The organism is Sinorhizobium americanum (assembly GCF_001651855.1).
In the GTDB taxonomy this organism is placed as follows: domain Bacteria; phylum Pseudomonadota; class Alphaproteobacteria; order Rhizobiales; family Rhizobiaceae; genus Sinorhizobium; species Sinorhizobium americanum.
On record NZ_LNQC01000041.1, the window covers coordinates 1 to 55,299 of the forward strand.

56 protein-coding genes and 1 tRNA gene (1 of these 57 only partly in view) are annotated in these 55,299 nt (G+C 62.6%); 37 read left to right on the top strand and 20 right to left on the bottom strand.

Annotated elements, in window-relative coordinates:
- Window positions 1-185 precede the first annotated feature (185 nt).
- Window positions 186-1,538: an oxygen-independent coproporphyrinogen III oxidase gene (gene hemN / locus ATC00_RS04690; protein ID WP_064252127.1), complete on the bottom strand. Its 1,353-nt coding sequence runs from the start codon at window positions 1,536-1,538 to the stop codon at window positions 186-188.
- A 231-nt stretch (window positions 1,539-1,769) separates the two neighbouring features.
- Here hemN and ATC00_RS04695 point away from each other — a divergent pair, with 231 nt between their 5' ends.
- The 4 genes from ATC00_RS04695 to ATC00_RS04710 are packed head-to-tail and all read left to right on the top strand — an operon-like array spanning window position 1,770 to window position 4,262.
- Entirely contained in the window at window positions 1,770-2,045 is a 276-nt protein-coding gene (locus ATC00_RS04695; protein ID WP_064252128.1) for a DUF2249 domain-containing protein, read from the top strand.
- A gap of 43 nt (window positions 2,046-2,088) precedes the next feature.
- Complete coding sequence (locus ATC00_RS04700) at window positions 2,089-3,447, top strand: hypothetical protein (RefSeq protein WP_064252129.1); 1,359 nt, start codon at window positions 2,089-2,091, stop codon at window positions 3,445-3,447.
- Window positions 3,448-3,450: 3 nt separating this feature from the next.
- Complete coding sequence (locus tag ATC00_RS04705; protein ID WP_064252130.1) at window positions 3,451-3,972, top strand: DUF2249 domain-containing protein; 522 nt, start codon at window positions 3,451-3,453, stop codon at window positions 3,970-3,972.
- Window positions 3,969-4,262: a metal-sulfur cluster assembly factor gene (locus tag ATC00_RS04710; protein WP_037380018.1), complete on the top strand. Its 294-nt coding sequence runs from the start codon at window positions 3,969-3,971 to the stop codon at window positions 4,260-4,262. The genes ATC00_RS04705 and ATC00_RS04710 overlap by 4 nt, the downstream gene beginning before the upstream one ends.
- A gap of 85 nt (window positions 4,263-4,347) precedes the next feature.
- Here ATC00_RS04710 and ATC00_RS04715 read toward each other — a convergent pair whose 3' ends face one another.
- Window positions 4,348-5,559: an NnrS family protein gene (locus ATC00_RS04715; protein ID WP_064252131.1), complete on the bottom strand. Its 1,212-nt coding sequence runs from the start codon at window positions 5,557-5,559 to the stop codon at window positions 4,348-4,350.
- 250 nt (window positions 5,560-5,809) lie between these two features.
- On the opposite strand from ATC00_RS04715, the gene nirK reads away from it, so the two are divergent.
- From nirK to ATC00_RS04795, 16 genes are all read left to right on the top strand, one after another.
- Window positions 5,810-6,940: a copper-containing nitrite reductase gene (gene nirK / locus ATC00_RS04720; RefSeq protein WP_064252132.1), complete on the top strand. Its 1,131-nt coding sequence runs from the start codon at window positions 5,810-5,812 to the stop codon at window positions 6,938-6,940.
- 72 nt (window positions 6,941-7,012) lie between these two features.
- Complete coding sequence (locus tag ATC00_RS04725; RefSeq protein ID WP_037379923.1) at window positions 7,013-7,927, top strand: SUMF1/EgtB/PvdO family nonheme iron enzyme; 915 nt, start codon at window positions 7,013-7,015, stop codon at window positions 7,925-7,927.
- Between the two features lie 103 nt (window positions 7,928-8,030).
- Window positions 8,031-8,726, top strand: a complete 696-nt coding sequence (locus ATC00_RS04730) for a Crp/Fnr family transcriptional regulator (RefSeq protein ID WP_037379925.1) — start codon at window positions 8,031-8,033, stop codon at window positions 8,724-8,726.
- A gap of 111 nt (window positions 8,727-8,837) precedes the next feature.
- Window positions 8,838-9,281, top strand: coding sequence for a pseudoazurin (locus ATC00_RS04735; protein ID WP_064252133.1), 444 nt, complete (start codon window positions 8,838-8,840; stop codon window positions 9,279-9,281).
- 260 nt (window positions 9,282-9,541) lie between these two features.
- Complete coding sequence (gene napE / locus ATC00_RS04740; RefSeq protein WP_064252134.1) at window positions 9,542-9,727, top strand: periplasmic nitrate reductase, NapE protein; 186 nt, start codon at window positions 9,542-9,544, stop codon at window positions 9,725-9,727.
- A gap of 9 nt (window positions 9,728-9,736) precedes the next feature.
- Complete coding sequence (locus ATC00_RS04745) at window positions 9,737-10,237, top strand: ferredoxin-type protein NapF (RefSeq protein WP_064252135.1); 501 nt, start codon at window positions 9,737-9,739, stop codon at window positions 10,235-10,237.
- Window positions 10,230-10,478: a chaperone NapD gene (locus ATC00_RS04750; protein ID WP_037379932.1), complete on the top strand. Its 249-nt coding sequence runs from the start codon at window positions 10,230-10,232 to the stop codon at window positions 10,476-10,478. The genes ATC00_RS04745 and ATC00_RS04750 overlap by 8 nt, the downstream gene beginning before the upstream one ends.
- Before the next feature lie 13 nt (window positions 10,479-10,491).
- Window positions 10,492-12,996, top strand: coding sequence for a periplasmic nitrate reductase subunit alpha (napA, locus tag ATC00_RS04755; RefSeq protein WP_064252136.1), 2,505 nt, complete (start codon window positions 10,492-10,494; stop codon window positions 12,994-12,996).
- Between the two features lie 17 nt (window positions 12,997-13,013).
- Window positions 13,014-13,469 (top strand): nitrate reductase cytochrome c-type subunit, encoded by a 456-nt coding sequence (locus ATC00_RS04760; protein ID WP_064252137.1) that lies wholly within the window; start codon window positions 13,014-13,016, stop codon window positions 13,467-13,469.
- Window positions 13,470-13,472: 3 nt separating this feature from the next.
- Window positions 13,473-14,174 carry a cytochrome c3 family protein gene (locus ATC00_RS04765; RefSeq protein WP_064252138.1) on the top strand — a complete coding sequence of 234 codons (702 nt, stop codon included), beginning with the start codon at window positions 13,473-13,475 and terminating at the stop codon, window positions 14,172-14,174.
- Between the two features lie 163 nt (window positions 14,175-14,337).
- Window positions 14,338-15,852 (top strand): PAS domain-containing sensor histidine kinase, encoded by a 1,515-nt coding sequence (gene fixL / locus ATC00_RS04770; protein WP_064252139.1) that lies wholly within the window; start codon window positions 14,338-14,340, stop codon window positions 15,850-15,852.
- Entirely contained in the window at window positions 15,849-16,463 is a 615-nt protein-coding gene (gene fixJ, locus ATC00_RS04775) for a response regulator FixJ (RefSeq protein WP_037379940.1), read from the top strand. Before fixL ends, fixJ begins: the two co-directional genes overlap by 4 nt.
- A gap of 151 nt (window positions 16,464-16,614) precedes the next feature.
- Window positions 16,615-16,953 (top strand): response regulator transcription factor, encoded by a 339-nt coding sequence (locus ATC00_RS04780; protein WP_327289338.1) that lies wholly within the window; start codon window positions 16,615-16,617, stop codon window positions 16,951-16,953.
- A gap of 131 nt (window positions 16,954-17,084) precedes the next feature.
- Complete coding sequence (locus ATC00_RS04785; protein WP_064252141.1) at window positions 17,085-17,723, top strand: helix-turn-helix domain-containing protein; 639 nt, start codon at window positions 17,085-17,087, stop codon at window positions 17,721-17,723.
- A 163-nt stretch (window positions 17,724-17,886) separates the two neighbouring features.
- The gene (locus ATC00_RS04790; RefSeq protein WP_037379943.1) at window positions 17,887-18,249 is read left to right on the top strand and encodes a YbaN family protein; all 363 of its coding nucleotides are present in this window, start codon (window positions 17,887-17,889) and stop codon (window positions 18,247-18,249) included.
- A gap of 143 nt (window positions 18,250-18,392) precedes the next feature.
- The gene (locus tag ATC00_RS04795) at window positions 18,393-19,475 is read left to right on the top strand and encodes a hypothetical protein (RefSeq protein WP_064252142.1); all 1,083 of its coding nucleotides are present in this window, start codon (window positions 18,393-18,395) and stop codon (window positions 19,473-19,475) included.
- A gap of 77 nt (window positions 19,476-19,552) precedes the next feature.
- On the opposite strand, the gene ATC00_RS04800 is transcribed toward ATC00_RS04795, so the two are convergent.
- Window positions 19,553-19,629 (bottom strand) — tRNA-Pro (locus ATC00_RS04800).
- Between the two features lie 194 nt (window positions 19,630-19,823).
- Between ATC00_RS04800 and ATC00_RS04805 the strand changes: the two genes are divergently transcribed.
- On the top strand, window positions 19,824-20,039 hold the full coding sequence (locus ATC00_RS04805; protein WP_064252143.1) for a hypothetical protein: 216 nt from the start codon (window positions 19,824-19,826) through the stop codon (window positions 20,037-20,039).
- Window positions 20,040-20,127: 88 nt separating this feature from the next.
- On the opposite strand, the gene ATC00_RS04810 is transcribed toward ATC00_RS04805, so the two are convergent.
- Genes ATC00_RS04810 through ATC00_RS04825 form a run of 4 tightly spaced genes read right to left on the bottom strand, consistent with a single transcriptional unit; the run spans window position 20,128 to window position 24,741 of the window.
- Window positions 20,128-21,375, bottom strand: coding sequence for an O-antigen ligase family protein (locus ATC00_RS04810; protein ID WP_064252144.1), 1,248 nt, complete (start codon window positions 21,373-21,375; stop codon window positions 20,128-20,130).
- Window positions 21,372-22,931 (bottom strand): undecaprenyl-phosphate glucose phosphotransferase, encoded by a 1,560-nt coding sequence (locus tag ATC00_RS04815; RefSeq protein WP_037379949.1) that lies wholly within the window; start codon window positions 22,929-22,931, stop codon window positions 21,372-21,374. The genes ATC00_RS04810 and ATC00_RS04815 overlap by 4 nt, the downstream gene beginning before the upstream one ends.
- A 57-nt stretch (window positions 22,932-22,988) precedes the next feature.
- Window positions 22,989-24,161, bottom strand: a complete 1,173-nt coding sequence (locus tag ATC00_RS04820; RefSeq protein ID WP_037380023.1) for a glycosyltransferase family 4 protein — start codon at window positions 24,159-24,161, stop codon at window positions 22,989-22,991.
- Window positions 24,162-24,165: 4 nt separating this feature from the next.
- Window positions 24,166-24,741: a polysaccharide biosynthesis/export family protein gene (locus tag ATC00_RS04825; RefSeq protein WP_037379951.1), complete on the bottom strand. Its 576-nt coding sequence runs from the start codon at window positions 24,739-24,741 to the stop codon at window positions 24,166-24,168.
- 210 nt (window positions 24,742-24,951) lie between these two features.
- On the opposite strand from ATC00_RS04825, the gene ATC00_RS04830 reads away from it, so the two are divergent.
- Window positions 24,952-27,078 (top strand): GumC family protein, encoded by a 2,127-nt coding sequence (locus tag ATC00_RS04830; RefSeq protein ID WP_064252145.1) that lies wholly within the window; start codon window positions 24,952-24,954, stop codon window positions 27,076-27,078.
- Window positions 27,079-27,086: 8 nt separating this feature from the next.
- Here ATC00_RS04830 and ATC00_RS04835 read toward each other — a convergent pair whose 3' ends face one another.
- The gene (locus ATC00_RS04835; RefSeq protein WP_064252198.1) at window positions 27,087-28,331 is read right to left on the bottom strand and encodes a GNAT family N-acetyltransferase; all 1,245 of its coding nucleotides are present in this window, start codon (window positions 28,329-28,331) and stop codon (window positions 27,087-27,089) included.
- A 203-nt stretch (window positions 28,332-28,534) separates the two neighbouring features.
- On the opposite strand from ATC00_RS04835, the gene ATC00_RS04840 reads away from it, so the two are divergent.
- The gene (locus ATC00_RS04840; RefSeq protein ID WP_064252199.1) at window positions 28,535-29,185 is read left to right on the top strand and encodes a CatB-related O-acetyltransferase; all 651 of its coding nucleotides are present in this window, start codon (window positions 28,535-28,537) and stop codon (window positions 29,183-29,185) included.
- 2 nt (window positions 29,186-29,187) lie between these two features.
- On the opposite strand, the gene ATC00_RS04845 is transcribed toward ATC00_RS04840, so the two are convergent.
- Entirely contained in the window at window positions 29,188-29,928 is a 741-nt protein-coding gene (locus ATC00_RS04845) for a metallophosphoesterase family protein (RefSeq protein ID WP_037379955.1), read from the bottom strand.
- 17 nt (window positions 29,929-29,945) lie between these two features.
- Window positions 29,946-30,158: a DUF2842 domain-containing protein gene (locus ATC00_RS04850; protein ID WP_037379956.1), complete on the bottom strand. Its 213-nt coding sequence runs from the start codon at window positions 30,156-30,158 to the stop codon at window positions 29,946-29,948.
- A gap of 159 nt (window positions 30,159-30,317) precedes the next feature.
- Here ATC00_RS04850 and ATC00_RS04855 point away from each other — a divergent pair, with 159 nt between their 5' ends.
- Complete coding sequence (locus tag ATC00_RS04855; protein WP_064252146.1) at window positions 30,318-31,421, top strand: COX15/CtaA family protein; 1,104 nt, start codon at window positions 30,318-30,320, stop codon at window positions 31,419-31,421.
- Window positions 31,422-31,493: 72 nt separating this feature from the next.
- Here ATC00_RS04855 and argC read toward each other — a convergent pair whose 3' ends face one another.
- From argC to ATC00_RS04885, 6 genes are all read right to left on the bottom strand, one after another.
- Window positions 31,494-32,426: an N-acetyl-gamma-glutamyl-phosphate reductase gene (gene argC / locus ATC00_RS04860; protein WP_064252147.1), complete on the bottom strand. Its 933-nt coding sequence runs from the start codon at window positions 32,424-32,426 to the stop codon at window positions 31,494-31,496.
- Between the two features lie 84 nt (window positions 32,427-32,510).
- The gene (gene speB, locus ATC00_RS04865; RefSeq protein ID WP_064252148.1) at window positions 32,511-33,467 is read right to left on the bottom strand and encodes an agmatinase; all 957 of its coding nucleotides are present in this window, start codon (window positions 33,465-33,467) and stop codon (window positions 32,511-32,513) included.
- A 2-nt stretch (window positions 33,468-33,469) separates the two neighbouring features.
- Window positions 33,470-33,805 carry an antibiotic biosynthesis monooxygenase family protein gene (locus ATC00_RS04870; RefSeq protein WP_064252149.1) on the bottom strand — a complete coding sequence of 112 codons (336 nt, stop codon included), beginning with the start codon at window positions 33,803-33,805 and terminating at the stop codon, window positions 33,470-33,472.
- An 82-nt stretch (window positions 33,806-33,887) separates the two neighbouring features.
- The gene (gene rpsI / locus ATC00_RS04875; RefSeq protein ID WP_018239369.1) at window positions 33,888-34,355 is read right to left on the bottom strand and encodes a 30S ribosomal protein S9; all 468 of its coding nucleotides are present in this window, start codon (window positions 34,353-34,355) and stop codon (window positions 33,888-33,890) included.
- A gap of 2 nt (window positions 34,356-34,357) precedes the next feature.
- Window positions 34,358-34,822 (bottom strand): 50S ribosomal protein L13, encoded by a 465-nt coding sequence (gene rplM / locus ATC00_RS04880; RefSeq protein ID WP_014327963.1) that lies wholly within the window; start codon window positions 34,820-34,822, stop codon window positions 34,358-34,360.
- A 204-nt stretch (window positions 34,823-35,026) separates the two neighbouring features.
- Complete coding sequence (locus ATC00_RS04885) at window positions 35,027-35,473, bottom strand: PaaI family thioesterase (protein ID WP_064252150.1); 447 nt, start codon at window positions 35,471-35,473, stop codon at window positions 35,027-35,029.
- 149 nt (window positions 35,474-35,622) lie between these two features.
- Between ATC00_RS04885 and ATC00_RS04890 the strand changes: the two genes are divergently transcribed.
- The gene (locus ATC00_RS04890) at window positions 35,623-36,444 is read left to right on the top strand and encodes an enoyl-CoA hydratase (protein WP_064252151.1); all 822 of its coding nucleotides are present in this window, start codon (window positions 35,623-35,625) and stop codon (window positions 36,442-36,444) included.
- Here the strand turns inward: ATC00_RS04890 and ATC00_RS04895 are convergent.
- Entirely contained in the window at window positions 36,441-37,277 is an 837-nt protein-coding gene (locus ATC00_RS04895; RefSeq protein ID WP_064252152.1) for a DMT family transporter, read from the bottom strand. The genes ATC00_RS04890 and ATC00_RS04895 overlap by 4 nt on opposite strands.
- A 213-nt stretch (window positions 37,278-37,490) precedes the next feature.
- Here ATC00_RS04895 and ATC00_RS04900 point away from each other — a divergent pair, with 213 nt between their 5' ends.
- From ATC00_RS04900 to ATC00_RS04910, 4 genes are all read left to right on the top strand, one after another.
- The gene (locus tag ATC00_RS04900; protein WP_037379971.1) at window positions 37,491-37,919 is read left to right on the top strand and encodes a CoA-binding protein; all 429 of its coding nucleotides are present in this window, start codon (window positions 37,491-37,493) and stop codon (window positions 37,917-37,919) included.
- A 19-nt stretch (window positions 37,920-37,938) separates the two neighbouring features.
- Window positions 37,939-39,222 (top strand): O-acetylhomoserine aminocarboxypropyltransferase, encoded by a 1,284-nt coding sequence (locus ATC00_RS04905; RefSeq protein WP_064252153.1) that lies wholly within the window; start codon window positions 37,939-37,941, stop codon window positions 39,220-39,222.
- A 29-nt stretch (window positions 39,223-39,251) separates the two neighbouring features.
- Window positions 39,252-39,416, top strand: coding sequence for a hypothetical protein (locus ATC00_RS32875; protein ID WP_082912036.1), 165 nt, complete (start codon window positions 39,252-39,254; stop codon window positions 39,414-39,416).
- Between the two features lie 82 nt (window positions 39,417-39,498).
- A complete protein-coding gene (locus tag ATC00_RS04910; RefSeq protein WP_037389091.1) occupies window positions 39,499-39,843 on the top strand; it encodes a cupin domain-containing protein in 345 nt (114 codons plus the stop codon).
- Window positions 39,844-39,865: 22 nt separating this feature from the next.
- Here the strand turns inward: ATC00_RS04910 and ATC00_RS04915 are convergent, their stop codons facing one another.
- Window positions 39,866-41,062: a NosD domain-containing protein gene (locus tag ATC00_RS04915; protein ID WP_064252154.1), complete on the bottom strand. Its 1,197-nt coding sequence runs from the start codon at window positions 41,060-41,062 to the stop codon at window positions 39,866-39,868.
- An 87-nt stretch (window positions 41,063-41,149) separates the two neighbouring features.
- A complete protein-coding gene (locus tag ATC00_RS04920) occupies window positions 41,150-42,397 on the bottom strand; it encodes a cytochrome P450 (RefSeq protein WP_064252155.1) in 1,248 nt (415 codons plus the stop codon).
- A 183-nt stretch (window positions 42,398-42,580) separates the two neighbouring features.
- Here ATC00_RS04920 and ATC00_RS04925 point away from each other — a divergent pair, with 183 nt between their 5' ends.
- From ATC00_RS04925 to ATC00_RS04955, 7 genes are all read left to right on the top strand, one after another.
- Window positions 42,581-43,438 (top strand): endonuclease/exonuclease/phosphatase family protein, encoded by an 858-nt coding sequence (locus ATC00_RS04925; RefSeq protein WP_037389343.1) that lies wholly within the window; start codon window positions 42,581-42,583, stop codon window positions 43,436-43,438.
- A gap of 120 nt (window positions 43,439-43,558) precedes the next feature.
- The gene (locus ATC00_RS04930) at window positions 43,559-45,118 is read left to right on the top strand and encodes a phospholipase D family protein (protein WP_064252156.1); all 1,560 of its coding nucleotides are present in this window, start codon (window positions 43,559-43,561) and stop codon (window positions 45,116-45,118) included.
- Window positions 45,119-45,398: 280 nt separating this feature from the next.
- A complete protein-coding gene (gene clpP / locus ATC00_RS04935; RefSeq protein WP_037389081.1) occupies window positions 45,399-46,031 on the top strand; it encodes an ATP-dependent Clp endopeptidase proteolytic subunit ClpP in 633 nt (210 codons plus the stop codon).
- Window positions 46,032-46,317: 286 nt separating this feature from the next.
- Complete coding sequence (gene clpX, locus ATC00_RS04940) at window positions 46,318-47,595, top strand: ATP-dependent Clp protease ATP-binding subunit ClpX (RefSeq protein WP_018239383.1); 1,278 nt, start codon at window positions 46,318-46,320, stop codon at window positions 47,593-47,595.
- 443 nt (window positions 47,596-48,038) lie between these two features.
- Complete coding sequence (lon, locus tag ATC00_RS04945; RefSeq protein ID WP_064252157.1) at window positions 48,039-50,456, top strand: endopeptidase La; 2,418 nt, start codon at window positions 48,039-48,041, stop codon at window positions 50,454-50,456.
- A 220-nt stretch (window positions 50,457-50,676) separates the two neighbouring features.
- A complete protein-coding gene (gene hupB / locus ATC00_RS04950) occupies window positions 50,677-50,949 on the top strand; it encodes a DNA-binding protein HupB (RefSeq protein ID WP_037389073.1) in 273 nt (90 codons plus the stop codon).
- Window positions 50,950-51,247: 298 nt separating this feature from the next.
- Window positions 51,248-53,443, top strand: coding sequence for an esterase-like activity of phytase family protein (locus ATC00_RS04955; protein WP_064252158.1), 2,196 nt, complete (start codon window positions 51,248-51,250; stop codon window positions 53,441-53,443).
- Between the two features lie 86 nt (window positions 53,444-53,529).
- Here ATC00_RS04955 and ATC00_RS04960 read toward each other — a convergent pair whose 3' ends face one another.
- Window positions 53,530-54,003: a MarR family winged helix-turn-helix transcriptional regulator gene (locus ATC00_RS04960; RefSeq protein ID WP_064252159.1), complete on the bottom strand. Its 474-nt coding sequence runs from the start codon at window positions 54,001-54,003 to the stop codon at window positions 53,530-53,532.
- Window positions 54,004-54,371: 368 nt separating this feature from the next.
- Here ATC00_RS04960 and ATC00_RS04965 point away from each other — a divergent pair, with 368 nt between their 5' ends.
- Window positions 54,372-55,299, top strand: partial view of a metallophosphoesterase family protein gene (locus tag ATC00_RS04965; RefSeq protein WP_064252160.1) — the 5' portion only. The gene runs 353 nt beyond the window's last position; only the first 928 of its 1,281 coding nucleotides appear in the window; its start codon is at window positions 54,372-54,374; its stop codon lies beyond the right edge, outside the window.

The following is a 55,299-nucleotide window of genomic DNA, read 5'->3' on the forward strand; positions in this document are numbered from 1 at the left end:
ATGAAACGCTTCATCCCGACCCCCGCTCAACGGGAATCACTCTATCATATCAACACGTTTCCACACAGGCTCGGTCGAACTCTGCCGTCTACAAGGTGCCCGTCAACGACTGTGTTCTGCAACCGTGCCATGCCGGTACTATGGCGCTTAGCGCTTCTTTTCGTCCTCACCCGAACCAACCTCAGTTAAGCCGCCTTGCTGTGCGTGCGCCTCGACTGCTCGATATAGGCGTCGAAGGCGGCTGCGACGACACGAATGAGGAAGCGTCCCTCCTCGCGGAGCCGGATGACACCGTCGGCATTGTCGAGGATGCCGTCATCTTCAAGCATTGCGAGCTTGGTGTTGCCCTGGAGCAGGAGTTGCGGATCGAAGCCGTGTGCCGTGGCAATCGCTGGAACATCGGCGCCGAAGTCGCACATCAGCCGTTCGATGATGCTTGCCCTGAGCCGATCTTCGGCCGTCAGCCGATAGCCCTTCACCGTTGCCAGCCGACCCGACGCGATGTGCTGGGCGTAGAGCCCAGGTGGCACCTCGTTCTGCACATAGCCGCCCGCCATCCGGCCGATTGCCGAGGCGCCGAGGCCGATGAGAGTCTCGCAGGCATCTGTGGTGTAGCCCTGGAAATTGCGGTGCAGTTGACCTCTTGCCTGGGCGATCGCCAGGCTGTCGTCCGGCCGGGCGAAATGGTCGAGGCCGATGCGGCGGTAGCCGGCGGCGACGAGGGTCGCGGCGATCGCCTCGGCCTGGGCGATGCGGCCCTCCGCATCGGCAAGCGCAGCCTCGTCGATCAGTTTCTGGTGCTTCTTGAAGTTCGGGATATGGGCATAGCCGAAGACGGCGAAACGCTCGGGTCCCATGCGGACAGCGGCTTGCGCCGTCGCGATGCAGGACTCGACCGTCTGGTGCGGCAGGCCGTAGATCAGATCGAAATTGATGCTGTCGACGCCGGCTGTGCGCAGCCGCGTGACCGCATCCAAGGTCTGTTCCTCGCTCTGGATGCGGTTGATCGCCTTTTGCACGACCGGATCGAAGCTCTGAACGCCGAGACTTGTGCGGCAGACGCCGGCCTCGCCGAGAGCCTTTGCCATGTCCGGTTCCAGGGTGCGCGGGTCGATTTCGACCGCAATTTCAGCCGTGTTGGCGAAATCGGAGTGCTCGCGCAGGAGTGCTGTTAGCCGCAGGAACTCCTCCGGCCGCATGATCGTCGGCGTTCCCCCGCCGAAATGGACGTGATCGATGGTAAGCGGCGCACGCGTTCTTGCTGAGACGAGGCGGACTTCCTCGCGCAGCATGTCGAGGTAATCGAGGATCGGCCGGTCGCGCTGGGTGATCGTCGTGTGGCAGCCGCAGTACCAGCACATCGAACGACAGAAAGGGATGTGCAGGTAAAGAGATGCCGGCTTGTCCAGCGGCGCGGCGTCAAGCCAGCCGCCATAGGTGTCGGCGTCGACGGCGGGCGAGAAACGCGGCGCCGTCGGGTAGCTCGTGTAGCGCGGCAGGCGCGCCTCGCCATATTTCGCGACAAGGAACGGTTGCATGAAGAATCCTTCCGGTGCGGGAGAGCAGGTTGAACGCCATCCTAGAGGCGCACCGGATCCGTCTCTTTGACCAATATCAAGGAAAAGGACGAAGGAGCTTCTCGCGAATTGTTTGCTCACCGTCAAAGTGTCCGAGCGGGCCTGAAGCTACGGTCGGCCAAGTTCCGGCAGGGTGAGCCGCCGTCATGCCGGAGCAGACGAGGGGCGGCCATAAAGAGAATTGCCACGACAATGACGGACACAAAGCCATCTATCGACGTTCGCACCGTTCCGCCGCGCGAGCGTCATCCGCGAATTTTCGGCATGCTCGGCGCACTGCTGCCGGGCGGTTCGATGCAGGTCACCAGCGACCACGACCCGCGCCCCCTCCATTACCAGTTGGAAACGAATTTTCCGGGCCAGTTCGGCTGGGATTATCTGGAAGAGGGACCGGAGATATGGCGCGTCGAAATCGCTCGCCTGGAAGACGGGGCGGGTTGCGAATGCTGCTGCGGGTCGGATCATTGACCCGCTTCAGCTGCACGCGGTGATCTCAAGACGGATGAGGCGAATGCCGGGCGCCACGCTTTCCCGATGGACGATGTCCTATTTCGCTGCCGCCTGCCTGTTCCTGCTGATCGGCGAGGTCATGATGGTGACGGGTTGCGGCTATCCGGTCGTGGCCATCGATGCTCCGGAAACCTTGGCGCTTGTCCACGTTCTCGCCATCGGCTGGCTGAGCCTGCTGATGGTGGGAGCGCTCCTGCAATTCGTGCCGGTGCTGGTCGCCGCGCCGTTACGCGGCCGGCGGCTTGCGCTACCGGTCCTGCTACTCCTCGTCACGGGGCTCCTCCTGCTCGCCGGCGGCTTTGGTGCCCTGGCGGGTGTTGGCGTGCTTTCGCCCGCCATGCTGCCGCTCGGCGCGTTGCTTCTGGTCACCGGCTTCGGGCTTGCCGCCGCGATGCTGGCCGCAACACTTTTTGCAGCGCGCCCGCTACCGCTGCCGGCTCGTTTCGTCGGCCTCGGCCTGCTCGCGCTGGTGGCGACGGCTCTGATCGGCGCCGCTTTTGCACTCGCCCTTTCGGGCACTGTCGCGACCGGCCCCCTCATCAGGCTGCTCGTTCATGGCGTACCGCTCCACGCCGCCTCGGGTCTCGGCGGCTGGTTGACCCTCACGGCCGTCGGGGTCAGCTATCGACTGCTGCCGATGTTCATGCTTGCGCCCGAGGAAGCGCACGGCACGTCCCATTTCGTCTGGTGGGTAGGCAGCGCCGCACTGGCGCTCGTCGCGGCCCGCACCGCCTGGCTTGTCCTCGATGCCTCGGCCGTGGAGGAACCGCTCGCGCTTGCAGCGCTTCTTGCCGCTGCCGCCGTCATTCTCTACTGCGCCGATGTGATCCGCTTGTTTCGCGAGCGCCGGCGCAGGGCGGTGGAACTCAACATCCGCGCCAGCTATGCAGCGTTTGCCGCGCTTCTCCTGTCCGTGGTGCTGTTTATCATTCCGGGCACAAGGGCCGCGGCCGGCGAGGGGGCTGCGGCTCTCGTCTATCTTTTCGTCTTCGGCTGGCTTACCGGACTGGGGCTCGCCCAGCTTTACAAGATCGTTCCCTTCCTGACCTGGCTCGAATGCTATGGCACCGTTCTCGGCCGCGCCGCGGTTCCCCGTGTGCAGGATCTGGTCCGCGAGGGCCGCTCGAGCCTCTGGTTCTGCCTCTACTACGGCGCCGTGACGGCGGCCACGGGGTCGCTTTTTGCCGGAAGCGCCCCCTGGTTTCGCGCTGCGCTGCTGCTGCAGCTCGTCGCCACCGTCGGCCTCACGGCGGAACTCGTGCGCGCTCGGATGCTTTCATCCGTTGCCGAGCCCCTTCGTTTCCCGCTCGGGGCGCCCAGACCCAATCTCTTTCTTCCAATCTCTCGACAACAGGAGTGATCAATGAACCCTGCACCCCGAGACCTCGACGTTCGGCCTCTATTGAGGAGCGGCGGCGAGCCGTTCCAGGCCATCATGGAGGCGGTCAGCGGCCTTGCGCCCGGTCAGGCTTTGCGGCTTTTCGCGCCTTTCCGTCCGCAGCCGCTGTTCAAGGTGATGGAAAGCCGCGGCTTCGGCCATGCGGCGAAAGAGATCGAAGGCGGCGACTGGGAGGTTCTGTTCACGCCGCAGGAGACGGCCCCGGTCGAAGTGTCCGCCGATGCACAAGATCCTGAGGCCTGGCCGGATCCGAGCGAGCATCTCGATCTGACGGAGCTCGACCCGCCCGAGCCGATGGTGCGCATTCTCGCCGCGGTCGAGCGGCTGCAGCCAGGCCAAGTCCTTTTCGCCCTGCTTTCGCGCGAGCCGGTCTTCCTCTTCCCCGAGCTTGCCAGCCGCGGCCATCAGTGGGCGGGCAATTTCGACGAAAGCCGCACCACGTTCCGGATATTCGTCCGCTCTGGCGGGAAGGGGGTGACATCATGACCGAAGCGTTGAACGAGACGGTCTGCGGCGCGATCCGCGACGCGCTCCGCATGATCATCGATCCCGAACTGGGTCGCAACATCGTCGACCTCGGCCTCATCTACGACGTCTCCGTCGAGGATGGTGGCATCGCCCATGTGACGATGACGACGACCACGAAGGGATGTCCGGCCAGTGAATATCTGAAGGAGGCGGTCCGCAACTGCGTCTGGTATGTGCCGGGCGTGGAATATGCCGAAGTCCGGTTGACCTACGAGCCAGCCTGGACAACGGAGATGATGATGAACTGAGGCTTCACGATGAGTTTCAGAGATACGGGAACGGCCCGGGAGTTGACATCTCGGGCCGTTTCGCTGTGAACAGATAGCGTGGCAATCAGCGGAGCGTCCTGCGCTTGCGGACGAGGATCGGGCCGTATTCGAGGCAGAACAGCGCGAAGGCCAGGATCCAGAGGCCCCCGGACACGGCGTAGAGGGCAGTCGCCGCCTCGGGCAGCACTTCTGCAAGCGGCCGCAGCACGGCCGCGAGCAGGATGGCGGCGTAGGAGGCGATCGTCGGGCGCGACGCCGACAACGCATGTCCGGTATGGCCGCGGCTCGCCCGCGTCATCACCGCCAGCATCATCGAGGCGATCGCCCCGACCGTCAGCACATGCATGACGGAGTGCTCCTCGACGAAACCGAGCGCCGCGAAGCCGATTGCAGCGAAGCCCAGGGGAACGAAGGCATAGGCCAGGTGCAGGATGACGAGCAGCTGTTCCGGCCAAGTGGCCCAGCCCCGCCAGCGTCCGAGACGGATGAAGTGCAGCAGGGCTGCGGCAAGGCCCGTAAGCGCCGTGGCCGGATGCTCCGGCAAGAGCGTCCACGAGCCGAGTGCGGCAATCCCTGCGAGGATCGTGAGCGTATCGAAGCGATTGTAGGGAACCGGAAAGTCGGTTCGGCCGAAGCGGTTCAGCCAATTGCGGGTGAAGCTCGGCAGGATTCGCCCGCCGACGATGGTAACGAGCGCCACATAGGCCGAGATGCCGAGGCGCATCGCAACATGCGCATGATCACCGGTGATCACCGCCACATGAAAGCAGGCATTGGCGAGAGACAGGGCCAGGAGACCGCCGAGCACCTTCAAGTCCTTCCATTTGCGGCCGGCGATCACCTCGCGGGCGCAGATCAGAAGCAGCGCTGGAAGGAACAGACTGTCGATCGCCGCCGCGGCCGGAACGCCGATCGCATCCGGCGCAAGCAGGGCGGCGCGTCCCGCCAGCCAGAGAGCGAACAGTCCGGCGAGCGGCCAACCCGAGACCGGCAGGCGGCCGGTCCAGTTCGGCACTGCCGTCAGGAGAAAACCGGCAAGAACGGCGGAGGCGAAGCCGAACAGCATTTCATGCGCATGCCAGGCGTGAGCGCCGTAGCTGCCGCCTAGTTCGAAATGACCGGCGAGTGCGGCGATCCACAGGCTCATGGCGGAGATCGCCCAGAGCGCCGCTCCGAGGAAAAACGGCCGGAAACCGTATGAGAAAAGCACAGGCCCCGTCCGTCCCAGGCCCCGCGGGACGTGGCCGGGCCGCTCGGCCAGCTTCGATCCATTCATGATTGAACTCCTGATGTTTGGCTGGCACCTGACTATCGGAGTTGCGAAAGCTCTTCTTTGACAAACGGCAAAGAGACGCTCGGGTGCAGCGCGCGCCTGCCTTGACCGGCAGCCCTGTCGCTGCTGCTCGCCAAAATGTCGCACCCGTACAATCTGACTGTTTGTTCCACCTCAAAGAGTGCGGCCCCGACCCTCCTAGGATGAGAACGACCGGGCGATATTCGCTCCGTCCTTTTCAAGGAGAGGTTCCATGTCTGATCAATTCCAGATGACCCGCCGCAGCATGCTGGCCGGCGCGGCGATTGCCGGCGCCCTGACGCCGCTCGTCGGCGCGGTCTCCGCGCAGGCGGAAGAGGCGGTCGCCAAGATCGCTCCCGTGGACATCGCTTCGTTGCCGCGTGTGAAGGTGGATCTCGTCAAGCCGCCCTTCGTCCATGCCCACACGCAGAAAGCGGAAGGCGGCCCGAAGGTTGTCGAGTTCACGCTGACGATCGAGGAGAAGAAGATCGTCGTCGACGACCAGGGCACGGAAGTCCAGGCCATGACCTTCAACGGCTCGGTTCCCGGACCGATGATGGTCGTCCACCAGGACGACTATGTCGAAGTGACGCTGATCAACCCCGAAACCAACCAACTGCAGCACAATATCGACTTCCACTCGGCAACCGGTGCGCTCGGCGGCGGGGCGCTTACCGTTGTCAATCCGGGCGAGAGCGCCGTGCTGCGCTTCAAGGCCACCAAGACAGGCGTCTTCGTCTACCACTGCGCACCTCCCGGCATGGTGCCATGGCACGTCACCTCCGGCATGAACGGTGCGATCATGGTGCTGCCACGCGAAGGACTGACGGACAGGCAAGGCAAGTCGCTGACCTATGACAAGGTCTATTATGTCGGCGAGCAGGATTTTTATGTGCCGCGTGATACGCAGGGCAACTACAAGAAGTACGAGAGCGCTGGCGACGCATATGCCGATACGCTGGAAGTGATGCGGACGCTGACCCCCACCCATATCGTCTTCAACGGTGCGGTGGGGGCGCTCACCGGCGATAACGCATTGAAGGCCGCTGTGGGCGAAAAGGTGTTGATTGTCCACTCGCAGGCCAACCGCGACACCCGCCCGCATCTGATCGGCGGCCACGGCGATTATGTCTGGGCAACCGGCAAGTTCCGCAATCCTCCGGATCGCGACCAGGAGACCTGGTTCATTCCCGGCGGTACGGCGGGCGCTGCCTTCTACACCTTCGAGCAACCCGGCATTTACGCCTATGTGAACCACAACCTGATCGAGGCCTTCGAGCTCGGCGCCGCCGCCCATTTCACCGTCACCGGCGACTGGAACGACGATCTCATGACGGCCGTGCGCGCACCGTCGGGCACCTGAGACCGTCGCGTGCCGCCTGCGCCGGCGGCACTCCGCCGGCGCAGGTCATGATATCGCCGCAAGGAGGCCGTCATGGCCGCGCTTTCAGAAAATCGAGACGTCACATTCCTATCGCTGGCGATCCCCACCGTTCTTTTCCTGCTTCTCGCCGGCCTCCTTGCAAAGCAAACAGGCCTCTTGTTCAACGCACCGGCCGGCATCGCACTCGATGAGCCGCCCGTCGTCCTTGTCGCTCCGCGGGACTTCGGCTACCGCGTCGCTGGCGAATTCTTCAAGAATGGTTATGCCGTCGACGGGCCGGTGGTGACGGTGCGCGTGAGCGCCCCGCTGACCATCATGAAATACCAGGTCACGGCCGGGGACTATGCGCGCTGCGTTGCGGAAGGGGCCTGTCCGCCCGCCGAGCCCGAGCATGCGCCAGCCGATCCGGCGGTGACACCGGCAGCGGGCGTCAGCTTCGATGACGCGGAGGCCTATGCCGCCTGGTTCAGCCGGAGAACCGGGGCTGTCTGGGTGCTTCCGACGGACGAGCAACTCGCCTTTGCCGCCGGCAGCCGGTTCCCGGACGATGCCCTCGGCGTCGATCCGGACAGTTCCAATCCGGCCCTGCGTTGGCTCGCCGATTACCGGCGCGAGACGGCACGCAAGGCATCACGCGAGCCGGAGCCGCAGCCGCTTGGGCACTTCGGGGAAAGCGAGACCGGACTTGCGGACTTCGCCGGCAATGTCTGGGAATGGACGACGACCTGCAGCCGCCGCGTTACTTTGGACCGGTCGGGGGCGGTCGTCAGCGATGCCTCCTCCTGCGGGATCTATATCGCGACCGGCAAGCACCGAGCCGCGCTCAGTTCCTTCGTGCGCAATCCCAAGGGCGGCGGCTGCGCCGTCGGCGCTCCACCCGACAATGTCGGTTTCCGCCTGGTGAAGGACACGCGCTGGCATGCTCCCCTGCTGCAGGTGCTGAGGGCAAAAGGCCTGCCTTTATAATGCCGGCTCTCCGGCGCCGCACCCCGGCTTTTTTGCCCACGTCCGCCATGGTAGAACTCGCAATCGTGGAGCGAAGGTGCGTGCGCACCGATTGGGAGATGGAATGAAAATTGACCGGAGCGTGGTGAGGTCGCTTTCGCTGTTCGACAGGATGAGCGACGCCGACCTGGACAGACTGCTGAGCCACGCAACGGCAAGGCGCGTGCCGCCGGGCGACGCCGTGTTCGAACAGGGCCAGGCGGCCACCAGCTTCTTCCTTCTCCTGCACGGGCGGCTCAAGGTTACGCAGGTCACCGAGGACGGCCAGCAGATCATCGTGCGCGTCGTCCATCCGGGCGACCTCTTCGGCTTCGCCAAGGCACTGCAGCGCTCCGACTATCCGGGCACCGCGACGGCGGTCACCGACAGCGTTGCCCTGTCCTGGCCGACGGACCTCTGGCCGCAATTCGTGGAGCAGAATCCGCGCCTGGCCATCAGCACCATGCAGACGATCGGCCAGCGGTTGGAAGAGGCGCATACGCGAATTCGGGAAATGTCCACGCAGGAGGTGGAGCGGCGCGTCGCCCATGCGGTGCTGCGGCTTTCGCGCCAGGCGGGCAAGCAGGAAAAAGGCGGCATCCGCATCGATTTCCCGATTTCGCGGCAGGACATCGCCGAGATGACCGGCACCACGCTGCACACGGTCTCGCGCATCTTGAGCGCCTGGGAGCAGAAGGGCCTGGTCGAAGGCGGGCGCCAGAAGCTGATCATCTGCGATCTGCCCGGCCTGGCGCAGCTTGCCGAAGGCGGTCGGGACTGAACCCGACCGATATCGGAGTTGTTTGACAGACATCAAAGACCGGACGCCGCGGCTGTCCTATCTCCTCCTGGCAGGAACCGAACAGGGTTCTGAAACCTAAGGAGAATTTCAGTGCGCATAATCGCAAAGGGCGCCGCAGCCGCCGCAATTCTTGTTGCCTTCACCGGCACCGCATTCGCCGCCGATTTCGAGGTTCATATGCTGAACAAGGGCGCGGAAGGATCGATGGTGTTCGAGCCGGCATTCGTCAAGGTCAATCCGGGCGACAGCGTCACTTTCGTGCCGACTGACAAGGGGCACAATGTCGAAACCATCAAGGACATGATCCCCGACGGAGCCGCCCCCTTCAAAAGCAAGATGAACGAGACATACAAGGTGACGTTCGATGCACCCGGCGTCTACGGCGTCAAATGTGCCCCGCATGTCGGAATGGGCATGGTCGGCGTTGTGGTCGTCGGCGATGCGCCCGCCAATGTCGAGAAGGTCAAGGGCGTCAAACTGCCGAAGAAGGCTCAGGAGCGCCTTGACGCGGCCCTTGCAGCTGCTCTCCAATAATCGATCCACAGTATGACAACTCTATCATGGGTGCCGGCGCAATATACCAGGTGCGCCGGCCGGTCGCGCCGGCGAAACTTGATCTTTTAGGAATACTAAATGCGCCGATAATTCGTCTCGCCGCTGTCAGTAATTGACGGAAATCAATTCGGTACGCAAAGAATTAGTGTAGGTATAAATTATTTAGGCGCTCCCTTTATTTTTGTATGCACCGCGCTAGACATTCTAAATGTGCCTGAACTCCAGGAGGGAGACGCAAGATGCCTGATCGCGATCGGAGCACGGCGGGCCCTTTGCGGTCGCAGAGGAAAACCGAGTTCCTTACCTTTCTCGTCTTGGCGTTCGGCATCTGGCCGATCGTGGCCGTGGGCGTGGTCGGTGCCTATGGATTTCTCGTCTGGATGTTCCAGGTCATCTTCGGGCCACCCGGCCCGCCAGCGCATTGAGAGCCGCCCATGGGTGCAGGTGTCGACATATCAAGGCGCAACTTTCTGCGCTGCCGCTCCGAGGGGAGGCGCCGACGTGTCCTCCCGCCCGGAGTAACCGCCGCGGGCCTTGAGTCCTGCACGGGGTGCGGGAGATGCGTCGACGTCTGTCCGACACACATCATCCGGCTGATCGGGGACCGCCCGGCGCTCGATTTCTCCATCGCGGAATGCACCTTCTGCGGCCAATGCGCGGAGCTCTGTCCCGAGCCGGTCTTTACCGGCCGGCCACAGCGCTTCCCCCACATCGTGATGATCGGCGAGAGGTGTCTCGCCAGGAATGGCACGGATTGCCAGGCCTGTCGCGACGCCTGTCCGACGGAGGCGATCCGCTTCCGTCCGCGGGTCGGCGGTCCGTTCCTGCCGGAGCTCGAGCAAGAGGCTTGTACGGGCTGCGGCGCCTGTCTTGCCGTCTGTCCGGTGGCGGCCATTGGCGTTCGGGAAGTGCGAGGGGAGAGCGTCTATGTCTGATCCGCACGCGCCCTATCACATCTCCAGCGCCGTCGTCGTGACGATGCCGAATATGCAGGAGCGCGTCGTGGCTCTCCTTGCCGAAATGCCGAATGTCGAGGTCCACGCGCATCAGCACGGAAAGATTGTCGTCGTGATCGAGGGAACGAGCACAGGAATGCTCGGCGAAATCCTGTCGCGCATCTCGCTGCTCGAGGGCGTGGTGGCAGCCAATATGGTGTTTGAGCATGTCGAAGCTTAGGGAGACGACCGCCATGACCGGCGAACTGACGCGGCGTGAAATCTTGAAGGCGCATGCCGCCGGCATCGCCGCAGCCACTGCGGGCATAGCGCTTCCAGCCGCGGCGCAGCCCGTGCCGGGCGGTGTGGAAGCGTTGCAGATCAAATGGGCGAAGGCACCTTGCCGCTTCTGCGGCACCGGCTGCGGCGTCATGGTCGGCGTCAAGGAGGGGCAGGTCGTCGCCACCCATGGCGACATGCAGGCCGAGGTCAATCGTGGCCTCAACTGCATCAAGGGCTATTTCCTTTCGAAGATCATGTACGGTGCCGACCGCCTGAAAACGCCGTTGCTGCGTAAGCGCAACGGCACCTTTGCCAAGGACGGCGAGTTCGAGCCGGTCAGTTGGGACGAAGCCTTCGACGTCATGGCAGAGCAGGCGAAGAGGGTGCTGAGGGAGAAGGGACCGACCTCCGTCGGTATGTTCGGCTCCGGCCAATGGACGATCTTCGAAGGCTATGTGGCCACGAAGCTGATGCGCGCCGGTTTCCGCTCCAACAATCTCGATCCCAATGCCCGCCACTGCATGGCATCGGCCGCCTATGCCTTCATGCGCACCTTCGGCATGGACGAGCCGATGGGCTGCTATGACGATTTCGAACATGCCGATGCCTTCGTGCTCTGGGGCTCGAACATGGCGGAGATGCACCCGATCCTGTGGACGCGGCTTGCCGATCGCAGGCTTGGACATGAACATGTCAAGGTGGCGGTGCTGTCGACCTTCACGCATCGGAGCATGGACCTCGCCGATATCCCGGTCGTCTTCAAGCCGGGCACCGATCTCGCGATCCTCAATTACGTCGCCAACCACATCATTGAGACGGGCCGGGTGAACGAGGATTTCGTCAGGAAGCACGCAACCTTCATGGTTGGCGCCACCGACATCGGCTACGGCCTGCGGCCCGACAATCCGCTCGAGGTGAAGGCGACGAACGCCAAGGACGCGGCGAAGATGACGCCGAGCGACTTCGAGAGTTTCAAGACGTTCGTGTCGGAGTACACGCTCGAGAAGACCGTCGAACTGACCGGGGTCGAGGCGGGGTTCCTCGAGCAGTTGGCCGACCTCTACGCCGATCCCAGCCGCAAGGTAATGTCGCTCTGGACCATGGGGTTCAATCAGCATGTGCGCGGCGTCTGGGTCAACCACATGGTCTACAACCTCCATCTGCTGACCGGCAAGATCTCCGAGCCCGGCAACAGCCCGTTCTCGCTGACCGGCCAGCCGTCGGCCTGCGGCACGGCACGCGAGGTCGGTACCTTCGCCCACCGGCTGCCGGCCGACATGACGGTGACCAATCCGGAGCATCGCAAGCACGCGGAGGAAATCTGGCGCATTCCCCAAGGCTTAATCCCGGAGAAGCCCGGCTACCATGCCGTCGAGCAGGACCGCATGCTGAAGGACGGCAAGCTCAATTTCTATTGGGTGCAGGTCAACAACAACGTCCAGGCGGCTCCCAACACCGAGAACGAGACCTATCAGGGCTACCGCAACCCGGACAATTTCGTCGTCGTCTCGGACGTCTATCCGACGATCACCGCGATGAGCGCCGATCTGATCCTGCCGGCCGCCATGTGGGTGGAGAAGGAGGGCGCCTATGGCAATGCCGAGCGCCGAACCCATGTCTGGCATCAACTCGTCAATGCGCCCGGCGAGGCGCGTTCGGATCTCTGGCAAATGGTGGAGTTCTCGAAGCGCTTCACCACCGACGAGGTCTGGCCGGCCGATATCCTCGACGCCAATCCCGGCTATCGCGGCAAAACCCTCTATGACGTGCTCTTCAAGAACGGCAATGTCGATCGCTTCCCGGCAAGCGAAATCAATAAGGAATATGCCAACCGGGAGGCAGAGGCCTTCGGCTTCTACATCCAGAAAGGCCTGTTCGAGGAATACGCCTCCTTCGGGCGCGGACACGGACATGACCTAGCGCCCTATGACCGTTACCACGAGGAGCGGGGACTCCGCTGGCCCGTCGTCAATGGCAAGGAGACGCTCTGGCGCTACCGGGAAGGCTATGATCCCTACGTGAAGCCGGGGGAGGGCGTGAAATTCTATGGTCGCCCGGACGGCAAGGCGGTAATCCTTGCCGTTCCCTACGAACCGCCGGCGGAATCACCCGATGACGAATACAATGTCTGGCTGGTGACGGGCCGCGTGCTCGAGCATTGGCATTCGGGCTCGATGACGATGCGGGTGCCGGAGCTCTACAAGGCATTCCCCGGTGCAGTTTGTTTCATGAATGCCGGTGACGCCCGCGATCGCGGCATCAACCAGGGCGCCGAGGTGCGAATCGTTTCCCGTCGCGGCGAAATTCGCGCCCGCGTCGAGACGCGCGGCCGCAACCGCATGCCTCCCGGCGTCATCTTCGTTCCCTGGTTCGACGCCAGCAGGCTGATCAACAAGGTGACGCTTGACGCAACCGATCCCATCTCCAAACAGACGGATTTCAAAAAATGCGCGGTCAAAATCGTCTCTGTCGCATAATGAGAAGCCCCGGATCGATGCTCGGGGCGCTGTTGGCGATCCTGTTCGTCGCAACGGGGGCGATCGCGCAAATGGCCGGCGAAAGGGTGCCGGAGCTTTCCGGGCCACCGCAGGAGATGGGGGAGGTGGAGGCGCATCCGATCCCCAAATGGGTCGTGGACGACGCTCGCAAGGAGCGCGCCTATCCCGACCAGCCGCCGGTCATCCCACATTCGATCGAGGGCTATCAGCTTTCCGTCAACACGAACCGCTGCCTCTCCTGCCACAAGCGCGAACTCACGCAGGAGTCCGGCGCGCCGATGATCAGCGTCACGCATTACATGACGCGCGAAGGCCAGATGCTCGCAGACGTTTCGCCGCGGCGCTACTTCTGCACGGCCTGCCACGTGCCGCAGGCGGATGTGCGGCCGCTTGTCGAAAACACCTTCCGGGACATGAGCGAGATGGGCGTCAAGCAGGCGGGGAGCGAGTAGGCCATGGCTCGGATCAAGCGTGTCTTGCTCTGGGTGTGGAAGGTTCTCACCACCCCGGCCGCAAACCTCAGCCTCGCTTTCCTGACGCTCGGCGGCTTTGTCGGCGGCGTGATCTTCTGGGGCGCCTTCAACACCGCTTTGGAGCTCACCAATACGGAAACCTTCTGCGTCTCCTGTCACGAGATGCGGACAAATGTCTATGAGGAGCTGACGCGCACCATCCATTTCTCCAACCGCTCGGGGGTCAGGGCGTCCTGCCCCGACTGCCACGTGCCGCATGAATGGACGGACAAGATTGCTCGCAAGATGCAGGCCTCTAAGGAAGTCTGGGGCAAGATCTTCGGGACCATCAACACGCGCGAGAAATTCCTCAACCACCGCCTCGAACTTGCCAAGCATGAATGGGCGCGGCTCAAGGCCAATGACAGCCTCGAGTGCCGCAACTGCCACTCCTCGGCGGCGATGGACCTTTCCAAGCAGACGCAGCGCGCCGCCGAGATCCATACCCGATACCTGCTGCCTGGAAAGGCGACCTGCATCGATTGCCACAAGGGCATCGCCCACGAACTGCCGAACATGCAGGGCGTCGAGCCCGGTTGGAAGCTGCCGCCCGAACTCGAGGGGGAGACGCTGCCCTCCACATCCGCCATAGACGAGCTAAAGCGGGCGATGAACGACATCCATAGGACAGCCTTGGAAAACTAGTCCGTAGCCTCGGCCGGCCCACAATCCTGGGACGATTTGTTCCAGATGGGGCGGATGGCTGACAGGGCCAATATGGTCTATGGAAGGGCAAGACGCCGCGGCTGGGGCCGGCGCGTCGCGATGTTCGGAAGCAGCTAACGCGCACTCCGCGGTGGACAATGGAATGCATTCAAGAGGTTTCGTGGAGAGCACACGGCTAGGGCGGTCGCTCATCGGATGGCGGGTGGATCGCGTTTCTGCCTTCATTATCGCGATCGCGGCCGTGGGGAGCGTTCTCGCACTGCAATTGGGTTTGCTGGAATTCATCGGCGACAGCATTGTCTTTCTTTCCTTCATCCCCGCCATAGTGATCACGGCGATGGTCGGCGACCTAAGACACGTCGCCTTGGCAACCGGCCTGTCGGTTATCGGAGCGCTGGTCGTTCAACAGATCGGCAATGCCCCCGGGCCGAATGCCGGCGAACTGGCCATCTTCGTCTCGACAGTGTTTCTGATCGCGATTCTGGGAGAACTGCTTCGGGCGGCGAGACGGGCTGCGGATCAGGCGGAGGCCGCCGTCAGGACACGCGATGCCCATTTGCGATCGATACTGGACACGGTTCCGGACGCGACGGTGGTCAGTTCGGCAAATGGCACGATCGTCTCCTTCAATGCCGCCGCGGTCCGGCAGTTCGGCTATGCGGAACAGGAGGTCATCGGCGAGAACCTGCGCATCCTTATGCCGGAACCCTATCGGCACGAGCATGACGGATATATGCAGCGGTACCTGAAAACCGGCGAAAAGCGCATCATCGGTATCGACCGGGTCGTCGTCGGACGGCGCAAGGATGGATCGACATTTCCGATGAAGCTCGCCGTCGGAGAGATGAAATCGGGCGGCGAACGGTTTTTCACCGGCTTCATCAGGGACCTGACGGAGCGGGAAGAGTCGGCGGCGCGGCTCGAACAGATCCAGGCTGAACTGGCGAGGCTCGCGCGGCTCAATGAAATGGGCGAAATGGCGTCGACGCTTGCGCATGAGTTGAACCAGCCCCTATCGGCCATCGCAAACTATGCCCACGGCTGTACCAGGTTGCTGCGCGACATGGACGACAGCCTGGCTACGAGAATGCACGGAGCCCTGGAGGAGATTGCAAGCCAATCCCTGCGGGCCGGCCAGATCATCAAGCACCTGCGCGAATTCGTCATGAAGGGCGAAACGGAAAAGGCGCCCGAAGACATTCGCAAGCTGGTAGAGGAGGCCGGCGCGCTGGCTCTCGTCGGCTCCCGCGAGGGGGGCGTCAGGACCGTCTTCGAATACCTGCCCGGTGCCGAAATGGTGATGGTCGATCGCGTCCAGGTCCAGCAGGTCCTCATCAATCTGATGCGCAATGCTGTGGAGGCGATGCGACATGTCGACCATCGGGAGCTGACAATCCGCACGATGCCCGCCGGGCGGGGCGAGATCGCCGTCGTTGTGGAAGACACGGGCGGGGGCATCCCGAAGGAAATCGCCGGGCAGCTCTTCAAGCCGTTCGTCACGACCAAGGCGAGCGGGATGGGCATCGGCCTTTCGATCTCGAAGCGTATCGTCGAAGCGCATGGCGGTGAGATGACGGTCTCGAAAAATGCGGCCGGTGGCGCTACCTTCCGGTTCACGCTTCCCGCCTATGCGGATGAAACGGATCGAGGCAAATGACTGACTACACTGTGCATATTGTTGATGACGAAGAGCCGGTCCGGAAATCGCTTGCCTTCATGCTGACGATGAACGGCTTCGCGGTGAAAATGCACCAGTCGGCCGATGCTTTCCTCGCTTTCGCGCCGAGCGTCCGCAAGGGTATTCTCGTGACCGACCTCAGAATGCCGGAGATGTCCGGTGTCGATCTCATCCGCTGGCTCGGCGATCAAAAGATCCGGATACCGTCCATCGTGATCACCGGACACGGCGATGTGCCGATGGCGGTGGAGGCGATGAAAGCGGGCGCCTTGGACTTTATCGAGAAGCCTTTCGAAGACTCGGTGATCATCGAAGCGATCGAAAGGGCATCCCAGCAACTGAGCGTTCTCGATGCCGAAGCTGACGAAATCAACGAAGTCCTGGAGCGCCTGCAGACGCTCAGCGAGCGAGAGCGGCAGGTGCTCTCGGCCGTGGTGGCCGGTTTGCCGAACAAATCGATCGCCTATGACCTGGACATCAGCCCCCGCACGGTTGAGGTGCACCGCGCCAACGTCATGGCCAAGATGAAGGCGAAGAATCTCCCGCATCTCGTTCGCATGGCTCTGGCGGCGGGTTTTGGCCCTTCGTAGTTCTATGGCGCCGCGCTGCCCGTCAGCGGCGCACGTAGGGGGTCCTCAACTAAAGTATTGATCTCGCGCAATGCGGCCCCCGCGCGCAAGCGTTTAGATGGTCGCTCGTCGGCGGGCATCGGCACGCCAGTTTGCGCAGGACCCTACGTTGTTGACAGACAAAAGCATTGTCATCGTCGCCCCGGATCAAGGCCTCCGGCGATCGCTGGCCTTCGCGCTCGAGGTCGAAGGATATTCGACCAAAGCCTATGACTCCTTGTGGAAGGCCGAGGCTGCCCCGACCGCCTTCTGCACCATCGTGGACGACGAGATACTGAAATCTGAGGCGCAAGCCGTGCAAAGCCTTCGGGACATGCGAAGCCGCATCATCCTGCTCACCGACGGAATGTCGGCGCTCCAAGAGCATGCCGGGACGATCATTCTGACGAAGCCGATCAACGGTTCCGATCTGCTGGAGATCGTGAACAGCATGGCTGCGGTCGCGGGTTAGCTTGCCCGGCGAAACGCGGGCAGAACCTGCAGGCGGTCTCTCTACGTAATGTCCCTTAGTGAGCTAACCGAATTTATCGGCGACCCGTGAAGCGGCAATCTTCCCTCGAAACGATCATTTGGGGATAAGAGATGTACGCCGCTTCCCAACCAGCAGTGCAAAGCTTCCAGCCGTCTGACAGCGCCACCGGCGCCTCGATCCCGGGGCCGCATCTTGTGGCAGCCTATAAGCCGGGCCGTGAGATCTACGCAGAAGGCGATGCCGTTGAAAGATGCTACCAGGTCGCCACCGGAGCGGTGCGGATCTACCGCCTGCTCTCGGACGGTCGACGACAGGTGGTGTCCTTTCACCTGGCAGGAGAAATGTTCGGCTTCGAGGCCGGCGCCAGGCACCGCTTCTTCGCCGAAGCGATCACCGAAACAAGATTGGCCGTTTTCGGCCGGCGTCCGATGCAGGAATATTCCCGCGAACTTCTCGCTTTGGCGCTGGCCGGTCTGGCGCGCGCCCAGGAGCATCTCCTGGTTATCGGAAGGCAATGTGCGGTCGAACGCATCGCTGCATTCCTGTTGGATATTTCGTACCGCCAGGGAGACGTGCGGCAGTTGAAGCTACCGATGTCGCGGCAAGACATTGCCGACTATCTCGGCCTGACGATCGAAACGGTGTCGCGCGTCATGACCAGACTGAAAGAGCGCGGCCTCATAGGGCTGAGGGACGCGAGGACGGTCGATATCACCAAGCCGGATGCACTCCGCTCGCTCTGCAGCTGAGACTCCACGGAATAGGCTCACGGGCTCGGGCGCCGATCCAGGCGGCCGAAAAGGAAAACCGCTGATTGCGCCAGCCGTTGACAGCTTCGCTGCGACACCACAGGATGCCGAGCAAATCTCCCGCAGGTTGATGCCCTGACAAGGAGAAGCGAGTAACTTTTCCATGCGCCCTGTTCTTCTCGGCCTCGGTTGGGTCATGGTCGGCATAGGCATCGTCGGCATATTCCTGCCGCTTCTGCCGACGACACCCTTCCTGCTCCTCGCCGCCTGGCTTTTTGCGCGATCCTCTCCGCGTCTCGAACAATGGCTGGTCGATCATCCCCTGTTCGGGCAGCCTTTGCGCGATTGGCGAGACGATGGTGCCATATCGCGGGGCGCGAAGATATGTGCCGTGTCGCTGATGGGGCTCGGTTTCGCATTCTTCTGGCTCCGCGTCCAACCCTCCATGCTCATGGCATCCATCGTTGCGACGATCATGCTCGCACTGGCCGCTTTCATTGCGTCCCGGCCCGAGGCGCGGAAGTGACGACTACTGATAGGATCCGCCGGCCCGGAAGCAGGTTCCAAAGGTAACCCACAAAGCGCGCACTCCATGGCAAAATACACTGGGCCGATCCGACCCTCTCGCGGGTCGGGCGGCGCCGGTATTCGCAACCATGGGAGGAAGCCATGCAAATAGCTGACCACATTGAACGCACGCGAGCGGATCGGTCGGCGCCCGAAGTCCTGGATCGGCTTCAGGCGATCTACCAACGTCGGCAGAAGGACGAGTGGCGCGCGACGGTGGACAGGTTGGATGCGCTGCGCCAGTCGTTCAGCGAAGAGCGACGGCAGGTCTTTCCGGCCGCATTGCGCGACAGGCTGACAAGCGCTGCACGGGGCGGTAGGCGGGATGATCCCCGCGGGCCCGGATTAAGATACAAGTCGCTGATCGAAGCCAGAAACGCCGAGGTCGATCTGAAGGCGGTCAAGGCGCTGCACGACCGGGCCTATGACAAGTTCGGTCAACTGGTGAAGGGCTACAGTGCCTTTCATTTCCATGAATCGGTGGTCGGGAGCCTTGCCGATGCCTTGGCCCAGCCGCCGATTGTTTACGTCGCTCCCGATCCCGACAAGGAAAAGCTGTTCTACCCGCATTTCGGCGGCTGTTGGGACCGGCTCGATCAGAACCAGGCAACCGGCGACGGTGCGATTGTCGAGAACAGGTCCTATCTCGATTGCGCTGCCCGCATGGGATCCAAGCTCGTCGCCCGCAACGACGACGCGTCCGATGTCGACCTCCTCTGTGCCTATCGGGAGAACGGGTATCTCGTTCCGTTCAAGACGCTTCGTACAGGGATTCTGCAGGTCAAGGCCGACCTGACGGCCCTCGTTTGCCGCCATCATATCTCGACCTATGACGAGTTCGGGTGGTCCGACTTTCATGCAACGACGCGCGGCAGGCTCGTAATGGCGGTGTTCTGGAACTGGGACGACGTCGATCCGGCCAACGAGGTCAGCGACCAATGGTTCATTTCCGGTCTCGATTGCCGCGGCGATGGCGAGAGCTTCCCCGGCACCCGCGTCCAGGCAGTCCCGGGCGAAAGACGGATCATCAACCTGTTCACGGACGTGGCCTTCCCAGCCGGCCGCGAGCTCTGGGTCTATGTCGGCGTTGCCGATCGCATCTGGGCGCTGCTCAATGACGTCAGCATCGATATCTCGATCGACTCGGCCTGGCTGCTGAATTCGCTGGCAATCCGTTCGATTTGAGTGCCGCAACGGCAACTGTCCTTCCAGCAGGCTACTGCGGCAGGGACAGGTTAAGCCCTTTATTTTTAGGAATTAAATGGTCGGAGCGGCGGGATTCGAACCCACGACCCCTTGACCCCCAGTCAAGTGCGCTACCGGGCTGCGCTACGCTCCGACCCGCTTTGTTACAAGCCCGCTCTCATTAGAGGGAACACAAGGGCGGCGCAAGGGGAAAATGGAATTTCGCCGGTCCTTCCGCAGCTGTGGAGAAACCGGAGATACGCCGAAAGCAGTGGGCGAACGGTTTTGTGATTTGGTCGGCGCAAGAGGCGCAGATACACTACGGCCTGCAACAACAGGAGAAGCCCTATGAAGCGCATCCTCGTATTTGCAGTTGCCCTCGCGTTTTCCGCGACCGCAGCGTCAGCCGCGTGCCTCGGCCATAACACCACGGCCTCGGCGGATCCAATAGACAAAGAGATCACGACGGCCAGCGTGACAGAGACCGAGCAGTCCAAGCCGGCCGACGAGCTTCTCCTGCAGCAGCAGAAGCTGCAGCAACAGGATTCGACTGCCGAAGAATAAGCCAGGAGAGCGGCGAATGCGGGTCTCGCCGGGCGCTTCATGCCGTCGAGGCCCGCTTTCAGGGTTCAGATGATTCTCGACGCTTTCCTCATCGCGAAGCGAATCTCTTTGACGCCACCTGCCGACGATTGCGGTATTCGAGCGCGGCGCACCCCCAGATAATGCCGAGAAGCAAATAGAAGTGCCGCCAGTGATCGGTATCGATGACATTGCCGATCCCGACATGGCCGATGAGCGCTACCCAGGCGATCATCAGATAGGGTTGCCATGGCCGGTCGAGCAGAAGAAATCGAAACCCGAGCGAGAGCGTCCACGCAATCAGCGTCACATAGGAGACGAAGCCCAGCCAGCCATAGGAGGTCAGGCTTTTCAGCCAGACATTGTGCTCGTCCTCCAAGAAGATCGTGCCGAATATCAGCGGGCCGATGCCGAGCGGCCTTTCCATCGACATCATAAAGCCGATCCGGTGCCGGTCGAAACGCCCGAGGTGGCCGTCGTCGTAGTCCTGCACGAGTTGGGAGCGGCTTGAAAAGAGCGTTGCCACCTGCTCCGATTGCAGGGCGACGGCAAGTGCCGCCATGACGAAGAGGGCGCCGCAGAGGGCGAGCACGAGAATTCTCAGCCGAAACAGCCCGCTGCGCTCCTTTAGGAGCATGACGAAGACTAGCGCCGCGACGCAAAAGAGATTGAGCGCCCAGGCCGCGCGGGAGAAGGAGAGGAAGACGCCGAGGGTCAAGACAATCAGACCGGCGATTTTCAACGGAGCACGCCGGATTGGCTGCGTCAGCAGGCCATGCACCAGATAGAGCGCCGGTGCGGCGAGAAACGGCCCGAAGACGTTCGGGTCCTGGAAGGCACCTTTGGCGCGGTCGTAGAGGGTGAAGTTTGCGGCCCCCGGGATTGCGCCGAAATAGCCGAGAATACCGAGAAGGGCGGTGATCACGGCAGCCGAGACCCAGGCGTTGAAGATCAACCGCAGGCGCTGGTGACGATCCTCGACAATCGCCGCGAAGAAGACGGCCGTGAGTGCCAGGAAGCCGGACACTGCCATGTACATCGGCGCGGCAGCGAGTTCGGTCATCACCGTCAGCGATAGCATGCCGCCGACCATGAAGAGCGCGAGCAGGGTGAGAAGGGGAGCGACGGAGCGCGAAATCTTAAGCCCGAACAGGAACCAGAGAGCGATGAGGCCCGCCATGAAGACTTCATAGGGTGCGGGCTCTGCGATGACGAAGCCCGAGAGAAAGACGCCGATCGTCACTAGGCCGGAGCCGATGATCGAAATCGCGGCGAGCTGCGGCCGGATGATGGCCGGCTGAGAGGTGCTGGCGATCAATACGCGTTTTCCGTATTGAGCAGCCGGAATGGCGTCAGGAACAAGATCTTCAGATCGAGAAGCAGCGACCAGTTCTCGATGTAGTAGAGGTCGAAGGCAGTGCGGAAACGGATCTTCTCGTCGTTGTCGATTTCGCCCCGCCAGCCGTTGATCTGCGCCCAGCCGGTGACGCCCGGCTTGACGCGGTGGCGGGCGAAATAGCCCTCGACCACATCCGAATAGGTGCGGTTGTGGGTTTGCGCGAGAACGGCATGCGGGCGCGGTCCGACGAGCGAGAGCTCGCCTTTCAGCACGTTGAAGATCTGCGGCAGCTCGTCGATCGAGGATTTGCGCAGGAAGCGGCCGACGGGGGTGACGCGGGGGTCGCCCTTGGAGACCGCGTTGCGGGCGCTCGGATCGCTCAGATGGGTGTACATCGAGCGGAACTTGTAGACCTCGATGATCTCGTTGTTGAAGCCGTGGCGGTGCTGCTTGAAGATGATCGGCCCGGGAGAGGTGAGTTTGACCGCGATCGCCGCGACCAGCATGACCGGCCAGAGCAGTATGAGCGCCACGATGCTGAAGAAGACATCGAAGCATCGTTTGGCGACGGAATCCCAGTCGGCGATCGGCTTGTCGAAAATGTCGAGCATCGGCACTTGGCCGACATGGGAGTAGCTGCGCGGCCGGAAGCGCAGATTGTTGGCATGCGCGGCGAGGCGGATGTCGACCGGCAGCACCCAGAGTTTCCTCAGAAGTTCGAGGATGCGCTTCTCCGCCGTCAGGGGCAGCGAGAAGATCAGCATATCGATGCGGGCGAGCCGGGCGAATTCGACGAGCTCGTCGACGGTCCCGAGTTTCGGGTAGCCGGCGATCACATGCGGCGAGCGCCGCTCGTCGCGGTCGTCGAAGATGCCGCAGATGCGGATGTCGTTGTCCGGCTGGTGCTCGATCGTGCGGATCAGGTCCCTTGCCGGAGTGCCACCGCCGACGATTACGGCGCGGCGCTCCATCGTGCCGTTGCGCGACCAATGCCGGATCGAATAGGCGATGAAGGCGCGTTCGGCGACCAGGAAGAGCGCGCCGGCGGCGAACCAGCCGCCGACCCAGACGCGCGAATAGAGATGGCCCGATTTCAGAAAGAACAGCACGAGCGCGATGGTGCCGAAGGTTGCCGTCCAGGCGGCCAGGATGCGCGGCGTCATCCTGAGCCAGGCCCTGAGCGCCGGTACCTGATAGGTATCGGCAATCTGCATGGCGATCACCGCGAGTGCTGAACCGAAGGCGAGAATGGCGAGATAGACCGGCAGGTCCTGAAGCGCAGGCCGGACATATTGCGTATTGATGGCATAGCCGATCGCGAACAGCGCGCAGAGATCGAGCAGCCGGATGAGACCGGTGATCATCGACGGGGAATAGGTATCGACCCTGAACTGGAGCGCGATCTGTCGGGCCAGCGGATTGAGCGGCGTTGGGCTCTTGCCCGCCTTCTTTCCATCGGCGGTCGTTCGGATCTCGGAGACCTTCTTGCGAAGCGCCTCGGTATCGAAGGTCTCGGGCCTGTCAATCTGGTTCATGATGGCTTTCCGGCGCTGTCCCCGACGCCCGGATAGCAGAAAGCCACTAAGAAACGCTTACGTTGTACGCAGCCGCGCCTCGGCGAAGATCGATTCCTCGGTAAGTTCACCGTAGAGCTGCATGAGGCGCCTGGTCATCACCGCGGCCGAGAAGCGAGACTTGAAGCGCTCTGCATCGGGCATCGTGCGGGCTGCCCAGTGCTGGTCTATGCCCGCCGCCGCCATGACCTCGGCAAGCGCCCTCGCATCTGCCGGCTCGACGAGCGCTCCGCTGTCGGCGCCCAGCACCTCTGGCATTCCGCCCACCCTGGACGCGATGACCGGTTTTCCGGCGGCAAGCGCTTCAAGGAGGATGTAGGGCATCGACTCCGCGCGAGAGGGAATGACGACGGTACGGGCAAGCGCAAAGGCCTCGCGGGCCTTCATCGCCGGGCGCATCCTGACGCGATCGCCAAGCCCCATGCGCGCTATCATTTCTTCATACTGGAATTGCTGCGGGCCATCGCCGATCATCAGGCCGGAGAGCGTCCGTCCGGCAAGTTCTTCCGCCTTGGCGAAGCTCTCGATAAAGAGATCCGGCCCCTTCAGGTCCCGCATCATGCCGATGTAGAGAAAATCGACCGCGCCGGGACTTGCAACGACGGGCGCGAACTCCGTGTCACCGATGCCGTTATAGATCACCTCGTTGCGCCCCGCGGGCCGGCCGACCTTGGTGAAATAGGTCTGTCGCTCGAAGTCGCAGACGAAGACGAGCGCGTCGGTGAGACGCTCCTGGAAGCGCTCCATCCGGAAGATGGCGCCGCCGGCGAGCGACTTCCGTTTGTAATGGAGGCTGCCCCCGTGGGGCGAATAGAGGCGGGCTACGCGACACTTGTTGACCCGCAGCGCTGAACCGATGATGCGTGCGAGCACGCCGCCCTTGGCGCCATGCCCGTGCAACACATCCGGTTGCAAGCTTCTGATCTGCTTGTAGCTGCGCCAGAGCGCGGCAAAATCCGAGGGCCCGATCGTCCGATGGATCGGCGTACGGACGACACCGAGCGCCAGGAAGGGGCGGATCTCGTCGAAGAGGGCGTCCTCGTAAGCGCCGCCCGTGGTGCTGTCGCAGAGAATTCCCACCTGATGGCCCGCTGCCGCATGCGCCTCGGCAAGATCGCGAACGTGGCGGAAGATGCCGCCGATCGGCGATCTGAAGCAATGGAGAATGCGCAGGGGCCGCGGGCTCGACATGGTGTCAGAACAGCCGTTCGCGAACATAGATCGTGTCGCCCGCAAGCACCGGATCGGTGATCGGCACGCGACCCGTTATAATGCGGCCGTTGACCTTGCGGGTGATGTCGGCATTCGTCTGGTTTGCGCGGGGAGTGAAGCCGCCGGCAACCGCGATCGCGTTCTGCACCGTCATGCCCGGAACGTAGCTGTATTGGCCGGATTGGCCCACTTCACCCATGATGAAGACCGAACGGTAGCGGTCGACCTCGATGGTCACGTCGGGGTCGCGCAGAAAGCCCTCGCGCAGCTTGGCCGCGATCATCCCTTCGAGTTCCGGAAGCGTATGGCCGCGTGACGGCACCGCGCCGATCAGCGGGAAGGCAACATAGCCCGCCTGGTCGACCGTGTAATTTCCGCTGAGGCCCGGCTGCTCGAATACGGTGACGCGGAGGCGGTCGCCGCTATCCAACCGATAGGGCTGGATCGTCGCCTCGCTGAAGGCCTTGGGAGCCGGCTGATAGCTCGTGCAGCCGCTGGCGAGCGCCGACAATATTGCCACGGCGAAAGCGCGTGCTGCCTTTGTGCCTGCGATCGACATGCGGGTTCTCGTTGGCTCCGGAATATACCTCTCAGCGATGTTATCGATCCGTTAGGGTTAATAGCCCGTAAACTCCCGGTAGAATTCCGATCCGGCCGCGATCGCAACGATTCTACCGCGCCAACATCCGGCAGTTGCGCCTGCAATTAACACTTGCGTTACCATGTTCCTTTACCTTCCGGCTGAATGCGGAAGCTTTGGGGTGGCGGCATGTCGGACGTCGGCAGTCAGCAGGATGTGGATATCGATCTGGGCGGGCTCTTTCGCGCCATCTGGCAGCGTCGCGCCCGCGTCTTGCTGGCGACGGTCGGTGCTGCGGCACTTGCCTTTGGCGCGGCGAAAATGGTCGCGCCCGCCTATGAAAGCGAAACGCGCGTCCTGATCGAATCGCGCGAGCCGGAGTATAGCGGTCCGAACGAGGCGTCGCAGACGAGTTCGGACCGCATTTTCGACGAGTTCGGCATCGCCAGCCAGGTGCAGGTGCTGCGCTCCGCCGACCTCATCAAGCAGGTCGCCCGCAACATGAAGCTGCACGAGCTGGAGGAGTTCGACCCGTCGGCGCATCCCTCTGCGGTTTCGGATCTCCTGGTCATGCTGGGGCTCAAGAAGAACCCGCTCGAGCTGCCGCCGGAAGAGCGGATCCTGAAGGAGTTCAATACCAAGCTGCAAGTCTACCAGATCGAGAAGTCGCGCGTGATCGCCATTGCCTTCACGTCGAAGGATCCGAAACTCGCCGCTGCCATTCCGAACGAGATGGCCAAGGTCTATCTATCGCTGCAGAGCGGTGCGAAGCTCGACTCCAACTCGGAAGCCAGCCGCTGGCTGGAGCCGGAGATCGGCAATCTAAGGGAAAAGGTTCGGGAGGCGGAAGCCAAGGTCGCCGCCTATCGTGCTGAATCCGGTTTGCTCCCGACCGGCGAGACCGAGAATTTCGCGACCCGGCAGCTCACCGATATTTCCACCGAGCTGGCGCGGGTCCGCGGCGAACGGGCGAACGCGGCAGCGCGCGCCGAAGGCGTGCGTGCGGCACTTGCCGACGGCCGCCCCGTCGAGACGCTGACCGATATCGTTGGCTCGCCGATGATCCAGCGGCTGAAGGAGAATCAGGCCACCCTGCAGGCGCAGATCGCCGATCTATCGACCGCGCTGCTCGATGGGCATCCTCGACTGAAGGGGCTGAAATCACAGCTTGAAGGCATTCGCGAGCAGATACGTGCGGAGACGCGAAAGATACTCTCCAGTCTCGAGAACGAAGCAAAGGTGGGGCAACTCCGTGAACAGCAGTTGCTGCAGCAGTTGAACGCGCTGAAAGCCCAATCGGCGCAGGCGGGCGAGGAAGAGGTGGGGCTCCGTGCGTTGCAGCGCGAGGCGACTGCCCAGCGCCAGCTGCTGGAGACCTATCTCGCCCGCTACCGCGAAGCGACATCGCGAACCGTCGCGAATGCGACGCCGGCCGACGCGCGGGTGATTTCCAATGCGGTGGTCCCGACGCTGGCGAGTTTTCCCAAGGTGGTGCCGATCACGATCGTCGCCGCGCTTGCGAGCTTCCTGATCACCTGCGTCGTCATCATGCTCGGCGAACTCTTCAGCGGCAGGGCGCTGCGGCCGGTCTCCGGTTCCGGAAGGATGCCGGAGACTGCTGGTCCTGCAGCGCCGCTTATCTCGCAGGAGGTGCCGGCACCCGTTGCCGTGCCCGAAGACGAGCATGCACGGGAGGAGCCGGAGCCGCGCATTGCGGCAGAGCACGATTTTTCGATCGAGTCGGTGGCAGGACATCTGCTCGACAACGACATCCGCGTCGCCGTTTCGGTCTCGCCGGGAGGGAACGAGGGATCGACGGCAACGGTGATGCTGGCGCGTCTGCTTGCCGAAGAGGAACACAAGGTCGTGCTCATCGACCTTTCCGGATCGGCCTGCCCGACGCGGCTGATGGCCCAGTCGCTGCATCTGCCCGGCATTACGAACCTCCTATCGGGCGAGGTCGCCTTCACTGAGACGATCCATGCGGACAGGTTTTCCGAGGCGCACATCATCCCGCAGGGCGGCGCCGACCCCCATGCGGCGATGCGCGGCATCGAGCGTCTGCAGATGATTATCGACGCGCTGACGAGCGCTTATGATCTGGTGCTGGTCGAGTGCGGTGCGGCGGACGCCGCTTCCGTCGCCAAGGTGGCGCGGCGTGAGGAGATCGAGATTATCATTTCGGCACCTTCGGTCAGCGAGGAAAGGATCATCGAAGAACTGACAAGCTTCGGGGAGGCCGGCTACCGCGACATTGTGCTGATGACCGGTGGCGGCGAAGGCAGTCCCGACCTGCGCGACTGCCGCGCGGCCTGAGGCGTGCTTCAATCTGCCGCGATTTCTGCGCTGGCGCGCCACCGGCGCCGCTGCCGCTGGACGAGAGCATAAAGGGCTTTGTTCGCCTTGATGACGCGCTTGGCGCGGACGACGGCGCGATGCAGGCCGGCCGCCGCATAGCCGCGCAGGGTCAGCGGCAGCGCGATGTCCCGCAAGGCGGTCTCCACCGTGGACCACGACCGCTTGTAGGGCTGGTCGCCGATGCCGAAATCGAAGAGCGCAACGCCTTCGCCACAGAGACGTTCGATCACCCGGTAGAACAGCAACTCGCCTGGGCTGCTGTCGGCGGCGATCGTGTCGTCGATCGAGCCGAACTGGCAGATGACATGGTCGCCCTTTCGCGACAGGCCGGTCACGGCGATGATCCGCCCCTGGTGCTCGCCCTTGAGGCGGATCGCGTTGAGCTCGAGAAGGCTGTCGCCCTCGCGATGCCGATTGATCAACAGGCGAAAGAAGGCGCGCGTTTCCGGCTCGCCGAAGACATCGGGCAGGCCCTGGGCTTCCAGCCGTGCGGCTTTCTGCCGGAAGAACGTCTCCAGCAGCGCATGCGCCTCCGCCGGCTCACGGGCAACCACATAGTCATAGCCACCGAGTTCGGCGAGCCGCCTTTCGGAGAGGCGCATCTTCTTGCGCCGACGCTTTGCGTTGAGTTGCGCGATTGTCCGTTCCATATCGCCGGCAAGCGAGAGTTGGAAAGAGGCGTTCGGATTGGCAATGCCGGGCAGGACGGCGAGGGGGTGGGGCAGGCCGCGCCAAACCGCCGGCGTCCTTTCGAGGGCAACGACATCGGCATGCGCGCGCAGCGCCCGGCGGACGCCTTCGCTCAGCAAGCGGGCGAGATGGTCCCGCGGCACACGCTCGATTTCGGCAGCAAACAATCCGGTGTTGAGATTGCTGTGCTCGGTCGCGATCAGCCGCGCCGTCCGGAAGAAGTGGCCCCGTTCGACCTCGAACGGCAGGAAGAAGAGCAGTTGATCGGCAATGGCGCCGCGTACGACCAGCAATTGACCGTCATGCGCTCTCGTCCAGGCGGCGCACCAGTCGAAGCTCTGATGTAGGGAGTTCAGTGTGCTGGCGTCGAGCGCTCGCCAGTCCGCTTCCAGTTCCGCCATATCGCGATGCACGGACAACGTGACCCGGTCGGCGTAAGGACTATGGGCAGCTGGGCGCCTCGAAAGGTCGCGCCACGATTGCCCATGTGGCGCGGCAAGGGTGAAATTGAAATTGGCCATCTCTCGGATCATCCGGCATGCGTCGTGCTTCGATAGGAGGGCAAGAACTGCTACATCCTCTTTAATTCCGCCGTTGCTTCCTCCGCGATCGGCAAATGCGGTTACCAAAGCGTGAAGCAAGCGGTTCGTCTGTGGCTTGGAAATCGTCGCCGAGGCGTTACATCACGCAGCCGATACGTCACGAACCAACGGTGGAGCTGCTGATGATGCCGCGCGATGCGCTGCCGGACCCCGGCGCCAAGTTTCCGGTCGCGCAATTTCCGCGGATCGGATTTCTCAAGAATCTCGTGCGTTCGCCGCTGATCGAGGCGGGCGAATACAGCTACTACGACGATCCGGAGGGCCCTGAATGTTTCGAGGAAAAGTGCGTCCTCTATCACTATGACTTCGTCGGGGATCGGCTGGTGATCGGGCGGTTTTGCGCACTGGCGACGGGCGTTCACTTCATCATGAACGGCGCCAACCACGCGCTATCCGGCTTTTCGACCTTTCCGTTCGGCGTTTTTCCTGGCGCCTGGCGCGAGGGCTTCGATCCGGCCGCCTATGCAACGGGCCATCGCGGCGACACGATTGTCGGCAACGATGTCTGGCTCGGCATCGAGGCGACGGTCTTGCCGGGCGTCACGATCGGCGACGGCGCCATCGTGGCCGCGAAATCCGTGGTGACCAAGGATGTTCCTCCCTATGCGATCGTTGCGGGCAATCCGGCAAGGGTCGTCAGAATGCGGTTCCCGCCTTCAACCGTTGAGCGCTTGCAGGCAGTGGCCTGGTGGAACTGGCCGATCGACAAGGTGACGCGCAACATCGCGGCGATAACCGGCGCGGACATCGAGGCGCTTGAAACCGCGCAGTAGCCTCAGTCCAGAAATCCGGTCGCGAGCGCGGTTGCCCAGTCGGGCCGGCCGCGTTCGGCGGCGAGGCGCGACATTGCCATATGGTCGTAGGGCAGGCAGCGGAAGCTGACGGTCCAGCCGCCAGCAGTGTATTCGACGATAGCATAGCGCGCGTCCGGCGCGCCCGTTTCGACCTTGTGCGGCACGGGCCGATCGTCATCATAGCCTGGGCAGCCGACGCTGCCGGGATTGATGAGAAGGCGCCCGCCAGCCAGCCGCAGCGCGCGCGGGATATGCGTGTGGCCGCAGAGGATCACCGGATAGTCAATGCCTGCGGCGAAGCTTTCGATCGCCTTGCGCGCTGCTATGTGGACGACGCCATCGGTTGTCAGTGCTTCCATCCAGTAGGTCTCGTCATTGGCGGGCGTGCCGTGGCAGAGGAAGAACGTATCGCGGTAGACCAGCGTTTCAGGCAACGAAGCCAGCCATGCCTTGTGGCGTGGCTCGAGTTCGTCATGGGCGGCCCGGTCGGAAAGCCCCATTCTGGCCGGCTCCAGCGTCAGGAGGTAGCGATCGTGATTGCCGCGGATCGCCGGCATCGCGCGGCCGATCAGGAGGTCCGCCGTGCGGGCGGCATTGAGCGGGCCACTCAGGTGGTCGCCCAGATTGACGATCTCGTCGATCCCCTGGGCGTCGATGTCCGCCAGCACCGCCTCGAGTGCCAGATCGTTGCCATGAATATCGGAGATGACGGCGACCTTCATGGGTGCACCTCAGCCGGTCAGCGATTGTTTGCGGGCTTTTCCATCCACTTGATGATCAGCATCGCCGGAAGGATCCACAGGAGCCCGGTGAAGAAGAAATAGAGAAGATGCACCCACCAGGGCGAGGTGCCGAGGAGGAGGGAAGCAAAGGTGACCGCCGCCAGCGCATAGACGATGACAAGAATGATGATGAGGACGGTGCCGATGAGTTTTCTGAGGCGTACGGGCATCGGACTTCTTTCGGATGGCAGAATCGAGCTGGCCGCGACGGCATGCCGCAAAGGCTTCGGCCTTGTTTTGCACGCCGCTCTGGTGCAAATCAACGGCTTTCGAACGCTTGGCGGCAACCCGTCCCGACGAGGTTGTCGCCGACAAACGAGGAAGACCTCATGGCGCATGCCGAACTGGCAAGGGAACAGACGCTGCGGAGCGAGATCGACAGAGCCGAGCGCAATCGCCGGCAGATCCGCGGCTGGCTCGCGGTCGTCCTGTTCGCCCTGTTTGCCCTGGTGATTGTCGGCGGCGCGACGCGCCTGACGGAGTCCGGTCTGTCGATCACCGAATGGAAGCCGGTCCATGGCGTGGTTCCGCCCCTGTCCGCGGAGGAATGGGAGGAGGAGTTCCGCCTTTACCAGCGCATTCCCCAGTATGAGCAGATGAACAAGGGAATGACGGTCGAGGAGTTCAAGACGATCTTCTGGTGGGAATGGGCGCACCGGCTGCTCGCGCGCGGAATTGGCGTGGTCTTCGCCCTGCCGCTGCTGTTCTTCTGGCTGACCGGGCGGATCGAGCCGCGATTGCGGCTGCCGCTTCTTGGCATTCTGGCGCTCGGGGGCTTCCAAGGCTTTATCGGCTGGTGGATGGTCTCCTCCGGTCTCGTCGAGCGCACGGAAGTCAGCCAATACCGCCTTGCCACGCATCTGGTGATCGCCTGTCTGATCTTCGCCGCCTGCATGTGGATCTATCGCGGGCTTTCGCCGCATTCCGGCGATGCGGCGCCGACGCAAAGGTCGCAAACGATCGCCGGCATTATCGCAGCGATCAGCCTCTTCCAGATCTATCTGGGCGCCCTGGTCGCCGGTCTCGACGCCGGCTTGAGCTACAATACCTGGCCGCTGATGGATGGCGCCCTCGTGCCGGGGGATCTCTTCGTTCAGCAGCCCGGCTGGATCAACCTCTTCGAGAATCCGAAGACCGTGCAATTCCTGCACCGCAGCGGCGCCTACCTGTTGTTCGCGCTGGTGCTCATGCATATGGTCGTGTCGCTGAGGGCTGCGCCGGGCACCACTCATGCACGCCGTTCCGCGCTTCTCTTCGCGCTCGTCACCGCTCAGGCGGCGATCGGGATCACGACACTCCTTCTACAGGTGCCGATCGGCTGGGGCGTGCTTCACCAGGCGGGCGCGCTTGTCGTACTCGGCTTCGCGATCGCCCATTGGCGCGGCTTCATCGGCGAATTTCCGAGGCCGACGGCGATCGAAGTTCGCAACTAATCCGCGGCTCGCATGGCGCAAAGAAAAACCCCGGCAGCGGTGACTGCCGGGGTTTTGTTTTCTGAGCCTTTGTCAGGCAGACAGCATCAGGTCCATATTCTGGACCGCCGCGCCCGAGGCGCCCTTGCCGAGATTGTCGAGCAGGGCGACGAGGTTCACATGAGCACCACCAGGGGTGCCGAAAACGAAGAGCTTCATCGTGTCCATGCCGGCAAGCTCGGTTGCGTCGATCCGGGCAAGCCTTGCGCTTTCGGCAAGCGGAACCACGTCGACGATCGACTGGCCGGCGTAGTGCACGGCGAGCGCGGCATGGATGCTTTCAAGCGTCGTCCCGGCGGCGAGGTCGTCGAGGTAAAGCGGCACCTGGACGATCATGCCCTGCGCGAACTTGCCGACGGACGGTGAGAAGACCGGCGCGCGCTCGAGCAGGCCGTGCATCTTCATTTCCGGCACATGCTTGTGCTTGAGCGGGAGGCCGTAGAGGAAATGCGGCGCGCTGATGCGGTCGGCGTGATTCTCGTCTTCGATCTGCGCGATCATCTGCTTGCCGCCACCGGTATAACCGGAGACGGCGTTGACGGTTACCGGATAGCCGTCCGGCAGGATGCCCGCCTGGCGCAGCGGCCGGATCAGGCCGATTGCGCCGGTCGGGTAGCAGCCGGGATTGGAGACATGCCGCGCGTCACGGATTTTGGCGGGCTGCGTCTTGTCCATCTCGGCAAAGCCATAGGCCCAGTCGGGCGCGACGCGATGCGCTGTCGATGTGTCGATGATCCTGACCCGGTTGTTGCCGGCGACCATGGCGACCGCTTCGCGCGAGGCGTCGTCCGGCAGGCAGAGGATGGCGATGTCGGCGCTGTTCAGAAGGTCTTCACGCATCGCCGCGTTACGGCGTTCCGCTTCCGGGATCGACAGGAGCTCGAGATCGGAACGGCCGGCCATGCGCGTCCGGATCTGCAGGCCCGTCGTGCCGTGTTCGCCATCGATGAAGATCTTCGGTTTCATGATTTTCCTGCTCCTGCAGATGGTTACCGGGGTTTCCGGAATCAATCTGGCATAGACTTGAATCAGTTTCTTGAACGCCAGCGATCAGCCGCGTCGTTCCGCCAGCCATTCGGCCCTGAGGCCCAGCATATACATGGCGATGGTCGAGCCAGCAATGGCGGTCAGGTCGGCATGGTCATAGGCGGGCGCCACCTCGACGACGTCGCTGCCGGCAATATGCAGCGCTCCCAGCTTGCGCAGCACCGAGAGGACCTTGGCGCTGGACGGACCGCCCGCGACCGGCGTGCCGGTGCCCGGAGCATAGGCCGGGTCGAGGCAATCGATATCGAAGGTCAGGTAGGCCGAATGGCTGCCGACATGCCGGACGATAGTGTCGGCGATCTCTTCGGCGCGCATCTCCTCGACCTCGTAGCCATGAACGATGCGGATGCCGCAGTCGTCCGGCGCATGCGTGCGGATGCCGATCTGGATCGAACGCTCGACGTCGATCAGCCCCTCCCGCGCGGCCCGGCCGACGAAGGAGCCGTGGTCGATACGTCCCTTTTCATCCGGCCAGGTATCCTGATGCGCGTCGAATTGCACCAGCGCGAGGGGGCCGTGGAGCGCCGCGTGCGCCTTAAGGATCGGATAGGTGACGAAATGGTCGCCGCCAAGCGTCAAGAGGTAGGCTCCCGACTTCAGGATCTTCGTCGCCTCGCGCTCGATCGTGGCTGGAGTCTTGGCATGGTTGCCATAATCGAGCAGGCAGTCGCCGTAGTCGATTGTCGCCATGTCGGCGAAGAGATTGCGCTGAAACGGGTACTGGGGATCATTGTCGAAGATCGCCGACGCCCGGCGGATCGCCTGCGGACCGAAACGCGCGCCGGGACGATTGGAGGTGGCGGCGTCGAAGGGAATGCCCCAGACGACGGCGTCCACGCCATTGAGCCGCTTCGAATATTTGCGCCGCATGAAGGAAAGCACGCCGGCATGAGTAGGGTCCGTGGCGGCACTGCGCAGCGAACCGGCGGTAATCGCATGATCGATCGTTTTCGGGGCCATCTTCAAACCTCTGCCTTGCTGAAGCCATAGGCGCGTTCGACCCGCGCCACCCGCACTTCATAATGGCTGTACCATTCGGCGCGGCCCCACTTTTGCGCGGCGAGATGATCCACGTTTCTTTTCCAGGCCGCGATGGAATCTTCATCGACCCAGAAGGCATTGGTGATCCCGAAGCCGTCACTGCCGCGAGCGCCCTCTAGCCCAAGAAAGCCGGGCTGCTTGCGCGCCAGTTCCTCCATGGCCTCGGCCATTTCTCCATAGCCGTTGTCGCCGTCGGTCCGGGCGGAAGAGAAGCAGACGACATAGTAGGGCGGGGCAGGCAATTTGGCGAAGGGCATCCGATGCTCCCATCATCGATCCGCAAAAGAAAAAGGCGGAGCTGAAAGCCCCGCCTTTCGATTTCGTAATCCGTGGGCGCGATTAGCGCTTGGAGAACTGGAACGAACGGCGTGCCTTCGCACGGCCGTACTTCTTGCGCTCGACGACGCGGCTGTCGCGGGTGAGGAAGCCGCCACGCTTCAGAACGGAGCGCAGGCCCGGTTCGAAGTAGGTCAGCGCCTTGGCAATGCCGTGACGAACGGCACCGGCCTGGCCGGAGAGGCCGCCGCCGGCAACGGTCGCGTCGACGTCGAACTGGCCGTCACGGGCAGCGGCGACGATTGGCTGCTGCAGGATCATCTGCAGAACCGGGCGGGCGAAGTAAGCCGAGAAGGGCTTGCCGTTGACGGTGATCTTGCCGGAGCCGGCCTTCACCCAAACGCGGGCGACGGCGTCCTTGCGCTTGCCGGTCGCGTAGGAGCGGCCCTGCGCGTCGACCTTCTTGACGTGAACCGGAGCGGCCGGTTCCGCGGTCGTGGCAATGTCCTTGAGGGCGGAAAGGTCAGCCATTATCAGGCGCTCCTTGTGTTCTTGCTGTTCAGCTTAGCGACGTCGAGGACGGTCGGCTGCTGTGCTTCATGCGGGTGGTTCGTGCCGGCGTAGACACGCAGGTTCTTCATCTGGCGGCGGCCGAGCGGGCCGCGCGGAACCATGCGCTCAACGGCCTTCTCGATGACACGCTCCGGGAAGCGGCCTTCGATGATCTGGCGAGCGGTGCGCTCCTTGATGCCGCCGGGATAGCCGGTGTGCCAGTAGTACTTCTTGTCGGTGTACTTCTTGCCGGTGAGAACGGCCTTCTCGGCGTTGATGACGATGACATTGTCGCCGTCGTCGACGTGGGGCGTGAAGGTGGCCTTATGCTTGCCGCGCAGGCGGTTTGCGATGATGGAAGCGAGGCGACCGACAACGAGGCCTTCGGCGTCGATGAGGATCCACTTCTTCTCCACCTCTGCAGGCTTCTGAACGAAGGTTGCCATATCTAAACTCTTTCGTTGGACCCGGAAGCGAGCCGGGCGTTTCTTGTTGCTTGCTTTGGCTTTGATGAGGCCAAAAAAGAAGGCGGCCCCAGAGGACCGCGATCTGCGGGCAGCTTATACGCAAGCGCGAAAATCAGGTCAAGTACAGAGTTCTCGGAGCTCTAAAAGATTACCCTATAAAATCAACCTGTTACGAATGTGGTTTTATGATACCACATGTCGGCGGGGCGGAATCGAATAGGTCGCGGTGGCATGCGCCACCAGATCGTTGCCGCCAACGGGTGTAATTGAGGCATCGAGGACCGCAAGCCGCTTGCCTAGCCTCAGAATCCGGCAGGTGCATTCGAGCGGCTCCGGCTCAGGCTTGCGCAGGAAGTTGATGTTTAGATTCGTGGTCACCGCGAGCGCGACCGGACCGATATGCGCCATCAGCGCGATATAGGCCGAGACGTCGGCAAGCGCGAACAGCGTCGGTCCGGAAACGGTGCCGCCCGGGCGGATGTGGCGCTCGCTCGGGTCGAGCCGCATCGTCGCAAAACCAGGACCGGTAGCCGTCACGGCGAAAATCTTGCCGTCCGTATGGACCTGCGGGAAATCCGTGTCGAGGAAGCGATTGAGCTCCTCGACGGTCATGATCGGCTGCAAGGTCATGCATATCCCTCCATTATTGACGGCCGTTACAGGACGTCCGAGCCTGTCGCGCAAGCCGGAAAATGGTCTTAGACGGAAACGCCGCCGGGGTTGAAAGACCGCTAGCGGCGGCGTACCACGGGCCGACCTACGGCGAACGGGAGAAGACCATGGCGGATGTCGTTGCATTCAAGAAGGAAGAGCCGAACGGGCTGTTGCTGAGAGAAACGAACGGTCCGGTCTTGCGGTTGACCCTCAACAACCCTCCGGCCAACGCGCTGTCGATCGCACTGATGCAGGCGCTTGCGGCCGAACTCGACGCCGTTGCCGGCGCTGAGGAGATCAAGGTCGTCGTCATCGCGGCCACGGGCAAGGTCTTCTCCGCCGGCCACGACCTGAAGGAGATGACATCGCATCGCGCCGATGAGGATGCGGGCAGAGCCTTTTTTGAGAGTGCCATCCGCCTGGCAGCCGACATCATGCTGAAGATCGCGAAGCTACCGCAGGCGGTCATCGCCGAGATCGACGGTCTCGCGACGGCGGCCGGCTGTCAGTTGGTTGCGAGCTGCGATCTCGCCATCTGCACCGACAGCTCGACCTTCTGCACACCGGGCGTGAATATCGGCCTCTTCTGTTCGACGCCGATGGTAGCCCTGTCGCGCGCGGCCCATCGCAAGCAGGCGATGGAAATGCTGCTGACGGGCGAGACGATCGACGCCTCGACCGCCAAGGATTTCGGGCTTGTCAACCGGATCGTGCCGCAGCAATATCTGCGTCAGGTTGTCGACAAATATGCCTCCGTCATCGCCTCGAAGTCGCCGCAGGCACTGAGGATCGGCAAGGAGGCCTTCTACCGTCAGGCCGAGATGCCGCTCGCCGACGCCTATGACTATGCGGTCGGCGTGATGGTCGAGAACATGCTGGCACGCGATGCGCAGGAAGGGATCGGCGCGTTTATCGGCAAACGCATGCCGGAGTGGAAGGAAGACTAAGCCAGTCTTAGCAGCAGCGCTCCGAGCGCGATGACGCAGGCAGCCGCAATGCGCCAGACGCTGACGCGTTCCTTTAGAAAGACGACGGAGATTACCACGGCAAACAGGATCGCCGTCTCTCGCAGGGCGGCGACGGTCGCGACAGGTGCCTTGGTCATAGCCCAGAGCGCCAGCCCGTAGGCGCCGATCGAACCCGCTCCGCCGATGAGGCCGCGCCACCAATGGTGCCGTACGTGCCGCAGCACGGGCTTGACGCCGCGGCTGGCAAAGGCCCAGGCGAAGAGCAGGACGGGCGGCAGCAGGGCCATCCACAGCGTGTAGGAGATTGCATTGCCGGATACCCGCGCGCCGATACCGTCGACGAAAGTGTAACTGGCGATTACGCAGGCATTTGAGAGCGCCAGCCCGATGGCCTGTTTTCCACCCTTGCGCGATTCGAGGGCGAGCGTCAGCACGCCGGCCGAGATCGTCAGGATGCCGGCGAGCGCGCCGCCGGTCAGATGCTCGCCGACGACGATGCTGCTGGTCGCGGCGACGATAAGCGGTGCCACGCCGCGCATCAGCGGATAGACGAGACCGATGTCGCCGGCGCGGTAGGAGGCGGCCACGAGCTGGAAATAGGCGAACTGGAGGACTGCCGAAGCGAGGATATACGACCACGCTGCGGGATTGGGCAGCGGCAGGAAGGGCAAGAAAGGCAGCGCCACGACCGCGGCGCCAAGCGCAATCATGGCGGCATCAAGCGACTTTTCCGAGCCCGCCTTGACCAGCGCGTTCCAGATCGCGTGCAGCAGCGCCCCGAAGAGCACGAGCGCGATGACATCAAGCGGCAAGGTGAACCTCTGCGGGCGTTTCGGAGGGAATTCTCCGCGTTTGTCGCTTTGCTTCGCTCGAAATGCAACCGGATTCGCAGGATCGGCGTTGAGAGAGCGCTAACCGGCAAACGAAACCGTGCATATGGCCGGGTACGAACACAGGCTTGGTTGACTCGTTGCCGCGGCGCCCCAACTATCGCGCGGCAACGACAACACTACTTGGACGACAGCATGAACCACGATGTCTACCCGGATCACTACCTCGCCGACATCCTGCGCGAGACGAGAACTATTGCTATCGTCGGCGCGTCGCCGAAGCCGGAGCGACCGAGCCATCGTGTGATGGCCTTCCTCTTGCGCAAGGGTTACCGCGTCATCCCGGTCAATCCGGGTCATGCGGGCCGGACGATCCTCGACCAGACCGTGGTGGCACGGCTCGCGGATATCGACGAGCCTGTAGATATGGTCGACGTCTTCCGCGCCGCCCACGCCTTGCCCGCACTGGTAGACGAAATTCTCGCGCTGCCGAATCCGCCCAAGGCGATATGGGGCCAGTTGTCGGTCCGCGACGACAAGGCAGCCGCGACGGCAGAGGCGGCCGGCATCAACGTGGTCATGGACCGGTGTCCGGCGATCGAATATCCGCGCCTGATCGGCTGACCGAACCATGGAGATAGGAATGACGAAGACCGGCCCCGGCTTCAGCACCCTCGCCATCCATGCGGGGGCGCAGCCCGACCCGACGACCGGCGCGCGGGCGACGCCGATCTACCAGACGACGAGCTTCGTCTTCAACGACGCGGATCACGCGGCGGCGCTCTTCGGCCTGCAGCAGTTCGGCAACATCTACTCCCGCATCATGAATCCGACGCAGGCGGTGCTGGAGGAGCGCATTGCAGCGCTCGAGGGCGGTACGGCGGCGCTGGCCACCGCTTCCGGGCACGCGGCCCAGCTTCTCGTCTTCCATTCCATCATGGGCGCGGGCGACAATTTCGTCGCCGCAAGGCAGCTTTACGGTGGCTCCGTCAACCAGTTCGGCCAGGCCTTCAAGTCCTTCGACTGGCAGGTGCGCTGGGCCGATTGCGACGACCCCGATAGCTTCGAGACGCAGATCGATGAGAAAACCAAGGCGATCTTCATTGAAAGCCTTGCCAACCCCGGCGGCATCTTCGTCGATATCGCCGCTATCGCCGAAGTCGCGCGCCAGCACGGACTGCCGCTGATCGTCGACAATACGATGGCGACGCCCTATCTGGTGCGGCCGCTGGAGCATGGCGCCGATATCGTCGTCCACTCGCTGACCAAGTTCATCGGCGGCCACGGCAACTCGATGGGCGGGATCATCGTCGATGGCGGCACGTTCGACTGGTCGAAATCCGGGAAATATCCGCTTCTCTCCGAATCGCGCCCGGAATATGGCGGCATCGTGCTGCACCAGGCCTTCGGCAATTTCGCCTTTGCGATCGCCGCGCGCGTTCTGGGACTTCGGGATTTCGGACCGGCGATCTCGCCTTTCAACGCCTTCCTGATCCAGACCGGCGTCGAGACCCTGCCGCTGAGGATGCAGTGCCATTGCGACAACGCGCTCGCCGTTGCGACGTGGCTTCAGGGGCAGGAAAAGGTCTCGTGGGTCCGTTACGCTGGGCTCGAGGACGACCCGAACCATGCCCTTCAGAAGCGCTATTCGCCGAAAGGCGCGGGCGCGGTCTTCACCTTCGGTCTTTCGGGCGGCTACGAGGCGGGAAAGCGCCTCGTCGAGAGCCTCGAAATGTTTTCGCACCTCGCCAATATCGGCGACACCCGTTCTCTGGTCATTCACCCCGCCTCGACCACTCACCGACAGCTTACGTCCGAGCAGCAGGTCGCGGCGGGGGCGGGGCCCGATGTCGTCCGCCTGTCGATCGGTATCGAGGATATCGACGATATCATCGCCGACCTGGAGCAGGCGCTCGCAAGAATTTGATGAGATACACCGCCGACTAAGGGGACGACATGAGCGACGACAATATCGTTAAGTTCGAACGACGGAAACCAAAGCCGGAGCAGAGGACTGCCAACCCACTGCAGCGGAAAGCTCTTATCTGGATCGCGGTTACAGCCGCGTTGGTGCTGGTGTGGGCCTATTATCAGTTCATCTCGCCGCCGAGCCTGCCATGAAGTCGTAGGATCGCGCCGCACGTATGCGACGAGCCTGCAATTTGAACCGGCGACGGATGCGCCGCTCCGACAGAGGTGCCCCATGAGTCACGTGCTGAAATTCGACCTTGCTTCGGTTGAGCCGGAGATCGGTGTCCCGGCCCCCGACCGAGTGATTTCCGGGAACCCGGAGTTCCGCACTTGGAATCTCGAAGAAGCGCCGGACGGGCTATATGCGGGCATCTGGGAAGCAACACCCGGAAAGTGGCGGATCGCCTATGATGAGTGGGAGTATTTCCACGTTCTATCCGGCCATTCGGTCCTCACCGAGGACGGCGGACAGCCGGTCCACCTCAGGACCGGCGACAGCCTGGTCCTGCGGCCGGGTTTTACGGGGACTTGGGAGGTCGTCGAGACGACCCGCAAGGACTACGTGATTCGGCTTTGACGCGCGGCGGTTTTCGGCGCGCCTATCCGCCGGTCGCCGTATTGCCGCCGATGTCGTTGGTCGGATCGTCGTTGCGGATGAGGCTGTCCGATCCGCCTTCGAGCTTGTTGTTGCGCACCACGTTGTTCTGCGCGAAATCGCGATTGCTGGCGCTGCTGCCGAAGGGGTAGGCCGGGTCCGTGAAGCAATAGCTGCTGCTGCCGTTGCGGGAATTCAGCCAGACCGCCGGCCGGGCGAGGAAGGAGGACCGGTAGCGGAAGGTGTTGCCGACGATCTGATTGTGCTGCGGTTTCTGGTGCCGGATGACGCCGCCTTCGCCGCAGTTGCGATAAGCGAATATGCCGCCATTGTCGGAGCGCTCGAAGATGTTGTTGGTGATCCGGTTGTTCGCCGAGCCGTCGATGGCGATCAATTCCCGCTTCTCAGTGGATATTCCGAAGACGTTGTTGCTGATCGTATTGTTGGCGGACTCCGCATCGAGATAGACGGCGACGGCCGTCGACCGGCCGTTGACTTTCGAATTGACGAGAGCCGCGTTGGTGACGCCGGGCCCCACATAGAAGGGGATGCCATCCGGAGCGTCGAAGGTGATATTTTCGAGGCGCACATTCTTCGGAGCCGATGCCTGGGCGAAGGCGGTGTGGTTGGGGTTTCGTGATGATGCCTTCATGATTCCGCCATTGGCGTTCTCGCCGAGCCCGTAGACGCGGACGAATCCTTTGATCCTGCAATTGCGGATCGTCACGTTCGAGGGCGCATCCCAGGCGTCGGAGCCGGCTTCCCTGGAACGAACCGCGATGGCGGTCTTCTCCTTGCGCGATTGACCTGCGCTGACATCGAGCGTTCCGCCGCCGCAGTCGAGCACCGATCCGGAAGCGGCACTTCCCTCGAAGACCAGCGGATGGGTGATGACATCGGCGGAGGCCAGGCGAAGGCTGCAAGTGAGCGCAACCGGATTGGTTCCGGGCGCCTTCAGCTTGGACAGAACCTCCGCGTCGCAGCCTGGCTTGGCGTCGACGTTCTCGACTGGCGGCGTGGAGGGAAGCGTCGGCGGATCGGCTGGCGTTGCGGGGGGCATCGGCCGACCCGGATCACGTTGGGTGACCGGGAGCCCGGGCGGCTTCCTGAAGGCTGCGTCGGCGACCGTTGCCAGCTCGCTCTGGCAGCCGCTCAAGGCAAGGCTGAAGAAAACCAGGCTCGTGAACTTGACCAGTGACATCGGCAGGCTCCTGTGACGGTTCCGTTCAGAGCCGAATAAGGCGTTATGCTTAATCGACTCTGAACGAAGGAGGTCTGGCCTTCCCGGCTACCAGACGAGATCCAGCCGCTCCAGCCCATGGAAGTGGAAGCTGTCCTTGACCGGCGGCTCGTCCTTGAGCCGTAGCCCGGACAGACGGCGGAAGAGGATAGGCAGGGAAAGATTGAGTTCAAGCCGCGCAAGCGGCGCGCCGATGCAGAAGTGCAAGCCGGCGCCGAAGGAGACATTGGCGCCCTCATCGCGGTCCGGCCTGAACGTGTCAGGGGCGGTGAACTTGCGCGGATCGACATTGGCCGCACCGAGCATCAGGCCGATCTTGTCGCCCTTCCTGAGAGAGATGCCGTCCTCCAGTTCGATATCCGAAAGGGCATAGCGCTGGAAGATGTGCAGCGGCGCGGCGAATCGCAGGCATTCTTCCACGGTTCGCGCCGTCGCTTCCTCGCTCGCAAACAGCTGGTCAGGAGAAAAGCCGGATTTCAGGATGGTGCTGACCGCGTTGCCGATCTGGTGAACGGTCGCCTCGTGACCGGCATTCAGAAGCAGCACCGTCGTCGAGATCAATTCGGCCTCCGACAAGCGCTCGCCGTCCTTCTCCGAACGGATCATATGGGTCAGCAGGTCGTCTGCCGGGCTGACGCGCTTTTCCGCGATGATGTCCTTCAGATATGCGGCAAATTCGGTGGAAGCCTGGTTGGCGTCGAGTTCGGTCTCGACGCTCGGATTGAAGACATACATCTTCACCATGCGATGTGACCAGTCGAGAAGGCGAGGAGCGGCCTCGACCGGAATGCCGAGCATGCGGGCGATGATGGTGACCGGGATCGTCTCGGCATAGGCCTTCAAGAGTTCGACCTCGCCGTCCTTTTTGAAACCGTCGATGATCGCATGCGAGAGCGTTTCGATATCCGGCCGAAGCTGCTCGATCTGCCGCGAAACGAAGGCCCGGTTGACGAGCGTGCGTAACCGCGTATGGGCCGGCGGTTCGAGCTCCAGCAGCGAATACTCTTCGAGCGCGTCGAAATCCTTGAGATGCGGTTTCGGCTCTGAAAGGCCGAGGTCCTCACGCGTCGCCACATGCAGAATCTGACGGCCGAATCGGCGGTCGCGCAGAAGGGCGTTTACTTGGTCGTAGCCTGCGAAATACCACTGTTGCGGCTCTTCCCAGAAGAAGGCCGGACATTGCGCATGGAGTGCGCCATAGGCTGGCAGTGGATTGCGGAAAAAGTCGGGGTTGCGAACGTCGAGAGAAACGCGCCGCGCGGGGCCGTCGATGGTAATGCCGGGGGCTGGAGACATGATATCGGGCTCTCGATAAATAGGCAGGCTGATACTTCCACCCCCATCTCTATTGCGCCGGGCGGGATTGCGGCAAGAGCAATCGATCGGCATCGGCCTCGAGGAACAACATCCGCAATATCGACTTTTTCAGTGGCAATGATCGATCTCATTGAGCATGATGCGGCAGCAGCAGGGAGCGGCATGGCAAGAACGCAAGGCAGTTTTTCCGCGGGCATCATGGCCGCGATCCGGAAACGGCGGCCGACCGTGGTCAATCGCGACGCGGCCGTGAGCCGTGGCGATATCGTGATCGCCTCCTACAATATTCACAAATGCGTAGGCACCGACGGGCGTTTCGATCCGGGCCGCATCGCTCAGGTCATCACCGAGATCGGCGCGGATATCGTCGCGCTCCAGGAGGCCGACCAGCGGTTTGGCGAACGCGCCGGGCTTCTGGATCTCGAGCACCTGCGACGCGAGGCCCATCTTGTTTCGGTGCCGATCTCCCCTTTTTCGGAAAAGGGCCATGGATGGCATGGCAATGTCCTCCTGCTCAGGGAAGGCGCGGTATCGGACGTTCGGCAGCTCAATCTTCCGGGCGTCGAGCCGCGCGGCGCGCTGGTCGTCGATCTCGATCTCAAGGTCGGACCGCTGCGGGTGATCGCCGCCCATCTCGGCCTGTTGCGCCACTCCCGGGCGCGGCAGGCGGAGAGTATCCTGCGGGTTGCGGCCGACGGCGTCGGCCGGCCGACGCTGCTCATCGGCGATCTCAACGAGTGGCGCATGGGTAGGCGTTCTTCGCTGAGCTTCCTCAGTCCCATTTTCGACCCGACCCATGCGACAGTTGCGAGCTTTCCATCGCGTTTCCCGCTGTTGCCGCTCGACCGCGTGCTTGGCAATCCGCATCATCTCGTGACGTCGGTGTCGGTGCACGACACGCCGCTGGCGCGGGTGGCTTCGGATCACCTTCCGGTGAAGGCGTCGATTGATCTCAAGGCCGCTCTCAAGGAAGCCGGCACCGATGGCCGCGCTGGGTTGATCGATCTGGAGTCGGCGTGAAGGCGTCCGAGGAGCGTCTTAAATCGGGTTCGAATTTCAAGTAGAATTGGTCGAGAATTCAAGATGTTAAAGGAGCCGCGGCGAGTCTGAGGACGCAGCCGATGCTGTGGACGGCGTGGGATGTTCTTCTGGATTGCGTTCTTTCTTGCCGTTCTCCTGGTTCTTGTCGCCGCCGCGACATTATATGTCTACGGCGTGTTCGGGCGCGGTCCACAGGCGCCCAAGTCCTTCGCCCTGCCTCTCGGCGGCAACCCGACTCGGATCGACGCAAGCGTTGCGTCGCTTCTTTCCGCAAATGCCGGCGAGTGCGCGGTTGCGCTGATCTCGGACAACATCGAGGCCTTCGTCGCGCGTGCCCATTCCGCCCGCTCCGCCGGCCGCAGCCTCGATCTGCAATATTACTACTGGAAGGACGAGCTGACGGGTTTTCTCCTGACCCGCGAGATCATCAGGGCGGCCGACCGGGGCGTGAGGGTGCGGCTGCTGCTCGACGACATCAATGCCGGTCTCCACGACCGGCTCTGCATCGCGCTCGACGCGCATCCGAATATCGACGTGCGGCTCTTCAATCCCAGCCGGGCGCGCACCGACCGCTTCCGCCGCGGCTTTGAAATGGCGGTGCGCGCCCTGAGCGCGACGCGACGCATGCACAATAAGCTGTGGATTGCCGACGGCCGGGTGGCGATTGCCGGCGGGCGCAACATCGGCGACGCCTATTTCGATGCGGCGGAACTGTCGAACTTCCGCGACCTGGACGTCTGGCTGACCGGACCGGTCGCCGATCAGGCCACGGCCATGTTCGACCAGTACTGGAACAGCGCATCCGTGCTGCCGATTGCGGCGCTTCGAACGCCGCGCAAGCACTACCTGCCGGCGCTCTGCGAAACGCTCGATACGCTGGCGCGCACGGCGGCGGCGCGGTTCTATCTGGAAAGAGTGAGTGACGCCGAGGCCGGAGCGGATCTCTATTGGGGCGGCCGCCGGCTTCACCGAAGCGATGGCGTCCGCCTCGCCTTCGATCCACCCGAAAAGGCGCTGCTGCAGAAGCGGCAGAACTGGCTGCTGCGCGAGCTTTTTCCGCTGATCACCGGCGCCGAGCGCGACCTGCGCATCATCTCCCCCTATTTCATTCCGGGGGCTGAGGGAACGCGCCAGCTGACGGCGCTTGCGAACAAGGGCGTGCGGGTGGCGGTGCTGACGAACTCGCTTGCCGCAACGGATGTCGCGGCCGTGCACGGCGGCTATATGAAGTATCGCAGGGGTCTGCTTGAGGGCGGCATCGATCTTTATGAACTCAAGGAGTACGGCGAGGTGATCGACCGCCATCGCATGTCGCTGTTCGGCGCCCGCAATGCCAGCCTGCACACGAAAGCCTTCGTCGTCGATGGCAGGTTCGGCTACGTGGGATCGATGAACTTCGATCCGCGTTCCGCTTCCCTCAATACGGAGATGGGCGTGATTTTCTCCGACGCGGCGCTCGCCGCCGAACTCCAGTCCATCTTCGACGAGGAGACGCTGCCGGAGAGGAGTTATCGGCTGGCGCTCGAAGACGGAAGGCTCATCTGGCGCGACCGGGCGAACGGAGCGACCCGGCTGCTCGCACGCGAGCCCGACGCCGGTGCCCACCGTCGCCTGATCGCCGGAGCGATCCGTTTCCTGCCGCTCGAATCCCAACTCTGACAGCAGGGGCTTTAGCTTTACGGATCGTTTACCCCGACGTCGCGAATGCCTGTGAGCAGGCTGAAATGGCGACGCGATCGGGCCGCAGACCTGAAAAAATGTTCTATCCGGAGGACGACGGGGTCAATGAAAAACGTTGGTTCGAAGCGCTGCGACCATTAAGCTTATCGAATGTTCGCGACTTGAAGTGAAGGGCATTGACACTCTATGTAAGGACTGAGGCTTATCCGATGATTCCCGGTCCGCGAAGGGATTGCGGGCCCGACTATGAAGGTTCGATATGAGAAATCCAGTTGATACGGCCATGGCGCTTGTGCCGATGGTTGTTGAGCAGACCAACCGCGGCGAACGGTCCTACGACATCTATTCGCGGCTGCTCAAGGAGCGCATCATCTTCCTTACGGGCCCGGTCGAAGACCACATGGCGACGCTCGTCTGCGCGCAATTGCTTTTCCTGGAAGCGGAAAATCCGAAGAAGGAAATCGCCCTCTACATCAACTCGCCGGGCGGCGTCGTGACGGCCGGCATGGCGATCTACGACACCATGCAGTTCATCAAGCCGGCAGTCTCGACGCTCTGCATCGGCCAGGCAGCTTCGATGGGCTCGCTGCTGCTGGCGGCCGGCCACAAGGACATGCGCTTTGCGACCCCTAATGCGCGCATCATGGTGCACCAGCCCTCCGGCGGGTTCCAGGGCCAGGCCTCCGACATCGAACGGCATGCCAGAGACATACTCAAGATGAAGCGCCGCTTGAACGAGGTCTATGTCAAGCATTGCGGCCGCACCTATGAGGAAGTCGAGCAGACGCTCGATCGCGACCATTTCATGAGTGCCGACGAGGCGCTCGATTGGGGCTTGATCGATAAGGTGATCACCTCGCGCGAAGCCGCGGAGGGCGGCGAACAGGGTTGAAGCCGATCGCGTCTGCCGCCGTAGACGCGATTGTGACACAATTGTAACGGCTGAGGGCTTTATCGGAAGGGCAAAGCCGTTAATATGAACCGTTAATGCTGTGCTGGTGTTTAGGGTATAGCATTCGGATTTCGACGGGAGAGTCGTTGCAACCGAAATCAGGCATTGCCCTGAGGCGGTGAGTACTCCCAGGAACCCTGCGCGGCGCTGCTCGCTGTGCGCAAGGCGAATTGACTGGTCCGTGATATCTTTCCGAAGGTGTCCGGCGTGCTGGAAGGAAGTGAAAATGAGCAAGGTCAGCGGCAGCAACGGCGGTGACTCGAAGAATACCCTCTATTGTTCGTTTTGCGGCAAGAGCCAGCACGAAGTGCGCAAGCTGATTGCCGGGCCCACCGTGTTCATCTGCGATGAATGCGTGGAACTTTGCATGGACATCATCCGGGAAGAGAACAAGACCTCGATGGTCAAATCCCGCGATGGCGTTCCCACGCCGCAGGAAATCATCAAAGTCCTCGACGAATACGTCATTGGTCAGCAACAGGCCAAGCGCATACTGTCGGTTGCCGTGCACAACCACTACAAGCGCCTTGCCCATGCGGCAAAGAGCAGCGACGTGGAACTGGCCAAGTCGAACATCATGCTCGTCGGCCCGACCGGTTGCGGCAAGACCTATCTGGCGCAGACGCTCGCCCGCATCATCGACGTTCCCTTCACCATGGCCGATGCGACGACGCTGACGGAAGCGGGCTATGTCGGCGAAGACGTCGAAAACATCATTCTGAAACTGCTTCAGGCGGCCGACTACAATGTCGAGCGCGCCCAGCGCGGCATCGTCTATATCGACGAGGTCGACAAGATTTCGCGCAAGTCCGACAACCCGTCGATCACCCGCGACGTTTCCGGTGAGGGTGTCCAGCAGGCGCTTCTGAAGATCATGGAAGGCACCGTCGCCTCCGTGCCGCCGCAGGGCGGCCGCAAGCATCCGCAGCAGGAATTCCTGCAGGTGGATACGACGAACATCCTGTTCATCTGTGGCGGCGCTTTCGCCGGCCTCGACAAGATCATCTCCGCCCGCGGCGAGAAGACCTCGATCGGCTTCGGCGCCACGGTTCGTGCGCCGGAAGATCGCCGGGTCGGCGAAGTGCTGCGCGATCTCGAGCCGGAAGACCTGGTCAAGTTCGGCCTCATTCCGGAATTCATCGGCCGTCTTCCGGTTCTCGCCACGCTCGAGGATTTGGACGAGGATGCCCTGATCCAGATCCTCTCGGAGCCGAAGAACGCGCTTGTCAAGCAGTACCAGAGGCTGTTCGAGATGGAAGACGTCGAATTGACCTTCCACGAGGACGCGCTGCGCGAAATCGCCCGCAGGGCCATCGTCCGCAAGACGGGCGCACGCGGGCTGCGCTCCATCATGGAGAAGATCCTGCTCGACACCATGTTTGAACTGCCGACGCTCGAGGGCGTTCGCGAAGTGGTGATCTCGGACGAAGTGGTCAAGGGAACGGCACGGCCGCTCTATATCTACTCGGATCGCTCCGAGGAGAAGACCAACGTCTCGGCTTGATCACCGAGCACTCCATAATGCAGAGAGAGCCCGCCTGAGTGCGGGCTTTTTCGTGCGTGCCGGCAGGCTTTGCTGCTCGCGAAGATGTGAAGCCGCCGTCCCGACCATTTCTCATCCGCGGCGTTCATGAGCACTCGTCAAGCCTTGCGCAATTTCGCCCCAAAATGATTGGGGTCAATCGAATAGAATATTGCGAAACGTCCGCAACAACGCGATGATACGACGATTCAATGAACGCGTTCGAGCGTCGGCGTCGGGGAGCCAGGTAAGGCCGGCATCAGCATCTCAGCGTAGAAAACAAGAATTGTCCGCGGAGGCGGAGATTGCGCCCGGCCTTGAAATGGCCCCTGTTGCACTCCACTTTCGTGAAGGAAATTTGACAGCCGGGAGTGCCGTTGAGGCTCCCGGGAACGGGCCCGAAATCGGGACGGAAAGGAAAAGACATGACGAACAAAACGTCTCCGGCCGAAAGCGCGACCTATCCGGTTCTGCCGTTGCGCGACATTGTGGTCTTCCCGCACATGATCGTGCCGCTTTTCGTCGGCCGCGAGAAATCCATCCGGGCGCTCGAAGAGGTCATGGGTACCGACAAGCAGATCATGCTGGCGACCCAGATCAATGCGACGGATGACGATCCGGAGGCTTCCGCGATCTACCGCGTCGGAACGATCGCCAACGTGCTTCAGCTCCTGAAGCTCCCCGATGGCACCGTCAAGGTTCTTGTCGAGGGGCGTGCACGGGCGGAGATCGATCGCTACACCACCCGCGACGACTTCTATGAGGCGGTCGCCCATGTGCTGCACGAGCCGGAAGAGGACCCGGTCGAGATCGAGGCGCTGAGCCGCTCGGTGGTGTCCGAATTCGAAAGCTACGTGAAGCTCAACAAGAAGATTTCGCCGGAAGTCGTCGGCGTTGCCAGCCAGATCGACGACTATTCCAAGCTCGCCGACACGGTCGCCTCGCACCTGTCGATCAAGATCGTCGAGAAGCAGGAAATGCTCGAGACGACCAGCGTGAAGATGCGCCTGGAAAAGGCGCTCGGCTTCATGGAAGGCGAGATCTCGGTTCTGCAGGTCGAAAAGCGCATCCGTTCGCGCGTCAAGCGCCAGATGGAGAAGACCCAGCGCGAGTACTACCTCAACGAACAGATGAAGGCGATCCAGAAGGAGCTCGGCGACAGCGAGGATGGCCGCGACGAGATGGCCGAAATCGAGGAGCGCATCGCCAAGACGAAGCTCTCCAAGGAAGCGCGTGAGAAGGCCGATGCGGAGCTGAAGAAGCTGCGCCAGATGAGCCCGATGTCGGCCGAAGCGACCGTCGTGCGCAACTATCTCGATTGGCTCTTGGGCCTGCCCTGGGGCAAGAAGTCGAAGATCAAGACTGACCTCAACCACGCCGAGAAGGTGCTCGACGCCGATCACTTCGGTCTCGACAAGGTCAAGGAGCGTATCGTCGAATATCTCGCCGTTCAGGCTCGTTCGGCAAAGATCAAGGGCCCGATCCTGTGCCTCGTCGGCCCTCCGGGCGTCGGCAAGACCTCGCTCGCCAAGTCGATCGCCAAGGCGACCGGCCGCGAATATATCCGCATGGCGCTCGGCGGCGTGCGTGACGAGGCCGAGATCCGTGGCCACCGCCGCACCTATATCGGCTCCATGCCCGGCAAGGTCGTGCAGTCGATGAAGAAGGCGAAGCGGTCCAACCCGCTCTTCCTGCTCGACGAGATCGACAAGATGGGCCAGGACTTCCGCGGCGATCCGTCCTCGGCGCTTCTCGAAGTGCTCGATCCGGAACAGAACTCGACCTTCATGGATCACTATCTCGAGGTCGAGTACGACCTCTCGAACGTGATGTTCATCACCACGGCTAACACGCTGAACATTCCGGCGCCGCTGATGGACCGCATGGAAGTGATCCGCATTGCCGGCTACACGGAAGAGGAAAAGCTGGAGATCGCCAAGCGGCACCTGCTGCCGAAGGCGATTCGCGATCATGCGCTGCAGCCGAACGAGTTCTCCGTGACCGACGGCGCGCTGATGGCGGTGATCCAGACCTACACGCGCGAGGCGGGCGTTCGCAACTTCGAGCGTGAGCTGATGAAGCTTGCGCGGAAGGCCGTGACCGAGATCCTCAAGGGCAAGACCAAGAAGGTCGAAGTGACGGCTGAGAACGTTCCCGACTATCTCGGCGTGCCGCGCTTCCGCCATGGCGAAGCCGAGCGCGACGACCAGGTGGGCGTCGTCACGGGTCTCGCCTGGACCGAGGTCGGCGGCGAATTGCTGACGATCGAAGGCGTGATGATGCCGGGCAAAGGCCGTATGACGGTCACCGGCAACCTGCGCGACGTCATGAAGGAATCGATTTCCGCGGCGGCCTCCTATGTCCGCTCGCGTGCGATCGATTTCGGCATCGAACCGCCGCTCTTCGACAAGCGCGACATCCACGTGCACGTGCCGGAAGGTGCGACGCCCAAGGATGGCCCGTCGGCCGGCGTCGCCATGGCGACGGCGATCGTTTCGGTGATGACCGGCATTCCGATCTCCAAGGATGTGGCGATGACCGGCGAAATCACCCTGCGCGGCCGTGTCCTGCCGATCGGCGGCTTGAAGGAGAAGCTGTTGGCGGCGCTGCGTGGCGGCATCAAGAAGGTGCTGATCCCCGAAGAGAACGCCAAGGATCTTGCGGAGATCCCGGACAATGTGAAGAACAGCCTCGAGATCATCCCGGTTTCGCGGATGGGCGAGGTGCTCGAGCACGCATTGACGCGGCGTCCTGAGCCGATCGAATGGGACCCGGCAAGCCATGCCGGCACCATTTCGCCGGTCGATTCGCAGGACGAGGCGGGCGCCTCGATCGCCCACTGAGGACGCGCAAATAGGGCAGGGACTGTGTCCCCGTTGCGCCCTTTGCCCAGAAAAACGGAAAAGACCGGCCATTTGCCGGTCTTTTCTGTTGTAAAAGCACCCTCCAAGCCTTGCTTTTCAAGGGATTCGGCGCAATTGGGAATGGCAAGACGTGGCTGTGCGCAAGCGGCCGCGGCTTAAGAAGACAGTCGTTTCGAACCAATATGAAAGGGGTGGAAACATGAACAAAAATGAGCTCGTGTCTGCCGTTGCCGAGAAGGCCGGTCTTTCCAAGGCCGATGCGTCTTCCGCTGTTGATGCAGTGTTTGAGACCATACAGGGTGAACTGAAGAACGGCGGCGACATTCGTCTCGTCGGCTTCGGCAACTTCTCCGTGACCCGCCGCGAAGCGAGCAAGGGCCGCAACCCGTCGACGGGTGCGGAAGTTGACATCCCGGCACGCAACGTGCCGAAGTTCACGGCCGGCAAGGGCCTGAAGGACGCCGTCAACTAATCGGACGTGTCGAGGTCCAAAAGGGCCTCGAGATGGCCGCGGTTCCGGATCGGCGGTAACGCCATGGAGGCCGCAAGCAAGTTCATGTTCCATCTGCCGCCTTCCTCGAGGATCGCCGGCAGGTTGATTGGGGCCCGGTCGATCCGGGCCTCTTTTCATTTCAACTTCCGCTGTCATCGGGCTGTTACAGGACGGTTGCACAAGCCTCAAATCCGGAGGCGGACGAACTGCGATTCCGGATGCGAACGCGGTGTCGGAAGGCCTGATCCCCGGGCGCGCGCCGCGACAGGAGGGATAAATGAGGGCTTTTTCCATCACCGCCGCCTTGGCCGCGGCACTCGCAGCATCGACGGCGCCGGCCGCTCAGGCCGAACAGGTCTTTAACCGCATTGCATCCTTTGCCGTCGCCGGCAACGTGCCCGAAGGCGTCGACCAAAAGGCACCAACATCGGCGGAAATCATTGCCGCCAGCGAGGACGGCAACACGCTCATCTATACGGACAGCCCCGGCAAGCGGATCGGCTTCATCGACATCACCGACGCGCGCGCGCCGAAGGCCGGCGGCATCGTACCCTTCGAGGGCGAGCCGACGTCGGTCGCTGTCGCCGGCGCAAAGGCGCTGGTCGCCGTCAACACCCGCGAAAGCTTCACCAAGCCCTCCGGCCTGCTTGCCGTTGTTGATGTCGCGACGAAAAAGGTCGACGCCACTTGCGATCTCGGCGGCCAGCCGGATTCCGTCACCGTCAACAAGGACCGGACGCTTGCGGCGATCGCCATCGAGAACGAGCGCGACGAGGACGTCAACGACGGACAGATCCCGCAGCTGCCGGCCGGCGATCTCGTGATCCTGTCGCTGAAGGACGGCGTCGCCGATTGCGCGACGATCAAGCATGTGACGCTCACCGGCCTTGCCGAAGTCGCCGGCGACGATCCGGAACCGGAATTTGTCGCCTTCAACGGCAAGGACGAGATTGCGCTGACGCTGCAGGAAAACAATCACATCGTCATCATCGACGGCAAATCCGCGGCCGTGAAGGCGCATTTCTCCGCCGGTACGGTGGATCTCAAGAATGTCGACGCAAAGCGCGACGGCGCCATTTCGTTTGCGGGCGATCTGGCCGGGGTCAAGCGCGAGCCGGATGCCGTGAAGTGGCTCGACGACAACCGTCTGGTCGTCGCCAATGAGGGCGACTACGAAGGCGGCTCACGCGGCTTCACGATCTTCGACGCGGCCGGCAAGCTTCTGTTCGAGTCCGGTGCAAGCCTGGAGCACGCCATCGCCGAAATTGGCCACTACCCGGAAAAGCGCTCTTCGGCGAAGGGCATCGAGCCGGAAGGCATGGAAACGGCGCAGTACGGCGACGACAAGCTGTTCTTTGTGCTTTCCGAGCGCGCCTCGATTGTCGGCGTCTACAAGGACACCGGCGCCGAGCCGCAACTGCTGCAGCTTCTGCCGTCCGGGATCTCGCCCGAGGGCGCGGTCGCCATTCCCGGCCGCAATCTGTTCGCCACCGCCAACGAGGTCGATCTCGTCGAGGACGGCGGCGCGCGGGCGCATGTGATGATCTATAAGCGCGGCGAAGGGGAGGCCACCTACCCGCAGATTCGCTCCGCCGAAAAGGACGGTCTGCCAATCGGGTTCGGCGCGCTTTCCGGCCTTGCGGCCGTCGGCGACAAGCCGGGTTTCCTGCGGGCGGTGAACGACTCCGTTCTTTCGTCGCAACCGACGATCTTCATGATCGACGCGACGCAGAAGCCGGCGCTGATCACCGAGGCGCTGCCGATCACCCGCGATGGCGCAGCTGCGCAAAAGCTCGATATCGAAGGCATTGCCAATGATGGCGAAGGCGGCTTCTGGCTGGCGTCGGAAGGCGACTCGGACAAGCTTTACAGCCACGCACTCCTCCACGTGAACAAGAAGGGCGAGATCAAACAGGAGATCGCTCTTCCGGCGGAACTGCGCGCCAATGAAATCCGCTCCGGCTTCGAAGGGATCTCGGCAATCGGCGAGGGCGACGGCCTCACGCTCTGGATGGCAGTCCAGCGTGAGTGGAAGGACGACGAGAAGGGCTTCGTGAAGCTCGTCTCCTACAAGCCGGCGACAAAGGAGTGGGGCGCGGTGCGCTATCCGCTCGACAAGTCCGAAGCCGGCTGGGTCGGTCTTTCGGAGATCTCGGTCCATGGCGACTACGCCTATCTGATCGAACGCGACAATCTGATCGGCGAGGCCGCGAAGCTCAAGAAGCTCTATCGCGTGGCGCTCACCGAGTTGAAGCCCGCTGAGCTCGGCGGCGAACTGCCGGCGGTCAAGAAGGAAGAGGTGCGCGACCTCATTCCCGACCTGAAGTCGCTGAATGGCTATGTTGTCGACAAGGTGGAGGGCTTCACAGTCGATGCCGCTGGAAACGGCTACGTCGTCACCGATAATGACGGCGTCGACGACTCGTCCGGCGAGACCCTGTTCTTCTCCATTGGCGCAATCAACGCGATGTAAGCGTCGGGCCAGGAGAAAACGGAAGAGGCCGGGACATGACGTCCCGGCCTCTTCCTTTTGTAACGATTCGATCGAGCCTGAACGGATTACCGCGCGGCAGCGATGTCCGCCTCTTCCTCCGCGTCCTTGCGCTTGCGGATCTCGTCGGTCTTGTCGACGAGCCTGCTGACGATGTCGTAGAGCTGATCGAGCTGCTGGTCGTCGAGCGCCGAGAAGATTTCCTCGATAAGCTGCTTGCGCGGATGTTCCGCCGCCTGGAGGACGGCACGGCCCGTCTCGGTAATCGAGACGATCTTGGCGCGGCGGTCGTCCGGATCGGGCTTGCGCATCACCAGTCGATCGCGTTCCAGGCCGTCGATCGCCTCCGTCACGGTTCTGGGGGCGAAGTTCAAGGCGCAGGCGATGTCGGTCGAGCGGCAGGGGCCGAGCTTGCTCAGGAAGAACAGGAACTTGCTTCGGGCAAGCGACACACCTTCCTCCGTCATCGACTCGTTCACCAAGCGATGGACGCGATGGTAGAGTTCGAACAGTTTGTCGGAGACTTCGAATGTGTTCTTCATGAATGCCGTTGCGATATGGTGAGGTGCCATGTCAAATGGCAGTTGGACTATATTTAGTGACGATCGCGGTATTTGTCGACAAAAACCTCCTGATTCTTATGGTCGCAGCCCTCGCGAAAGGAAACGGCCCTCGAATCCGGGCGGCGAAGCGAAGAATTGCTGTCGGCGGAATCACTGCCGACGCTGAAAATGCCCAAGGCGCTCCCAGCAGGAAAAGGACCGAGCAAGACCTTACAAAACCGTCAATCGCCGAGCTTGGCGGGTGCTGCAGGGCGGTTCTGGATAAGCGCGTGGCGTTGCCCACAGCTGAGTTGGGGCTCGGCCGCCCGCGTCGTTGACGGCAGGGGCGGGGCCGGCCATGGTCAGCCATGCCGTTCCGATTTGTCCATACCGCAGATCTCCATCTCGATTCGCCCTTGCGCAGCCTTGCGCTTCGCAACGAGGAGCTCGCCGGCATCGTGCGGGGCGCCACCCGCAACGCCCTCGTGCGTATCGTCGATCTCTGCATCGCCGAAAGCGTCGACGCGCTGCTGATCGCCGGCGATCTCTATGACGGCAATCAGACCTCGATGAACACGGCGCTTTTCCTCGCCGGAGAGCTGCGCCGTCTCGACGAGGCGGGCATCCGCACCTTCATCATCCGCGGCAACCATGACGCCCAGTCACAGGTGACGCGCGAGTTGACGTTGCCGCCGTCGGTCCATGTTTTCATGGGCCGCGGCAAGCCGGTGCTCGCCAAGACGCTGGAGAACGGTAGAGCCGTTCACATTCACGGCATGAGCTTTGCCGATCCGCACGCGCCGGAAAGCCTGCTGCCGCATTTCCAGCCTCCCATCGCGGATGCCATCAACATCGGCATGCTGCACACGAGCCTCGCCGGCTCGGCGGGGCACGACCCCTATGCGCCCTGCAGCGTCGCCGATCTGGAGCGGCATGGCTATGATTATTGGGCCCTCGGCCACGTGCATCAGCGGCAGGTCCACGGCGTCAGGCCCTGCATCGTCATGTCCGGCATGCCGCAGGGCCGGGATATCAACGAATCGGGGGTGAAGGGCGTCACGCTCGTCACGATTGACAACGATGGCGAGGTGACGCTGGAAGAGCGGGCGGTGGGCGCGGCCGTGTTCGAGCGGGTGTCGATCGACCTGACCGGGACGGCCGAATGGCGCGACATGCTGGAGGTTGCCGGCCGGCAGCTCGGTCTGATTCGAAAGGGTCTGCCGGAAGCCGATCTCATCTTGCGGATCACGCTGAGCGGTACGACGCCGCTTTCCTGGCGGCTGCGGCGGGATTTCG

What these genes read in the sequence shown, in the direction of transcription:
- ATC00_RS04790 (WP_037379943.1), top strand. Translation starts at nt 17,887, where the DNA reads ATGCGCCCTGTTCTTCTCGGCCTCGGTTGGGTCATGGTCGGCATAGGC.
- ATC00_RS04955 (WP_064252158.1), top strand. Translation starts at nt 51,248, where the DNA reads ATGAGGGCTTTTTCCATCACCGCCGCCTTGGCCGCGGCACTCGCAGCA.
- ATC00_RS04705 (WP_064252130.1), top strand. Translation starts at nt 3,451, where the DNA reads ATGAACCCTGCACCCCGAGACCTCGACGTTCGGCCTCTATTGAGGAGC.
- ATC00_RS32875 (WP_082912036.1), top strand. Translation starts at nt 39,252, where the DNA reads ATGAGCGACGACAATATCGTTAAGTTCGAACGACGGAAACCAAAGCCG.
- ATC00_RS04700 (WP_064252129.1), top strand. Translation starts at nt 2,089, where the DNA reads ATGCCGGGCGCCACGCTTTCCCGATGGACGATGTCCTATTTCGCTGCC.
- argC (WP_064252147.1), bottom strand. Translation starts at nt 32,426, where the DNA reads ATGAAACCGAAGATCTTCATCGATGGCGAACACGGCACGACGGGCCTG.
- rpsI (WP_018239369.1), bottom strand. Translation starts at nt 34,355, where the DNA reads ATGGCTGACCTTTCCGCCCTCAAGGACATTGCCACGACCGCGGAACCG.
- rplM (WP_014327963.1), bottom strand. Translation starts at nt 34,822, where the DNA reads ATGGCAACCTTCGTTCAGAAGCCTGCAGAGGTGGAGAAGAAGTGGATC.
- ATC00_RS04825 (WP_037379951.1), bottom strand. Translation starts at nt 24,741, where the DNA reads ATGTCGATCGCAGGCACAAAGGCAGCACGCGCTTTCGCCGTGGCAATA.
- clpX (WP_018239383.1), top strand. Translation starts at nt 46,318, where the DNA reads ATGAGCAAGGTCAGCGGCAGCAACGGCGGTGACTCGAAGAATACCCTC.
- ATC00_RS04890 (WP_064252151.1), top strand. Translation starts at nt 35,623, where the DNA reads ATGGCGGATGTCGTTGCATTCAAGAAGGAAGAGCCGAACGGGCTGTTG.
- ATC00_RS04750 (WP_037379932.1), top strand. Translation starts at nt 10,230, where the DNA reads ATGTCTGATCCGCACGCGCCCTATCACATCTCCAGCGCCGTCGTCGTG.
- ATC00_RS04905 (WP_064252153.1), top strand. Translation starts at nt 37,939, where the DNA reads ATGACGAAGACCGGCCCCGGCTTCAGCACCCTCGCCATCCATGCGGGG.
- fixL (WP_064252139.1), top strand. Translation starts at nt 14,338, where the DNA reads ATGCATTCAAGAGGTTTCGTGGAGAGCACACGGCTAGGGCGGTCGCTC.
- ATC00_RS04910 (WP_037389091.1), top strand. Translation starts at nt 39,499, where the DNA reads ATGAGTCACGTGCTGAAATTCGACCTTGCTTCGGTTGAGCCGGAGATC.
- hupB (WP_037389073.1), top strand. Translation starts at nt 50,677, where the DNA reads ATGAACAAAAATGAGCTCGTGTCTGCCGTTGCCGAGAAGGCCGGTCTT.
- napE (WP_064252134.1), top strand. Translation starts at nt 9,542, where the DNA reads ATGCCTGATCGCGATCGGAGCACGGCGGGCCCTTTGCGGTCGCAGAGG.
- ATC00_RS04840 (WP_064252199.1), top strand. Translation starts at nt 28,535, where the DNA reads ATGATGCCGCGCGATGCGCTGCCGGACCCCGGCGCCAAGTTTCCGGTC.
- ATC00_RS04885 (WP_064252150.1), bottom strand. Translation starts at nt 35,473, where the DNA reads ATGACCTTGCAGCCGATCATGACCGTCGAGGAGCTCAATCGCTTCCTC.
- ATC00_RS04710 (WP_037380018.1), top strand. Translation starts at nt 3,969, where the DNA reads ATGACCGAAGCGTTGAACGAGACGGTCTGCGGCGCGATCCGCGACGCG.
- ATC00_RS04730 (WP_037379925.1), top strand. Translation starts at nt 8,031, where the DNA reads ATGAAAATTGACCGGAGCGTGGTGAGGTCGCTTTCGCTGTTCGACAGG.
- lon (WP_064252157.1), top strand. Translation starts at nt 48,039, where the DNA reads ATGACGAACAAAACGTCTCCGGCCGAAAGCGCGACCTATCCGGTTCTG.
- ATC00_RS04745 (WP_064252135.1), top strand. Translation starts at nt 9,737, where the DNA reads ATGGGTGCAGGTGTCGACATATCAAGGCGCAACTTTCTGCGCTGCCGC.
- ATC00_RS04815 (WP_037379949.1), bottom strand. Translation starts at nt 22,931, where the DNA reads ATGAACCAGATTGACAGGCCCGAGACCTTCGATACCGAGGCGCTTCGC.
- ATC00_RS04695 (WP_064252128.1), top strand. Translation starts at nt 1,770, where the DNA reads ATGACGGACACAAAGCCATCTATCGACGTTCGCACCGTTCCGCCGCGC.
- napA (WP_064252136.1), top strand. Translation starts at nt 10,492, where the DNA reads ATGACCGGCGAACTGACGCGGCGTGAAATCTTGAAGGCGCATGCCGCC.
- ATC00_RS04795 (WP_064252142.1), top strand. Translation starts at nt 18,393, where the DNA reads ATGCAAATAGCTGACCACATTGAACGCACGCGAGCGGATCGGTCGGCG.
- ATC00_RS04785 (WP_064252141.1), top strand. Translation starts at nt 17,085, where the DNA reads ATGTACGCCGCTTCCCAACCAGCAGTGCAAAGCTTCCAGCCGTCTGAC.
- ATC00_RS04900 (WP_037379971.1), top strand. Translation starts at nt 37,491, where the DNA reads ATGAACCACGATGTCTACCCGGATCACTACCTCGCCGACATCCTGCGC.
- ATC00_RS04760 (WP_064252137.1), top strand. Translation starts at nt 13,014, where the DNA reads ATGCTCGGGGCGCTGTTGGCGATCCTGTTCGTCGCAACGGGGGCGATC.
- speB (WP_064252148.1), bottom strand. Translation starts at nt 33,467, where the DNA reads ATGGCCCCGAAAACGATCGATCATGCGATTACCGCCGGTTCGCTGCGC.
- ATC00_RS04855 (WP_064252146.1), top strand. Translation starts at nt 30,318, where the DNA reads ATGGCGCATGCCGAACTGGCAAGGGAACAGACGCTGCGGAGCGAGATC.
- ATC00_RS04850 (WP_037379956.1), bottom strand. Translation starts at nt 30,158, where the DNA reads ATGCCCGTACGCCTCAGAAAACTCATCGGCACCGTCCTCATCATCATT.
- ATC00_RS04925 (WP_037389343.1), top strand. Translation starts at nt 42,581, where the DNA reads ATGGCAAGAACGCAAGGCAGTTTTTCCGCGGGCATCATGGCCGCGATC.
- ATC00_RS04715 (WP_064252131.1), bottom strand. Translation starts at nt 5,559, where the DNA reads ATGAATGGATCGAAGCTGGCCGAGCGGCCCGGCCACGTCCCGCGGGGC.
- ATC00_RS04960 (WP_064252159.1), bottom strand. Translation starts at nt 54,003, where the DNA reads ATGAAGAACACATTCGAAGTCTCCGACAAACTGTTCGAACTCTACCAT.
- ATC00_RS04830 (WP_064252145.1), top strand. Translation starts at nt 24,952, where the DNA reads ATGTCGGACGTCGGCAGTCAGCAGGATGTGGATATCGATCTGGGCGGG.
- ATC00_RS04805 (WP_064252143.1), top strand. Translation starts at nt 19,824, where the DNA reads ATGAAGCGCATCCTCGTATTTGCAGTTGCCCTCGCGTTTTCCGCGACC.
- clpP (WP_037389081.1), top strand. Translation starts at nt 45,399, where the DNA reads ATGAGAAATCCAGTTGATACGGCCATGGCGCTTGTGCCGATGGTTGTT.
- hemN (WP_064252127.1), bottom strand. Translation starts at nt 1,538, where the DNA reads ATGCAACCGTTCCTTGTCGCGAAATATGGCGAGGCGCGCCTGCCGCGC.
- fixJ (WP_037379940.1), top strand. Translation starts at nt 15,849, where the DNA reads ATGACTGACTACACTGTGCATATTGTTGATGACGAAGAGCCGGTCCGG.
- ATC00_RS04870 (WP_064252149.1), bottom strand. Translation starts at nt 33,805, where the DNA reads ATGCCCTTCGCCAAATTGCCTGCCCCGCCCTACTATGTCGTCTGCTTC.
- ATC00_RS04725 (WP_037379923.1), top strand. Translation starts at nt 7,013, where the DNA reads ATGGCCGCGCTTTCAGAAAATCGAGACGTCACATTCCTATCGCTGGCG.
- ATC00_RS04920 (WP_064252155.1), bottom strand. Translation starts at nt 42,397, where the DNA reads ATGTCTCCAGCCCCCGGCATTACCATCGACGGCCCCGCGCGGCGCGTT.
- ATC00_RS04820 (WP_037380023.1), bottom strand. Translation starts at nt 24,161, where the DNA reads ATGTCGAGCCCGCGGCCCCTGCGCATTCTCCATTGCTTCAGATCGCCG.
- ATC00_RS04845 (WP_037379955.1), bottom strand. Translation starts at nt 29,928, where the DNA reads ATGAAGGTCGCCGTCATCTCCGATATTCATGGCAACGATCTGGCACTC.
- ATC00_RS04765 (WP_064252138.1), top strand. Translation starts at nt 13,473, where the DNA reads ATGGCTCGGATCAAGCGTGTCTTGCTCTGGGTGTGGAAGGTTCTCACC.
- ATC00_RS04930 (WP_064252156.1), top strand. Translation starts at nt 43,559, where the DNA reads ATGTTCTTCTGGATTGCGTTCTTTCTTGCCGTTCTCCTGGTTCTTGTC.
- nirK (WP_064252132.1), top strand. Translation starts at nt 5,810, where the DNA reads ATGTCTGATCAATTCCAGATGACCCGCCGCAGCATGCTGGCCGGCGCG.
- ATC00_RS04835 (WP_064252198.1), bottom strand. Translation starts at nt 28,331, where the DNA reads ATGGCCAATTTCAATTTCACCCTTGCCGCGCCACATGGGCAATCGTGG.
- ATC00_RS04915 (WP_064252154.1), bottom strand. Translation starts at nt 41,062, where the DNA reads ATGTCACTGGTCAAGTTCACGAGCCTGGTTTTCTTCAGCCTTGCCTTG.